This is a genomic window from Mycobacterium sp. B14F4, assembly GCF_039871645.1.
Taxonomy (GTDB): Bacteria; Actinomycetota; Actinomycetes; order Mycobacteriales; family Mycobacteriaceae; genus Mycobacterium.
Genome location: NZ_JBDPMF010000001.1, coordinates 395,590 through 452,592, shown reverse-complemented (window position 1 = coordinate 452,592; position 57,003 = coordinate 395,590). Strand labels below are relative to the sequence as shown.

55 protein-coding genes and 1 pseudogene (2 of these 56 cut by a window edge) are annotated in these 57,003 nt (G+C 67.0%); 29 read left to right on the top strand and 27 right to left on the bottom strand.

Annotation, left to right across the window (positions count from 1 at the left end):
- From ABGB19_RS02210 to ABGB19_RS02200, 3 genes and pseudogenes are all read left to right on the top strand, one after another.
- Positions 1-1,093, top strand: partial view of a carbon starvation CstA family protein gene (locus ABGB19_RS02210; RefSeq protein ID WP_347683523.1) — the 3' portion only. Its footprint begins 1,199 nt before the window's first position; the window shows 1,093 of its 2,292 coding nt (coding positions 1,200-2,292); its start codon lies off the left edge, out of view; the stop codon is at positions 1,091-1,093.
- Positions 1,036-1,239 carry a YbdD/YjiX family protein gene (locus ABGB19_RS02205; protein ID WP_347683521.1) on the top strand — a complete coding sequence of 68 codons (204 nt, stop codon included), beginning with the start codon at positions 1,036-1,038 and terminating at the stop codon, positions 1,237-1,239. Before ABGB19_RS02210 ends, ABGB19_RS02205 begins: the two co-directional genes overlap by 58 nt.
- Positions 1,240-1,351: 112 nt before the next feature.
- Positions 1,352-1,915, top strand: a pseudogene (locus ABGB19_RS02200) (amidohydrolase family protein); the annotation flags it as partial.
- Here the strand turns inward: ABGB19_RS02200 and ABGB19_RS02195 are convergent.
- Both ABGB19_RS02195 and ABGB19_RS02190 read right to left on the bottom strand, forming a co-directional pair.
- A complete protein-coding gene (locus ABGB19_RS02195) occupies positions 1,912-3,150 on the bottom strand; it encodes a cytochrome P450 (RefSeq protein ID WP_347683519.1) in 1,239 nt (412 codons plus the stop codon). The pseudogene ABGB19_RS02200 and the gene ABGB19_RS02195 sit on opposite strands and share 4 nt — an antisense overlap.
- Positions 3,151-3,163: 13 nt before the next feature.
- Positions 3,164-4,195: an LLM class F420-dependent oxidoreductase gene (locus ABGB19_RS02190; protein WP_347683517.1), complete on the bottom strand. Its 1,032-nt coding sequence runs from the start codon at positions 4,193-4,195 to the stop codon at positions 3,164-3,166.
- 85 nt (positions 4,196-4,280) lie between these two features.
- Between ABGB19_RS02190 and ABGB19_RS02185 the strand changes: the two genes are divergently transcribed.
- On the top strand, positions 4,281-5,777 hold the full coding sequence (locus tag ABGB19_RS02185) for a carboxyl transferase domain-containing protein (protein WP_347683515.1): 1,497 nt from the start codon (positions 4,281-4,283) through the stop codon (positions 5,775-5,777).
- A 20-nt stretch (positions 5,778-5,797) separates the two neighbouring features.
- Here the strand turns inward: ABGB19_RS02185 and ABGB19_RS02180 are convergent, their stop codons facing one another.
- From ABGB19_RS02180 to ABGB19_RS02160, 5 genes are all read right to left on the bottom strand, one after another.
- On the bottom strand, positions 5,798-6,862 hold the full coding sequence (locus ABGB19_RS02180; protein WP_347683513.1) for a TIGR03857 family LLM class F420-dependent oxidoreductase: 1,065 nt from the start codon (positions 6,860-6,862) through the stop codon (positions 5,798-5,800).
- Positions 6,859-7,233, bottom strand: a complete 375-nt coding sequence (locus tag ABGB19_RS02175) for a nuclear transport factor 2 family protein (protein ID WP_347683511.1) — start codon at positions 7,231-7,233, stop codon at positions 6,859-6,861. Before ABGB19_RS02175 ends, ABGB19_RS02180 begins: the two co-directional genes overlap by 4 nt.
- Positions 7,230-8,282, bottom strand: coding sequence for a phosphotransferase (locus ABGB19_RS02170; RefSeq protein WP_347683507.1), 1,053 nt, complete (start codon positions 8,280-8,282; stop codon positions 7,230-7,232). Before ABGB19_RS02170 ends, ABGB19_RS02175 begins: the two co-directional genes overlap by 4 nt.
- A 61-nt stretch (positions 8,283-8,343) precedes the next feature.
- Positions 8,344-9,459, bottom strand: coding sequence for an alpha/beta hydrolase (locus ABGB19_RS02165; RefSeq protein WP_347683502.1), 1,116 nt, complete (start codon positions 9,457-9,459; stop codon positions 8,344-8,346).
- On the bottom strand, positions 9,456-11,081 hold the full coding sequence (locus tag ABGB19_RS02160) for an NAD(P)/FAD-dependent oxidoreductase (RefSeq protein ID WP_347684670.1): 1,626 nt from the start codon (positions 11,079-11,081) through the stop codon (positions 9,456-9,458). The genes ABGB19_RS02165 and ABGB19_RS02160 overlap by 4 nt, the downstream gene beginning before the upstream one ends.
- A 144-nt stretch (positions 11,082-11,225) precedes the next feature.
- On the opposite strand from ABGB19_RS02160, the gene ABGB19_RS02155 reads away from it, so the two are divergent.
- From ABGB19_RS02155 to ABGB19_RS02140, 4 genes are read left to right on the top strand one after another with little or no spacing between them, the layout of a single operon-like run.
- A complete protein-coding gene (locus ABGB19_RS02155; RefSeq protein WP_347683500.1) occupies positions 11,226-12,281 on the top strand; it encodes a Rieske 2Fe-2S domain-containing protein in 1,056 nt (351 codons plus the stop codon).
- Positions 12,278-12,895 (top strand): cysteine hydrolase, encoded by a 618-nt coding sequence (locus tag ABGB19_RS02150; protein ID WP_347683498.1) that lies wholly within the window; start codon positions 12,278-12,280, stop codon positions 12,893-12,895. The genes ABGB19_RS02155 and ABGB19_RS02150 overlap by 4 nt, the downstream gene beginning before the upstream one ends.
- Positions 12,892-13,506, top strand: coding sequence for a PaaI family thioesterase (locus ABGB19_RS02145; protein ID WP_347683496.1), 615 nt, complete (start codon positions 12,892-12,894; stop codon positions 13,504-13,506). The genes ABGB19_RS02150 and ABGB19_RS02145 overlap by 4 nt, the downstream gene beginning before the upstream one ends.
- A gap of 8 nt (positions 13,507-13,514) precedes the next feature.
- Positions 13,515-15,167, top strand: a complete 1,653-nt coding sequence (locus ABGB19_RS02140; protein ID WP_347683494.1) for an acyl-CoA synthetase — start codon at positions 13,515-13,517, stop codon at positions 15,165-15,167.
- Here ABGB19_RS02140 and ABGB19_RS02135 read toward each other — a convergent pair.
- Positions 15,154-16,635, bottom strand: a complete 1,482-nt coding sequence (locus ABGB19_RS02135; RefSeq protein WP_347683492.1) for a coniferyl aldehyde dehydrogenase — start codon at positions 16,633-16,635, stop codon at positions 15,154-15,156. The two genes, ABGB19_RS02140 and ABGB19_RS02135, sit on opposite strands and share 14 nt — an antisense overlap.
- A gap of 102 nt (positions 16,636-16,737) precedes the next feature.
- On the opposite strand from ABGB19_RS02135, the gene ABGB19_RS02130 reads away from it, so the two are divergent.
- From ABGB19_RS02130 to ABGB19_RS02095, 8 genes are all read left to right on the top strand, one after another.
- Positions 16,738-17,946 carry a cytochrome P450 gene (locus tag ABGB19_RS02130; RefSeq protein ID WP_347683490.1) on the top strand — a complete coding sequence of 403 codons (1,209 nt, stop codon included), beginning with the start codon at positions 16,738-16,740 and terminating at the stop codon, positions 17,944-17,946.
- A gap of 181 nt (positions 17,947-18,127) precedes the next feature.
- Positions 18,128-19,027 (top strand): tyrosine-type recombinase/integrase, encoded by a 900-nt coding sequence (locus tag ABGB19_RS02125; protein WP_347683488.1) that lies wholly within the window; start codon positions 18,128-18,130, stop codon positions 19,025-19,027.
- A 238-nt stretch (positions 19,028-19,265) separates the two neighbouring features.
- A complete protein-coding gene (locus tag ABGB19_RS02120; protein WP_347683486.1) occupies positions 19,266-19,571 on the top strand; it encodes a hypothetical protein in 306 nt (101 codons plus the stop codon).
- A 423-nt stretch (positions 19,572-19,994) separates the two neighbouring features.
- The gene (locus tag ABGB19_RS02115) at positions 19,995-21,311 is read left to right on the top strand and encodes an AAA family ATPase (protein WP_347683484.1); all 1,317 of its coding nucleotides are present in this window, start codon (positions 19,995-19,997) and stop codon (positions 21,309-21,311) included.
- A 124-nt stretch (positions 21,312-21,435) separates the two neighbouring features.
- Complete coding sequence (locus ABGB19_RS02110; RefSeq protein ID WP_347683482.1) at positions 21,436-21,804, top strand: hypothetical protein; 369 nt, start codon at positions 21,436-21,438, stop codon at positions 21,802-21,804.
- A gap of 31 nt (positions 21,805-21,835) precedes the next feature.
- The gene (locus tag ABGB19_RS02105) at positions 21,836-22,039 is read left to right on the top strand and encodes a hypothetical protein (protein ID WP_347683480.1); all 204 of its coding nucleotides are present in this window, start codon (positions 21,836-21,838) and stop codon (positions 22,037-22,039) included.
- A complete protein-coding gene (locus ABGB19_RS02100; RefSeq protein WP_347683478.1) occupies positions 22,036-22,578 on the top strand; it encodes a hypothetical protein in 543 nt (180 codons plus the stop codon). Before ABGB19_RS02105 ends, ABGB19_RS02100 begins: the two co-directional genes overlap by 4 nt.
- Before the next feature lie 127 nt (positions 22,579-22,705).
- Positions 22,706-23,566 (top strand): phage major capsid protein, encoded by an 861-nt coding sequence (locus tag ABGB19_RS02095; RefSeq protein WP_347683476.1) that lies wholly within the window; start codon positions 22,706-22,708, stop codon positions 23,564-23,566.
- A 163-nt stretch (positions 23,567-23,729) separates the two neighbouring features.
- Here ABGB19_RS02095 and ABGB19_RS02090 read toward each other — a convergent pair whose 3' ends face one another.
- From ABGB19_RS02090 to ABGB19_RS02080, 3 genes are all read right to left on the bottom strand, one after another.
- Positions 23,730-23,951 (bottom strand): WhiB family transcriptional regulator, encoded by a 222-nt coding sequence (locus ABGB19_RS02090; protein WP_347683474.1) that lies wholly within the window; start codon positions 23,949-23,951, stop codon positions 23,730-23,732.
- Positions 23,952-24,190: 239 nt separating this feature from the next.
- Complete coding sequence (locus ABGB19_RS02085) at positions 24,191-24,790, bottom strand: hypothetical protein (protein ID WP_347683472.1); 600 nt, start codon at positions 24,788-24,790, stop codon at positions 24,191-24,193.
- A gap of 56 nt (positions 24,791-24,846) precedes the next feature.
- Positions 24,847-25,833, bottom strand: coding sequence for a hypothetical protein (locus ABGB19_RS02080; RefSeq protein WP_347683470.1), 987 nt, complete (start codon positions 25,831-25,833; stop codon positions 24,847-24,849).
- A 196-nt stretch (positions 25,834-26,029) separates the two neighbouring features.
- On the opposite strand from ABGB19_RS02080, the gene ABGB19_RS02075 reads away from it, so the two are divergent.
- A complete protein-coding gene (locus tag ABGB19_RS02075) occupies positions 26,030-26,539 on the top strand; it encodes a hypothetical protein (protein ID WP_347683468.1) in 510 nt (169 codons plus the stop codon).
- A 203-nt stretch (positions 26,540-26,742) separates the two neighbouring features.
- Positions 26,743-27,105 (top strand): hypothetical protein, encoded by a 363-nt coding sequence (locus ABGB19_RS02070; protein ID WP_347683466.1) that lies wholly within the window; start codon positions 26,743-26,745, stop codon positions 27,103-27,105.
- A 136-nt stretch (positions 27,106-27,241) separates the two neighbouring features.
- Here ABGB19_RS02070 and ABGB19_RS02065 read toward each other — a convergent pair whose 3' ends face one another.
- Complete coding sequence (locus ABGB19_RS02065; protein WP_347683464.1) at positions 27,242-29,083, bottom strand: aldehyde dehydrogenase family protein; 1,842 nt, start codon at positions 29,081-29,083, stop codon at positions 27,242-27,244.
- A 104-nt stretch (positions 29,084-29,187) separates the two neighbouring features.
- Here ABGB19_RS02065 and ABGB19_RS02060 point away from each other — a divergent pair, with 104 nt between their 5' ends.
- Complete coding sequence (locus ABGB19_RS02060; RefSeq protein ID WP_347684668.1) at positions 29,188-30,402, top strand: CoA transferase; 1,215 nt, start codon at positions 29,188-29,190, stop codon at positions 30,400-30,402.
- A 47-nt stretch (positions 30,403-30,449) separates the two neighbouring features.
- On the opposite strand, the gene ABGB19_RS02055 is transcribed toward ABGB19_RS02060, so the two are convergent.
- A complete protein-coding gene (locus tag ABGB19_RS02055; RefSeq protein ID WP_347683462.1) occupies positions 30,450-32,633 on the bottom strand; it encodes a molybdopterin-dependent oxidoreductase in 2,184 nt (727 codons plus the stop codon).
- A 59-nt stretch (positions 32,634-32,692) separates the two neighbouring features.
- On the opposite strand from ABGB19_RS02055, the gene ABGB19_RS02050 reads away from it, so the two are divergent.
- Together ABGB19_RS02050 and ABGB19_RS02045 are read left to right on the top strand one after the other, a co-directional pair.
- Positions 32,693-33,838 carry a thiolase family protein gene (locus ABGB19_RS02050; protein WP_347683460.1) on the top strand — a complete coding sequence of 382 codons (1,146 nt, stop codon included), beginning with the start codon at positions 32,693-32,695 and terminating at the stop codon, positions 33,836-33,838.
- Positions 33,839-33,937: 99 nt separating this feature from the next.
- Entirely contained in the window at positions 33,938-34,762 is an 825-nt protein-coding gene (locus ABGB19_RS02045) for an alpha/beta hydrolase (RefSeq protein ID WP_347683458.1), read from the top strand.
- A 3-nt stretch (positions 34,763-34,765) separates the two neighbouring features.
- Here the strand turns inward: ABGB19_RS02045 and ABGB19_RS02040 are convergent, their stop codons facing one another.
- The 8 genes from ABGB19_RS02040 to ABGB19_RS02005 all read right to left on the bottom strand — a co-directional run bounded on the left by ABGB19_RS02040 (position 34,766) and on the right by ABGB19_RS02005 (position 43,111).
- The gene (locus tag ABGB19_RS02040) at positions 34,766-35,254 is read right to left on the bottom strand and encodes a nuclear transport factor 2 family protein (RefSeq protein ID WP_347683456.1); all 489 of its coding nucleotides are present in this window, start codon (positions 35,252-35,254) and stop codon (positions 34,766-34,768) included.
- The gene (locus ABGB19_RS02035; protein WP_347683454.1) at positions 35,251-36,273 is read right to left on the bottom strand and encodes an NAD-dependent epimerase/dehydratase family protein; all 1,023 of its coding nucleotides are present in this window, start codon (positions 36,271-36,273) and stop codon (positions 35,251-35,253) included. The genes ABGB19_RS02040 and ABGB19_RS02035 overlap by 4 nt, the downstream gene beginning before the upstream one ends.
- Before the next feature lie 79 nt (positions 36,274-36,352).
- The gene (locus ABGB19_RS02030) at positions 36,353-37,537 is read right to left on the bottom strand and encodes an acyl-CoA dehydrogenase family protein (protein ID WP_347683452.1); all 1,185 of its coding nucleotides are present in this window, start codon (positions 37,535-37,537) and stop codon (positions 36,353-36,355) included.
- A complete protein-coding gene (locus ABGB19_RS02025; RefSeq protein WP_347683450.1) occupies positions 37,537-38,583 on the bottom strand; it encodes an acyl-CoA dehydrogenase in 1,047 nt (348 codons plus the stop codon). The genes ABGB19_RS02030 and ABGB19_RS02025 overlap by 1 nt, the downstream gene beginning before the upstream one ends.
- A gap of 2 nt (positions 38,584-38,585) precedes the next feature.
- Complete coding sequence (locus ABGB19_RS02020; protein WP_347683448.1) at positions 38,586-39,410, bottom strand: amidohydrolase family protein; 825 nt, start codon at positions 39,408-39,410, stop codon at positions 38,586-38,588.
- Entirely contained in the window at positions 39,407-41,050 is a 1,644-nt protein-coding gene (locus ABGB19_RS02015; protein WP_347683446.1) for an acyl-CoA synthetase, read from the bottom strand. Before ABGB19_RS02015 ends, ABGB19_RS02020 begins: the two co-directional genes overlap by 4 nt.
- Position 41,051: 1 nt before the next feature.
- Positions 41,052-42,257, bottom strand: coding sequence for an amidohydrolase family protein (locus ABGB19_RS02010; RefSeq protein WP_347683444.1), 1,206 nt, complete (start codon positions 42,255-42,257; stop codon positions 41,052-41,054).
- Entirely contained in the window at positions 42,254-43,111 is an 858-nt protein-coding gene (locus ABGB19_RS02005) for an enoyl-CoA hydratase (RefSeq protein WP_347683442.1), read from the bottom strand. Before ABGB19_RS02005 ends, ABGB19_RS02010 begins: the two co-directional genes overlap by 4 nt.
- Before the next feature lie 443 nt (positions 43,112-43,554).
- Here ABGB19_RS02005 and ABGB19_RS02000 point away from each other — a divergent pair, with 443 nt between their 5' ends.
- The gene (locus tag ABGB19_RS02000; protein WP_347683440.1) at positions 43,555-44,853 is read left to right on the top strand and encodes a hypothetical protein; all 1,299 of its coding nucleotides are present in this window, start codon (positions 43,555-43,557) and stop codon (positions 44,851-44,853) included.
- A gap of 111 nt (positions 44,854-44,964) precedes the next feature.
- On the opposite strand, the gene ABGB19_RS01995 is transcribed toward ABGB19_RS02000, so the two are convergent.
- Positions 44,965-45,972 carry a dihydrodipicolinate synthase family protein gene (locus ABGB19_RS01995; protein WP_347683438.1) on the bottom strand — a complete coding sequence of 336 codons (1,008 nt, stop codon included), beginning with the start codon at positions 45,970-45,972 and terminating at the stop codon, positions 44,965-44,967.
- A 39-nt stretch (positions 45,973-46,011) separates the two neighbouring features.
- Positions 46,012-46,806, bottom strand: a complete 795-nt coding sequence (locus ABGB19_RS01990) for an SDR family oxidoreductase (protein ID WP_347683436.1) — start codon at positions 46,804-46,806, stop codon at positions 46,012-46,014.
- Between the two features lie 254 nt (positions 46,807-47,060).
- On the opposite strand from ABGB19_RS01990, the gene ABGB19_RS01985 reads away from it, so the two are divergent.
- Complete coding sequence (locus ABGB19_RS01985; RefSeq protein ID WP_347683434.1) at positions 47,061-47,801, top strand: TetR family transcriptional regulator; 741 nt, start codon at positions 47,061-47,063, stop codon at positions 47,799-47,801.
- Between the two features lie 14 nt (positions 47,802-47,815).
- Here ABGB19_RS01985 and ABGB19_RS01980 read toward each other — a convergent pair whose 3' ends face one another.
- The 4 genes from ABGB19_RS01980 to ABGB19_RS01965 all read right to left on the bottom strand — a co-directional run bounded on the left by ABGB19_RS01980 (position 47,816) and on the right by ABGB19_RS01965 (position 51,419).
- The gene (locus ABGB19_RS01980) at positions 47,816-48,991 is read right to left on the bottom strand and encodes a thiolase family protein (RefSeq protein WP_347683432.1); all 1,176 of its coding nucleotides are present in this window, start codon (positions 48,989-48,991) and stop codon (positions 47,816-47,818) included.
- Positions 48,992-49,068: 77 nt separating this feature from the next.
- Positions 49,069-49,983 (bottom strand): enoyl-CoA hydratase/isomerase family protein, encoded by a 915-nt coding sequence (locus ABGB19_RS01975; RefSeq protein WP_347683430.1) that lies wholly within the window; start codon positions 49,981-49,983, stop codon positions 49,069-49,071.
- A gap of 9 nt (positions 49,984-49,992) precedes the next feature.
- Positions 49,993-50,769 carry a GntR family transcriptional regulator gene (locus ABGB19_RS01970; RefSeq protein ID WP_347683428.1) on the bottom strand — a complete coding sequence of 259 codons (777 nt, stop codon included), beginning with the start codon at positions 50,767-50,769 and terminating at the stop codon, positions 49,993-49,995.
- Complete coding sequence (locus ABGB19_RS01965) at positions 50,766-51,419, bottom strand: hypothetical protein (protein WP_347683426.1); 654 nt, start codon at positions 51,417-51,419, stop codon at positions 50,766-50,768. Before ABGB19_RS01965 ends, ABGB19_RS01970 begins: the two co-directional genes overlap by 4 nt.
- Before the next feature lie 94 nt (positions 51,420-51,513).
- Here ABGB19_RS01965 and ABGB19_RS01960 point away from each other — a divergent pair, with 94 nt between their 5' ends.
- The 6 genes in view from ABGB19_RS01960 to ABGB19_RS01935 are tightly spaced (at most 15 nt apart) and all read left to right on the top strand, a layout consistent with a single transcriptional unit that may run on beyond the window.
- A complete protein-coding gene (locus ABGB19_RS01960) occupies positions 51,514-52,320 on the top strand; it encodes an enoyl-CoA hydratase-related protein (RefSeq protein ID WP_347683424.1) in 807 nt (268 codons plus the stop codon).
- Between the two features lie 15 nt (positions 52,321-52,335).
- Entirely contained in the window at positions 52,336-53,145 is an 810-nt protein-coding gene (locus tag ABGB19_RS01955) for an enoyl-CoA hydratase/isomerase family protein (RefSeq protein WP_347683422.1), read from the top strand.
- Entirely contained in the window at positions 53,142-53,927 is a 786-nt protein-coding gene (locus ABGB19_RS01950) for an enoyl-CoA hydratase/isomerase family protein (RefSeq protein ID WP_347683420.1), read from the top strand. Before ABGB19_RS01955 ends, ABGB19_RS01950 begins: the two co-directional genes overlap by 4 nt.
- On the top strand, positions 53,927-55,381 hold the full coding sequence (locus ABGB19_RS01945) for an AMP-binding protein (RefSeq protein WP_347683418.1): 1,455 nt from the start codon (positions 53,927-53,929) through the stop codon (positions 55,379-55,381). Before ABGB19_RS01950 ends, ABGB19_RS01945 begins: the two co-directional genes overlap by 1 nt.
- A complete protein-coding gene (locus tag ABGB19_RS01940; protein ID WP_347683417.1) occupies positions 55,374-56,879 on the top strand; it encodes a class I adenylate-forming enzyme family protein in 1,506 nt (501 codons plus the stop codon). The genes ABGB19_RS01945 and ABGB19_RS01940 overlap by 8 nt, the downstream gene beginning before the upstream one ends.
- Positions 56,872-57,003: the start of a class I adenylate-forming enzyme family protein gene (locus ABGB19_RS01935; protein WP_347683416.1), read on the top strand. 1,365 nt of this gene lie beyond the right edge of the window; only the first 132 of its 1,497 coding nucleotides appear in the window; its start codon is at positions 56,872-56,874; the stop codon falls past the right edge of the window. The genes ABGB19_RS01940 and ABGB19_RS01935 overlap by 8 nt, the downstream gene beginning before the upstream one ends.

Genomic DNA, 57,003 nt, shown 5'->3' with positions numbered 1-57,003 from the left:
CGGCTACGGCGGCATGCTCACCGAGTCGTTCGTCGCGATCATGGCGCTGATCACCGCGGCGATCCTCAACCAGCACCTGTACTTCGCGATGAACGCGCCCAGTGCGCAGACCGGGGGCACCGCCCAGACCGCCGCGGACTACGTCAACGGGTTGGGGCTGTCGGGACCACCGGTCACCGCGGCCGAGATCAGCGGCGCGGCCGAAAGCGTCGGTGAGGAGTCCATCGTGTCGCGCACCGGCGGCGCCCCGACATTGGCCTTCGGAATGTCGGAGGTGCTGGCCAAGGTGTTCGGCGGGGACGCCTTGAAGGCCTTCTGGTACCACTTCGCGATCATGTTCGAGGCGCTGTTCATCCTGACGACGGTCGACGCGGGCACACGCGTGGCACGATTCATGCTGTCCGACGGGCTGAGCAACCTCGGGGGCCCGTTGCGCAAGCTGAAGGACCCGAGTTGGCGTGTCGGAGCGTGGATCTGCAGCGTGATCGTCGTCGCTGCGTGGGGCTCCATCCTGATCATGGGCGTCACCGATCCGCTCGGCGGCATCAACACGCTGTTCCCGCTGTTCGGCATCGCCAACCAGCTGCTGGCCGCGATCGCGTTGACCGTCGTCACGGTCGTCGTGGTCAAGAAGGGATACCTGAAATGGGCCCTGGTGCCCGGTATTCCCCTGTTGTGGGATCTGACGGTGACGCTGACGGCGTCGTGGCAGAAGATCTTCTCCGCCGACCCCAAGGTCGGCTACTGGAAGCTGCACAGCATCTGCCAGACCGCGCAGGAGGCCGGAAAGCTGTGTTCGACGGCCAAGACGCCCGGCGACGTCGACAAGATCGTGCGCAACACCTTCATCCAGGGGTCGCTGTCGATCCTGTTCGCCGTTCTCGTGGTGATCGTGTTCACCGCAGGGGCGATCATGGTGCTGCGGGCGCTGCGCGGCTCCGCCCCGCCGACCACCGAAGACGAGCCGGTGCCGTCACGGATCTTCGGTCCGTCCGGCCTCCTCGCCACCAAGGTCGAGAAGGAGGTGCAGAAGCAGTGGGACGCGCTACCGACATCGCCCGCCAGACCGGCTGGTACTGGCGCACATTCGTAGGCGATTTGATGGGTGACACGCACTACCGACGCTATCTCGACCATCGCCGGCGCACCCATCCGGGCGAACCGGTGCTTTCTGAACGGGAGTACTGGCGGATGCGCCACGCCGCGACCGAGGCCGACCCGGGCGCGCGGTGCTGCTGAGCATCCGAGCCGCCGACCACGACCCTGACTGCATACAAGCGAGCCCAACGAACTCTCGGCACGGTGGAGCGCGCCGCGACTAAACTGTCGCCCATGCCGTAAGGAACTCGGAAAGGCCGTGGCCGATCTGTTGTGGTCGCGTCCGATCAAGGCCTACCCGGATCTGAAGATCGCGTTGAGTGAGGGCGGTGCGGGGTGGATTCCGTATTTCCTGGAGCGCGCCGATCGCACCTATGAGATGCATTCGACGTGGACCGGTCAGGACTTCGGCGACAAGCTGCCCTCCGAGGTGTTCCGTGAGCACTTCTTGACCTGTTTCATCGCCGATCCGGTCGGGGTGGCGTTGCGCAACGAGATCGGTGTGGACAACATCTGCTGGGAAGCCGACTACCCGCATTCGGATTCGATGTGGCCCGGGGCCCCCGAACAACTCGACGAGGTCCTCAAGGCCAACAACGTGCCCGATGACGAGATCAACAAGATGACGTTCGAGAACGCCATGCGCTGGTACCACTGGGACCCGTTCACCCACATCAGCAAGGAACAGGCCACCGTCGGCGCTTTAAGGAAGGCCGCTGAGGGTCATGATGTCTCCATCCGCGCGCTCAGCCATCACGAGAAGGGCACGCGTGGTGACGCCTTACACGCTGCGGCGCGGGGGAATTCGGGCAGCTAGCCCCTCAGCGAGTACCGGATCGGCAGGTGCTTGAGCCCGCCGACGAAGATGGTCGCGATGTGCTCCGCCTTGCCCGTCAGTTCGATGTCGTCGAGCCTCGGCAGCAGCGCGGAGAAGAAGCTGCTGACCTCCATGCGGGCCAGCGCCGCACCGAGACAGAAGTGCACACCGTAACCGAACGCATTGTGCCGGTTCGGGTCACGGCCGACGTCGAAGCGGAACGGGTCGTCGAAGACGTCTTCGTCTCGATTCGACGACGCGTAGGACAACAGCACCGACTCTCCCGCTGCGATCCGCACGCCGCGCACGTCGGTGTCCTCGCGCGCGGTGCGCATGAATTCCTTGACCGGGGTGACCCAGCGGATCATCTCCTCGGTCGCCAACGGCATCAGATCCATGTTGGCGCGCAGACGCTCTCGTTGCTCGGGTTCTTCGATCAACGCGTGCAGGCCACCCGAGATGACAGCGCTGGTGGTGTCGTGACCGGCGGTGGCGATGATCAGGTAGTACGACACGGTGTCGATGTCGGACAGCGGTTCGCCGTTGATCGTCGCATTCGCGATCGCCGAGGCGAGGTCCTCGGTGGGGTGTGCTCGTCGTGCCGCGGTCAATTCGTTGAAATAGCCGAACATCTCGAGCAGGACGGCCATCGACTCCTCGATGGAAGCACTGCGCTGCAACTCGGTGTCGTCATTGCCGAACAGTTCCTGCGTGTACTTCAACATCTGCGGAAAATCCGACTCGGGGATGCCCAGCATCGACATGATGACGTACAGCGGGTAGTTCACTGCGACCTCTTGGACGAAGTCGCATTCGGGGCCGGCCGCCACCATGTTGTCGACGTAGCGCCTCGCCAGTTCGTCGATCCGGACTTTGAGCGCCCGCATGGCTTTCGGACGAAACCAGTCCGCCCCTATCGCGCGGACGGCTCGATGTTCCGGATCGTCCATGTGGATCAGGGTCTTGACACCGATCGCGGCCTGCTGTTCGTCGCCCTCCTTCGTCGCCAGCACGGGCCGCGGTGAATTGGTGAACACCGTGTTGGCGCGCTCGATCGCCATCACGTCGGCGTGTTTGGTGATGGCCCAGAACGGGTTGTAGCCGTCGACGTCGACCCAGGCGACCGGGGCGTTCGCCCGCAGATGGGTCAAGGCGGCATGAAGTTTCGGCTCGTCGGCGTACGCCTGCGGATCGGCGAACACTCTGGCCGCTTCGTCCATGACGCGGGTGCTCATGACCACTCCTCACTCATGCGACCGGCTGGCCGCGCAACTCCCCGACCACCTGCACGATGGTCTCCTCGGCGACCGACGCCGGGAATCCGACCAGCACGCGGTCGATGACACCGTCACAACGATCCCGGATCGCCCGCGCCAGTTGGCCTATCGGCGCCACGACCGCGAACTCGCCGAGGACCTCGTCGTCGATCAGCGAGCCCATCGTGTCCCACTCCCCGGCCAGACTCAGCCGATGCAGCTCGGTGTGCAGCTCGCCCCACCCGTGCAGATCCAACACCTTGCGGTACGCCGGTGTCGAACCGTAGAACGCGATCTGCTTGCGCGTGGCCACGGCCGCCGCCGCGAGATCTCCCTCGTCGTGTCCGGTGACGACGAAGATCGGTGCGGACAGCTGGAAGTCGTCGCGAGCGCGTCCGGCACGCCGCATCCCCTTCAGCAGCGACGGCACCGTCACCTCTTGGAGATAGCGCTTCGTCGTGAACGCGTGGGCGAGCATGCCGTCGGCGACCTCGCCGCACATCTCGGTCATCGCGTCTCCGACGGCCGCGACGAACACCCTCGGAGGTCCGTGCGGCTGCGGCTCCGGGGTGAACATCGGCGTCATCAGCTTGTGGGTGTAGAAGTCACCCTCGAACCGCAGCTTCGAGCCGTCCTGCCAACACGACCAGATCTCGCGCAGGGCGATCACGAACTCCCGCATCCGCGCGACCGGACGGCTCCAGGGCATGCTGAAACGTTTCTCGATGTGCGCCTGCACCTGCGACCCGAGACCGAGGATGAGACGCCCGTCGGAGTAATCCTGCAGATCCCAGCCGACATTCGCGACCGTCATCGGGTTGCGGGCAAACGCCACCGCGATGCTGGTGCCGAGTTCAACCGTCGTGGTGTGCTCCGCGGCCAGCGTCAACGGCAGAAACGGGTCGTGATTGATCTCGGCCGTCCAGCAGCCGTCATACCCGCGCCGCTCCAGCCTGGTCGCCGCCTGCACCACATTGGCGAGCTGACTCGAGACGGCCCCGTCGACCTTGAGGCCGCTACGCATGGTCGTAGACGCTACAGTAAGCAATTCAGTATGGTCAACGTGACCATGCCGGTGCGACCATCGCGGTCAGACGACAGGAGTGCGCATGACCAAGGCAGAGGACTGGGCGGGCACGCTCGACGAACTGTCTCGCCGTCGTCAGCACGCACACGCAATGGGCGGCACCGAGCGGCTTGCCAAGCACCACGGCAAGGGCAAGCTGGACGCCAGGGGACGGCTCGAACATCTCCTCGACAAGGGCACCTTCCGCGAGTTCGGGACGCTCGTCGGCGGCGACATCGCCGCGGACGGAATCGTGGCCGGCTCGGGCTTCATCGACGGCAAGCCGGTGATGGTGGGCGCCGAGGACTTCACGACGCTGGCGGGCAGCATCGGCCCCGGCGGCAACGCCAAGCGCTACCGGCTCGCAGAACTGGCGCTGCGGGACAAGGTGCCGCTGGTGATGCTGTTGGAGGGCGCGGGATTTCGGCCCAGCGGCGAACATTACGGCCGCACCCCGACCGACCTGCTGGCCCAGGCGCAGTGTTCCGGAAAGGTCCCGATGGTCGCCGGCTTGCTCGGGCCCTCGGCCGGGCACGGCGCGCTCGTCGCACCGGTATGCGACTGGACGATCATGAGCCGCCAGGGGGCCATCTTCACCGCAGGTCCGCCGGTGGTCAAGGAGTCGACGGGCGAGGACATCTCGAAGGAGGATCTGGGCGGGCCGAGCATCGCATTGACCAGCGGCGTGATCCACAATCTCGCCGAGGACGACGAAGCCGTGCTCGACGACATTCGCCGCTACCTGTCCTACTTCCCGGCGAGCGCGTGGTCATACCCGGAGTCACGTCCGACAGACGAGACCACCGAATTCCGCGCAACGCCCGAACTGCTCGACATCGTGCCGCGCGGCAACCGCCGCGTCTACGACATGCGCCGCGTGCTCGATGTGGTGTTCGACGGTCCGGACTGGTTCGAGGTGCAGCCGAAGTTCGGGCCCGCGATGATCTGCGCGCTGGCCCATCTCGGCGGTCATCCCGTGGCGGTTGTCGCCAACCAGCCGCAGGTGCTGGCCGGGTCCATCGACGCCGATGCGGCTGACAAGGCCGCGCATTTCATCACCGTCGCCGATTCGTTCCACCTGCCGATCGTGTTCCTCGCCGACAACCCCGGCATGCTGCCCGGCAGCCGTTCGGAGAAGACCGGCGTCCTGCGCAGCGGCGCGCGGATGTTCGCCGCGCAGACCGCGGCGTCGACGATCAAGCTGCACGTGACGTTGCGGAAGGCCTACGGTTTCGGCTCGATGGTCATGTCGCTGTTGGGTTTCGACAATCAGAGCGCCACATTCGCCTATCCTGGCGCCACGATGGGCGCGATGAGCGCCGCCGCGCTGAGCAAGGCGTCGCACGCCGCCGAGGACGTCGAGGCCAGGCTCCGCAAGGCGGAGGTCGACGCCTCGTTCCGCTCGGCCGGCCATCTCGGCTTCGACGATCTGATCCATCCCGAGGAAACGCGCAACGCCCTGCTGACCGGCCTGCAGCGCGCGATCTACAGCCGTCAGTCGGCCGCAGAACCGGTGTCCCGCACGGTCATCACGCCCTAGCATCCTGCGAGTTGTGCCCGTCACCGGCGCACCGCCGGTCGCCACTCTGACGCGCGGTATGCGTCGACGATGGGCGCCAGTTCGTCGGGAGTTGCGCCATGCATGATGACCGCGTCGGCGCCGTAGTCGAACTCCTTGCGCACCCGCTCGACGCATTGCTGTGCGGAACCGGTGGCCGCCGGCTCCAGCCATTCGTCCGGAATGAGCGTCGCGATGTGTTCGATCTGTTCGGCAGTGGCCTTGTGGTCGATCCCGCCCGGAACCGACCGCACGACAGCATCCGCCCGGAACCGTTCCAGCACAGCGAGATCCCAGTTGTTGGTCGTCACGAGGAGCTCGCCGTAGCCCTGCAGATAGGTCGCCAGCCGTGCGACTGTCTTCTTCAGCCGCAGTTCTTCGGGTAGATGATCACCGACGGTCGCGAAGCACGACCAGACCCGGACACTGCCCGGGTCGCGTCCGGCCTTCTCTGCGGCGTTCTTGACGGTCTTGACACAGCGCTGCAAGGTCTCCGGGGTGAAGTAGGTGTGCAGGATGACGTCATCGAACGCCCGCCCGCCGAGTGCCAACGTACGCGGGCCGAACGCGACGATCGCCAGCCGGATGTCCTCGCGGAAGTCGGGATCGAGGAACAGCACCGGATACTTACCGATCGGCCCGTCGTGGTTGAAGATCAGCTCCCCCTGCCAGAGCCGGCGCATGACGCCCGCGAAATCCTCCATCTGCGCGGTCGTCACGGCCGGTATGCCGAACGCGCCGTAGATCGCGCCGATTCCGCGACCGATCCCCAGCGTGAATCGCCCCCCGGAGAGCCGGTGCATGGTCGTCGCCCACGATCCGGTGATCAGCGGGTGGCGTGTGTTGTGGTTGGTCGCAGCGGTGGCGATCTGCATTCGGGTGGTGACGGCGCACGCGGCACCGACGAGCGACGACGCCTCCTTGACGTTCCACCGCTCGGAGATGAACGCGGTACCGAAACCCATCTCCTCACCGCGACGCGCTTCGTCCATCAGCGCCGCCGGGCCCTCACCCCCGGCGCCGGCCAGCAGGTAGTAGCCCAGCTCATCGAGCACGCGTTCGTTCACGCCCAAACTCCTTGCTTGTAACCGCAATTCCAGACCTCGGTGATCCGGCCGTCGACGACACGGAAGATCTCCATACTGCCGATGTTGGTCTCCGTACCGTCCTTCAACGTCATCGGCGACTGGTAGACGATCGCGACATGTTCACCGTCGTCGCCGGCGACCACCAGGTTCAGATCGAAGCGGATGGTGTCGAACATGTCCCAGTGGTCGATGATGCGCTGCACCGCCTGCTCGTGCGTCAGCGTCGTCGCCTCCCCCACGTCATGGCGAACGACGCTGTCGCCCATCAGCTCCTCGGCGAGCGCGAAGTCGCGGTTGTTCCACACCGCGAGGTTGTACAGTTCGACGACTTCGCGGGCCGTGCGTGTCACGCGAACACCTCCAGCGCGTCGATCTCGTCGATCGCCGACACCGCCCGCTCCGTCAGTTTCAGGCACAGCGCCCTCGAGCGTTCGGGCATGGCGTCCCATCCGTTCAGCGAGATGACGGGGAGCACCATCAGGTACACCACGGCGAACCGATAGTGCCGCCACGCCTCGACGAACGGGTAGTCGCCGACACCGTAACTCGCCAAGTGCGCCAGGTACTCACGAACCAGCGCCTCGTCGTGGCCACGCCGCGCCTCGGTCGGCAACCCCTGGCTGACCAGGTAGGCGACGTCGGCGGCACCGGCGCCGACGGACGCGAACTGGAAGTCCGCCACCTTCATCCGCCCACCGTCGAAGAACAGGTTGTCGGCCCGGATGTCGCCGTGCAACAGCATCGAGCGTTCGGTCAGCGCCTCCAGCGCACGGCCCGCACTCTCGGCGAATCGTGCGGCGTAGTCGGCGACGGCGGCGGGCACGGGCACCGGGGACTTGTCGAGGTAGACCTGCCAACCCGGCCCGAAGGCGGGCACCAACAGGTCGCGCGCGACCGGCGTGTCCAGGCTCGGGAAGACCTTCAGCGCAGCCGTATTCGCGGTTGACCAGGCATGCAACCCGGCCAGCCCCTCGATGCAGGTGCGGCCCTGGTCCATCGACAGACCGGCCAGGTGATCGGCATTGTCCCAACCGGCGAGATCCTCGAGCAGCAGCACGAAATCCGCTGAGCCATCGACCATTCGGGCGGTGTAAACCCGCGGCGTTCCCAGCGGCGCCCGGCCGGCGATGTCCCGGTAGAACGCCAGCTCGCGGCGGTACCCACCGAGCAGTTCCATCGCACTGCGGGCCTCGGACGTCGCGGGCAGCTTCGCGATCACGGTGGCCGGGACTTCGTCGCCCGTCAGGTGCAGGCGGTACAGCAGCGACGAGAACCCGCTGTCCTGTGCGATCTGCTCGGCGCGGACGTCGGTCACCTCGGAGCCCAGCGCAGCGGTGAGCCACTGCGGCGTCACGGCGTCGATGCCCAGTGGAACGTCGGTCGTGGCTGAACTCACCATAGAGCCCCTACCCAGGTTGTTCGACGAAGAGTAAGACACCGGTCATCCGCGTTCCGCGTCGTCATCGATCGCAGCTCGGCGTAGCGACGACGCCGCGCAGGAAGCGCTCGGATGCGGCCTGCACCCCACCGGCGAACAGGTGACCCACGTGGCTGCCGCGATGCCAGTGCAGTTCCCCGCCCCACCGGTCGTGCAGAACCTGCGCGGGTTCGCGCATCGCCATCCGGTCGTGCCAGGCGCCGACGATGAGCCGTCGACCCGGCGGCGCCGTCGGTTCGACGGACTGGTAGTCGACCGCGGCCATCACCCGTTCGACGGGGTCGGACCGCAACAGCTCGACCGTGTCGCGCACCGAAGGGCCCCAGCGGCCCAGGTGCGTGGCGATCATCGCGTTGAGGCCGAAGATCGGCGTGTAGACCGCGACGGCGTCGACCGCCTCGAGGTGCGAAACCATGCCTGCCACCGGGCTTCCCATCGACACGCCGGACACCGCGATCGCCGTCGTCTGCGGCCGCAGCCACCGCACCACCGCCCTGACTTCGGAGACGACGCGAAGCATGCCCGCCACGTTGTTCAGCGGGTCCATATTCGGATACGCCGGCCAGGCGCCGCCGCGCACGCCACAGCCCGGCTGCACGGGCAGCGCGATGTTGAGTCCCAGTTCCTCCTGCAGGCGCCGGGCCCGCGAGAACAACAGATCGATGGGCTGCCCCTGACCCGCGCCGTGTACCCACACCAGCCACGGACGCCGGTCGTCACCCTGGCGGCACAGGTGCACCACCGCCGTGGCCGGCCCACCGAACGCCCGCAGTGACTCCGGTAGATGGGGGTTGTGCTCGAAGGTCATCTGCTCGTAGCGCTGCCTGCCGAACCGCCGGCGTCGAAGCGTCTTCACCTGCAGCGGGTCGGGCTCGCGGTGCACGCCCGCCACACCAAGGCCGGACAGCTCGTCGGCCGCATCGGCGCATGAGGCGGCCGAGCGCTCGACTTTCGGCGGCGGAGCCGTCAGCGTGAATCCGGTCAGGGCAAGCTCGTCGAGAACGACCTCACCGAACTGGCGAGCGTCTCTCGCGGACAACGGGTTCCAGCCCTGAGACGACGTCACTGCCGCATGAGCCCGGGGTATCACTCCCGCGAAATCGCGGCCGATGCGCCATGCGCGCTCCGCCGGCCTCATGCGAGCTTGAAGCCCGGATAGCCGGCGTCGGCGATCTCTTCGCAGCGGCGCCGGTACTCCGGGATGCCCGCCGTGTAGCCCATGTACATCCGCTTCTTGCCCGGCACGTTGCCGCCGTTGTACCAGGAGTTGCACGACGGGTGCACCAGCACCGTCGGCTCCACCAGCGAGGTCGTGTGCTCAATCCACTCGCGCTGGGCCTCGGGCAGCGCCTCGATGGTGCGGTACTCGTTGGTACGCATGAACGCTATGCAGTCGCCGATCCACTCGACGTGCTGTTCGAGCGCGGCGACGAAGTTCGTTGCGGCCGATGGGCTTCCGGGTGCTTGGATGATGAACAGGTTCGGAAAGCCCGCGACCGCCAGCCCGAGGTAAGTGTACGGGCCCTCCGAGGTCCAGAAGTCGCCCAGTGACGCGCCGTCGCGCCCGCGGATGTCGATGCGGGTGAGCGCACCGGTCATCGCGTCGAACCCGGTCGCGTAGATGATGACGTCCAGCTCGTGGTGATGCCGCTCGGTGCGGATTCCCGTCGGCGTCACCTCGGCGATCGGATCCCTGCGCAGATCGACCAGCGTCACGTTCTCGCGGTTGAAGGTCTGGTAGTAACCCTGGTCGATGATCGGTCGCTTACACCCGAACGGATGTGTCGGCGTGAGCGACGCGGCGGTCTCGGGGTCGCGCACGATGCGTGCCACCGCCCGGCCATAGAGCTCGGCGGCCATCCGATTGGCCTCGATGTCGAAGAAGACGTCGCCCCAACTGAGTGCGCCCATGACGCCGCCCTCGTCGATGGCGCGCAACTGATCCTCGCGCGACGCCGACTTCAGCGGCGGCTGGGCCATCATCTCGAACAGCACCGAGAACGCGCTGAGCCGAGCCGCTCCGACCGCGTGCTGACGCTGTGCCGCGCGGATCTCGGAGTAGTTGGCCTTGAGCTCGTCGAGTTCACCGTCGTCGAACGGCCGGACCTGCCAGGGCAACGTGTAGGCCGGCGAGCGCTGGAACACCGTGAGGTGGCCCGCTTCCTGCGCCACAACGGGAATCAGCTGCACGCCCGTGGAGCCGGTTCCGATCACGCCGACCCGCCTGCCGGTCAGGTCGGCGTCCTGTCTCGGCCAGCGGCTGGTGAACAGCGACGTGCCGGTGAAGGTGTCCATCCCCGGGATGTCGGGTTCGAGCGGTACCGACAGGATTCCCGATGCGGCGACGACGAACGGCGCGACGAACGCCTCGCCCGCCTCGGTGCACACCAGCCACTCGGCGGCCACCTCGTCGAACGTCATCGCGACGACGTTGGTGTGGAACCGGATGTCGCGCCGCAGGTCGAGCCGGTCGGCGACGAAGTTGAGGTACGCCTCGATCTCCGGCTGGGCGGGCATGGTCTCCGTCCACACCCACTCCTGCTGGATCTCCTCGGAGAAGCTATAGGAGTACTCGATGCTCTCGATGTCGCAGCGCGCACCGGGATACCGGTTGAACAACCATGTCCCGCCGACGTTCTCCGCCTTCTCCAGCACGGTCGTGCGAAGCCCGAGTTCGCGCAGTCGGTGCAGTGCGTACAGCCCGGAGAACCCCGCGCCGATGACGACGGCGTCGTAGCGGGCCCTGCCTTCGTTCGTCAACACTCTGCCTCCGGCTGCTCCACTGGATGATACTGAAGCCATTACAGTATCGTCCGTTGTAACGCCACGACAGGCATATCGGCCCAAATCGCACCCTGGCGTTACGTCCGCGGAAGCGACCTACGTCGCGAGGAGGCAGTTGGCATGAAGGTTCCGTTCACCTGGAAGGTCACCGGCTGGTTCATGATCGGGTGGTCGGCGGAGTTCCCGCAGGGCGAGGTCCGGCCGCTGCGGTACTTCGGCGACGACCTCGTGGCCTACCGCGACGACGCCGGCGAGTTGCATCTGCTCTCCGCACACTGCCGTCACCTCGGCGCGCACATCGGCCACGGCGGAAAGGTCGTCGGTGACTGCGTGGAGTGTCCCTTCCACGGCTGGCGCTGGGGACCCGACGGCACCAACCGCCACATTCCGTACCAGCCGGACCGGCCGAACAAGGCGCTGCGGCTGCGCGTCTACCCGGTGGTCGAGCAGTACGGCTGCGTGTTCGCCTGGCATCAGCCCGACGGCAGGCAACCGCAGTGGGAGATGCCCGACCTGTTCGGCAAGTTCCCGCAGTTCCCCACCGACCCCGACGCGTACTACCGGCCGTATCCGGAGTTCTCCAGCCGCGCCGAGCGCGAACCGGTGCACCCGCAGATCGTCGCCGAGAATGGGCCCGACAGCGCACACTTCCACTACGTTCACGGCGCGACCGTCACCCCGGTGTGTCTGCACTGGGAGGCCGTCGACGAGGAATGGCGGTTTCTCACCGGCTGGCCCGCCAAGGCGAGCGAAGCGACGGGAGGAACAAGCGCGCGCAGCGAGGATCCGGACAGGATGGCGCTGCGGATCCACAGCCACTTCTCCGGTCTCGGCTTCGCTGTCAGCGCGTTCGAGGGCTCGTCGAACCACCGGCTGATCTTCGCCTGCACACCCGTCGAGGACGGCTACTCGGACATGTTCTACTCGATCTGGTGGCCGCGGCTGCCCGGCGACACCTCCGACGTGCCACCGCCCGAGGTGTGCGAGAAGGTCGAGCGGCAATTTCTCGGCACGGTGTGGGAGGACCTCGACATCTGGCGCTATCAGGAGTACATCGAGAACCCCGCGCTGTCTCGCGTCGACGCGAAGCCGTACATGGCGATGCGCAAGTGGGCGACCCAGTTCTATGAAGTCCCTCCCGCCACCCCACCCGGCGAGATTCCCGCCTCGGTATGACCCCCGATCTCGACGAGATCGCGGCGCCCGGCCACACCGCGATCGTCACGCAGGAGTGCCAGGGCGCGGTCGTCGGCCCCGACGCCGGGCTGGCCGCGCTCGCGAACGAGGCCCGGCGCGAGGCGGTGCCCAACATCGCCCGGCTCCTGCCCGCGGCGCGCGACGCGGGCGTGCGGGTGGTGCACTGCCTGGTGCAGCGGCGGCCGGACGGGCTGGGCGCCAACCACAACGCGAAGATCTTCACGCTCGGTTCGGGCGTCGAGATCGCCCCAGGCACGCCCGGCGCCGAACTGCTGCCCGAGCTCGGACCCGAACCGTCGGACGTGGTGCTGCGGCGCTGGCACGGCATCGGACCGATGGGGGGCACCGACCTCGATGCCGTGCTGCGCAATCTCGCGGTGACGACGATCGTGGCCGTCGGCGTCTCGGTGAACCTGGCCATCACCAACCTCTGCATGGATGCGGTGAACAAGGCGTACCGGGTGGTCGTGCCGCGCGATGCCGTCGCCGGAATTCCGACCGCCTACGCGAACACGATCATCGACAACATGCTGTCGCTGCTGGCGACCATCACCACCACCGACGACCTCATCAGGACCTGGACGACACAGTGACCGACACCGAAGACGACATTCGCGAGTTCGCGAGGGTGAAACCGACCGTGGCAGAGCCCGAGATGGGCCGGTTCATGGCGGCGATGAGACGCCTGCAGGACATCGCGGTCTCGAGCAATCCCGACGCCACGCTGTGGAACGACACTGCCGAACTGCTCGAGGACGCCGCCGCGCGATTGGAGCAGCACAGGGCGCCCGCGGGCGTCGCGCCGGCCGGGCGCGTGCTCGACCTTCCCGGCCACGGTCACCCGATCATGCCGCCGTGGCGGGTGGTCGCGTCGGGACCCGACGAGGTCGTGATGCGTGGGCACTTCAGCCGCTTTCACGTCGGGGGCAACGACGCCGTCCACGGCGGGGTGATACCGCTGTTCTACGACTGGCATTTCGGCATGGTGGTGTCGGCTGCCAGCCGACCGGACAGCCGCACCGCCTACCTGCACGTCGACTACCGCCGGGTGACGCTGACCGGGGTGCCGTTGACCGCCAGGGCCTGGATCGACTCGGTCGACGGGCGCAAGCTGTTCATCAGGGCCGAGATGACCGACGCCGACGGCAACGTACTATCCGAGGCCAACGGTCTGATGATCAAGCTGCTGCCCCACCAGCCCTGAGAGGCCCGATGTCTGTCACCACCCAGTTCACTGTTCCCGCCGCCGCCGACACCGTCGCCGCCGTCATCGGCGAGCGTGAGTTCATCATCCAGGGCGACCGCCGGTTCACCTACGCGCAGATCGTCGAACGGTCGAAACGCCTCGCCGCCTATCTGCACAGCCGCGGGCTCGGATGCCACACCGAACGCTCGGATCTTGCCGGCCACGAGGTCGGCCAGGACCTGCTCGGCATCTACGCCTACAACGGCCCCGAGTACGTCGAGGCGATGCTCGGCTCGTGGCGGGCCAGGGTCGCGCCGTTCAACGTCAACTACCGCTACGTCAAGGCCGAACTGCAGTACCTGCTGGCCGACGCCGGCGCCACGGCGCTGATCTACCACGCGACGTTCGCACCCCGTGTCGCCGAGGTGCTGGCCGATCTGCCCAACCTGCGGGTGCTGATCCAGATCGCCGACGACTCGGGCAATGAACTGCTCGACGGCGCAACCGATTACGAGTCGATCGTGGGGTCCGGCACCGCGGTGTTGCCGCCGAACGAGCCGTCTCCCGACGACCTGTATGTGCTCTACACCGGCGGCACGACCGGCATGCCGAAGGGTGTGCTGTGGCGCCAGCACGACATCTTCATGACGTCGTTCGGCGGCCGCAGCCTCTACACCGGGGAACTCGCGACGTCCTACGACGACATCGCCAAGCGGGTCGCCGAGGCGCCGGAGTCCCGGCTGATGATCCTGCCGCCGCTGATGCACGGCGCCGCCCAGTGGGCCGTGATGACCGCGATGACCACCGGTCAGTCGGTGGTGTTCTCCACGGTCACCAGCCATTTCGACGCCGACGAGGTGGTGGCCGCCATCGAGCGCGAGAAGGTGATGGCGGTGACCGTCGTCGGCGACGCGATGGCCCGGCCGCTGGCCGACGCGATCGAACGCACCAGCGCGGACCTCTCGTCGCTGGCGGTGGTCGCCAACGGCGGTGCGCTGCTGACGCCGACGGCCAAACAGCGCCTGATCGACGTGAAGCCCGGTCTCATCGTCGTCGACGGCGTCGGCTCGTCGGAGACCGGTGCGCAGATGACGCACATGTCCGCCTCGGGCGCGGTCGCGACCGGCAAGTTCAACGCCGGCCCGGACACGTTCGTCGCTGCCGAGGACCTCGGCACACTGCTGGAACCCGGCCACAACGGCATGGGCTGGCTGGCCCAACGCGGTTACGTGCCATTGGGTTACAAGGGCGACGCGTCCAAGACCGCGGCGACGTTCCCGGTGATCGACGGGGTGCGGTACTCCGTGCCCGGGGACCGCGCGCGCCATCTCGCCGACGGCTCGATCGAACTGCTCGGCCGCGACTCGGTGACCATCAACTCCGGTGGCGAGAAGATCTTCGTCGAGGAGGTCGAGACGGCGATCGCGTCGCATCCGGCGGTGGCCGACGTGGTGGTGTCCGGACGGCCCAGTGAGCGGTGGGGTCAGGAGGTGGTCGCCATCGTCGCCCTCGCCGAAGGAGCCAGCGCCGAAGCGCAGGAGCTGATCGACCACGCCGCCAATTCGATTGCGCGGTACAAGCTTCCGAAGGCAGTCGTGTTCCGCCCGGTCATCGAGCGCAGCCCGGCAGGCAAGGCCGACTACCGGTGGGCGCGCGAGCAGGCGATCAGCGGCGCCTGAGCCGACGGCGGGTGCGGTTGCGCGCCATCCGCAGGCCAAGCGCGGTGCCCGCGCGCATCGTCGCGCCGAACGGCGGTGCCGCGCGCCCGGTGATGGTGAACGGCAGGTCCGTGCCGACCACCGTGCGGTAATGGCTGAACGCGTCGAACCCCGCCTTTCCGTGGTAGGCGCCCATGCCGCTGCGTCCCACCCCGCCGAACGGTGCCGCTGACGGGATCATCTGGGCGGCGAAGTCGTTGCGGGCGACGCCGCCACTGCGGGTGTCGCGAACGAACCGGCGGAAGTCGGCGTCGTCGGGTCCGTACCAGTACGCGACCAGCGGCGCCGGCCGGTCGTTGAGGTAGGTGATGGCCTCGGTCAGATGCGTATACGGCCGAACGACCAGGACCGGCCCGAAGACCTCCTCGTCGGCGATCTTCATCCGCTCGTCGATGTCACGCACGATGGTGGGAGCGATCTTGCGCGACATCCGATCCGGCAGCGACTCGCCCTGCGGGCACTCCGTGTCGACGCATGCGCCGTTGGCTCGCGCGTCCTCGATCAGCCCGACCACCCTGTCGAAGTTGGCGTGGTTCACCGACGAGCAGTACTCGTCGTTCCCGACGATGGTCGGGAACATTGCGCGCAGGGTGCCCTTCGCGATCTCGACGAAGGCGTCCACGCGGTCCTCCGGCACGAAGACGTAGTCGGGGCAGACACACACCTGGCCTCCGTTGATCATGCGGGCCTGTGCGATTCGCGTGGCAGCGCGCCCCAGATCGGCGTTCCTCGACACGACGACGGGGTTCTTGCCGCCGAGTTCCAGTGTGACCGGGACGAGGTGTTGCGCGGCGGCCTGCTGTACCTTGGCTCCGACCGCAGGCGATCCGGTGAAGAAGAGATGGTCGAACGGCAGCGCAGCGAACGCGGCCGCGACATCGGGTCCGCCGGTGATCACCCCGAGTTCAGTCGCGTCGAAGTACCTGGGCGCCGTCGCCTCCATCAGATCCGCCGTGTGCGGGGTGATCTCGGACATCTTGATCATCGCGCGGTTCCCGGCCGCAAAGGCCGCCGAGGCGGGCAGGACGACCAGGTTGAGGGGGAAGTTCCACGGGCCGATGATGCCCACCACTCCGAGCGGAGAGGGTTGCACCTCGGCGCGCAGCCCGAACATCCGCGCTGGCCTCATGAGCTTCGTCGTCCGCATCCACTGCGCCACATGCGACCTGGTGTGCTCGATCACCGAGATCATGCCGAGGATCTCGGTGAACATCGATCCGTCCCGCGGCCGGGTGCCGAAGTCGGCAGCCATGGCGTCGACGAAGTCGTCCGCGTTGTCGAGCACGAGTGCGAGCAGGCGGTCGATGCGGTTCCGCCGGACTCCGGCGCCCGGTGGACCGTCGGCGAGGAAGGCGCGTCGTTGGCGCTGCAGAACGGTCTGCATCGCCTCCTGCCGAGCGGCACACGCCAGACCTGCGGTTTCCGTCATCGCATCACTGCTTTCGAAGAGCCCGGGCTAGCCAGCTGATAGCCTCTACTGTAATCTTTACAGTACCTATCGCAGGATAGACTCGGAGACATCGGAGCACACGTGGAAACTCGCGTCCAGGATGTCACCGCCGACGAGGCGGTCGACCTCCTTCGTGACCCGTATCCGCTATTCGCGAAGAGGCGGCGCGAAACCACCGGCGCCTTCCGCGGCAGCGTCATGGACTGGACGAAGACACCCGATTCCTTTCGGCCCGAGCACCTGTACGCCGCGGTGTCGTTCGACGCGGTCAACCGGGTGTTCCGTGACGGCAAGGTCTTCAACTCGCATATCTACGACAGCACGATCGGATTGTTCATCGGTCCGACGATTCTCGCCATGGAGGGCAAAACACACTGGGAGCACCGCAATCTCGTGTCGGCGGCGTTCAAGTCCAGGTCGCTCGCGCGGTGGGAACCGGAGGTCGTGCGGCCGGTCGTCAACGCGCTGATCGACGAGTTCATCGACGCCGGCGAAGCCGATCTGGTGCGCGACTTCACGTTCGAGTTCCCCACGCGGGTGATCTCGAAGCTGTTGGGCCTGCCTGAAGAAGACCTGCCGTGGTTCCGCAAGCGTGCCGTCGAACTGATCAGCTACCACGTCAAGTACAAGCGTGCATTCGAGGCTTCGGCCGCACTCAAGGATTACTTCCTCGATCAGATCGACAAGCGCAGATCCCGCCCGACCGAGGACATCATCGGCGATCTGGTTTCGGCGGAGATCGAGGGGACGAAGCTGAGCGACGAAGCGATCTTCTCGTTCCTGCGGCTGCTGCTGCCCGCCGGGCTGGAAACCACCTACCGCTCGTCGGGAAACCTGCTCTACCTTCTGCTCACGCACCCCGAGCAGTTCCATGCCCTGCAGGCCGATCGCGCCCTTCTCCCCGACGCCATCGAGGAAGGCCTGCGCTACGAGACTCCCTTGACCACCGTGCAGCGGTATGCGACCGAGGACGCCGAACTCGAGGGCGTTCCGGTCCCTGCCGGGTCGGTCATCGACGTGTGCATCGGGTCGGCAAACCGCGACGAGAAGCGCTGGGAACGCTCCGAGGACTTCGACATCTTCCGGAAGCGAGTGCCGCACATCTCTTTTGCGGCCGGCGAGCACACCTGCATGGGCCTGCACCTGGCACGGATGGAGACCCGCGTCGCGGTGGAGTGCCTGCTCGACCGGCTGACAGACATCTCCCTCGTCACCGACGACAACCCGCACATCTGGGGCCAACCGTTCCGGTCGCCCACGGCACTACCGGTGACGTTCGGCGCCGGCTGACGTGTCGATCGTGGCGACCTAGCGGGTCTCGCGCGGCATGCGGTGGGCGATCGTCTTGGTTTCGAGGTATTGCTCGATAACTTCGACACGACGGTACGGAACAAAACACCGCTGACCTGGATCTATAGCCGATTATTCGAAAACATGTGCGTAGCACAGCGGTTCGTGTCAAGATATTGACATGACCAACGATTTGCCCGATCTGACCGAACTACTCCCCTCGTGGCAACTGGTGTTGCGCTCCGAGCGCAAATCACCGGCCACGCTGAAGGGCTATACCAAGGGTGTCACCGCGTACATACGCTGGTGCGCCGCGACGGGTACGCCGCTGGTGTTGTCCCGCGCCAACGTCCAGCAGTTCATCGCCGACCTTCTCGACAACGGCATGGAGGCCAGCACCGCCGTCGCCCGTCAATCGGCCCTCAAACGGTTCTCCGCGTGGCTGACCGCCGAAGGCGAATACGAGACTGACCCGCTACTCGGTGTGAAACCGCCGAAGGTGGACCGCAAGGTGGTCAACGCGCTGACCGACGACGACCTCAAACGGTTGATCAAGGCGTGCCAGGGGAAGGCGTTGACCGACCGGCGTGATGAGGCAATCGTGCGGTTGTTGGCCGAAACCGGGATGCGGGCCGGGGAAGTCCTCGCGCTCACGGTGGAGGACGTGGACGTGCACCGGGGATTGGTCACGATTCATCGCGGCAAGGGCGGCAAGGGCCGCGTTGCCCCGTTCGGACCTCAGACCGCGACGGCGCTGGACCGCTACATACGGGTGCGGCGCGGGCACCGGCTCGCGGATGCGGCACCGCTGTGGGTCGGCGGGCAAGACAAGACGTTCGGGTATCACGCGCTGGACAAGACCCTGAAGCACCGCGCTGAGTTGGCCGGGATCAAGGGCTTTCACCTTCACCGGATGAGGCACACCGCCGCAACCCGGTGGCTGAGGCACGGCGGGTCTGAGAGCGGTTTGATGAGCGTCGCCGGTTGGGCGAACCGTGACATGATCGACCGTTACACCTCCGCGAGTGCGTCGGAGCGTGCCGCCGACGAGGCACGCGGATTGAACCTCGGCGACTTGTAATCGCTTGTGCGCGACTCGCACACACGTCTAGCTGGGCCTTGACCGATACGCACAACGGCAACTACCGTTGTGCGTTGACGCCGTCCACGGCGTCCCGGTAGGAAAGACACACACCCTCCCGCCGACCGCACAACGGGCGAAGGGGAGTCGGGCGAGAACCCGACCGTAGCGACAAGTCATCCTGATTCACCAGGTGTCTATTTGTCGCGTTGTGCCCTTCTCAGAAGGGATACCGGGTGTGGACAGCACCTCCCCTGACCCTAAAACCATCGCCAACTTCGCACGTCTGACCTCCGCTGAGCGAAAGCTCAACTCGCAGGCCGCCGCCCACAAGTCGTGGGCACTAACCGAGGACCGCACACGTCGAACCGCTAAGGCGCGGGCGGCATTCAATCAGCGGTTCTACGACGAGGTAGACCCCGACCGCACACTCCCCGCCGCTGAGCGGGAGAAGCGAGCCACCAATGCTCGCAAGTCCTTCTACGCCGCGCTGTCACGAAAAGCTGTGGCGGCACGCCGCAACCGAGCGGGCGGTGCCGCGTGACCGGCCACTACATGCCGTCGATGACAACGGTCACCGACTTCTGGCGGGGGCAGCACGCTGGGAGGTCGCCTGGATGACCACAAGAGAAACGGGGCCGATTCCAGCGGCCCCGCTCCGAATACGTCACGCAAACGATGATCGGAGTCTAACGCACCGGCCCGACTACGGGTCGGCCCGCCGAGACGCTGCTCTGAGAATGCCGCCGCTCCCGCCGTGCGGCTGTATCAGAGACCCGGACCACGACCGGCACCGCTGTCGCGACGAGATGACGCTGGCCCAGGCCGATGCCCTCGTCGCCACGGCGAACTACCTCGAAAGCATTGGCGTGACACCGCTGTTCGATCCGCGCACGCTTCGCACCGCGTGGCGGTTGTGCCCGGAGCACCGTTCCCGGCTTGAGCACTTGGCACGTCGGAGCGCAGCATGAAGGATCACAACGACGCGGTCCTCGGCAAAGAACGCGCCGAGTTCCACGCGGCCCAGCACCGCCGCAACGCGGACCGTTTCGGTGTCCCCGGTGCCGAAGGCATCATCGACGCTCCGCGCAACGGCTGGCATCCTGACGATACGGTTCGTGGATCACTCGACAAACACGATCCCGGCCCCGAACCGCCCGATGACACCGAATCGCTCTGGCCCTCAACGGAACCAGGCAATATCGACCTTCTTGCGGATATGCGGGACGGCGAGTGGCTCGACGAGCAGGAGTTCCCGCCGCTGGAATGGGCGGTTCAAGGCATGTTGCCCGAAGGCTACGGGTTGATTGTCGCCCCGCCGAAGAAGGGTAAGAGCTGGCTAGTCGCGGACTTCGGATTGGCCTGTGCCGCAGGTGGTGTCGCCCTCGGGAAGCTGAAGGTCGAGAAGCGGGCGGTGCTGTACCTCGCGCTCGAAGACGGCGACCGCCGACTACAGTCCCGGTTCCGGCAAATCATGGGACCGGGCAAGCGCATTCCTCGCGGGATGCATCGCATCACGAAAGCGGACCGCCGCGTCATTCTCGGCATGATCGAGCAATTCCTCGCCGAGCACCTGGACGACGTTCACCCGCCGCTGGTCGTTCTGGACACGTTGGGTCGGGCGAAGCCGCCCCGGCCAGCAGGTGCCGATGTCTATCAAAACGAATACGACTTCGGGGTGAGCCTCAAATCGTTGGCCGACGCCGTACCGGGTTCGACGGTTCTGGCTGTGCATCATACGAACAAGTCGCGCACCGAGGATTTCGTGGACGCCGTCTCGGGCAGCAACGCGGTAGCTGGCGCGGCTGATTTCGTGCTGGTGCTCGAACGCCCCCGTCAGGAACCGACCGGCATCCTCCACGTCACCGGACGCGATGTGCCCGAAGCCGAGTACGCGATGACTTCCGTTGACGGTGCGTGGCAACTCGACGGCACTGACCTCTCCGCGGCTGCTGACACCGCCGTCAAGCGGCACGTTCAAGAGCGCGAGAATCGTCACGGTGACAGAACGCTGTGGGTGCTCCGCTATGTCCAGAAGGAGGGCACCGTCACCAACGCCCAAGTCCAACAGGCGTTGAACCTCAGCCGCCACGACACCGGCCAGTACCTCGCCCGGTTGGCCGACAACGACCTCATCGAGAAGGTCAGCCGGGGTGTGTGGCGTTCCCTACGGGGGCCTGAGGACAGTGAGGACACTGAGGACAACCCAGGTCAGGGCATGTTTTCAATGTCCTCATTGAGGACAACTGAGGACAACGAAGTGAGGACAACTGAGGATGACTGAAAACTTAGGTTGCCCTTTGTCCTCAGTTGAGGACAACGTGAGGACAACGAAAACCCTTGTCTACCAGGCAAGTCCTCAAAGTCCTCAGAGTCCTCACCCACCTACAGGAAGGAAACGTAACCGAATGACCACCAAACCTGCACAGGACGAATGGATTCCGCACCCTCGTGACCTACAGAATGCGCTCGCCGCATTCGCGGTCCGTGTACGCGACGGCAAGCGGCCCGCCGCCACGCTCATGGCCTCAGCCCACGAGGACGGACGATTGTTCTTGCTGATCGACTCGCTGATGTGGACGTTGTTCCGGCGCTACGAACATGAATCAGGCGGCGCACGTGACGACCAGGGCCGCCCGACGTGGCTGCCGAAGCTCGAACAGGACGTGCTCGAACTGGCCGGAATGACCGCCGACCTCGACGCCGAGGAAGCCGCCCAGCAAGCCGAGCGCATCGCCCGCGCTACCGCCGAAAGGGACGACGACGACGAACCGTAACGGACCGCACCGTAACGGTTCGGACGTTGGCGTGGCGACGGGTGTCCTGACCGACGAAGAGATGTTGCTCGCGGAGTTCATCGTTGCCGCCGCCCGCGCTGGCGACCCGGCCCTGTACGTGGCTGTCGCCCGACTCAACCACCTGCAAGGCACCGTCGAACTCCGATTCGTCTACCGCGTCGTGCGAATCGCGCTCGAACTCAACCACACCGACCCACCGGAAGGAACCCCATGACCACACCTGACAACCCCGACGCTGGCGCTGAGAACGCCCAGGACGAACTAACAGCACCGCCCGAGGACGCTGTGCCCGCCGACGCCAGCACCGGCCAACCGGAGCCGCCCGCCGAGTCGGACACCCAGGCCACCGACACGCCGCCCGAGCCACCCGCTGCTGAGTCCGGTGAGCGCAAGCTCCGCAAGCGTGCCCAAACCGCCGAGGCCGAACGTGACCGGCTCCGCGAACAGGTCGCGGGCTACCAGCGCCGGGAGGTCGAAGCCCTCGCCGGTTCGACGTTGGCTGACCCCCGCGACATCTGGGCGGGTGGGGTCACGTTGCCCGAGTGTCTGACCGACGACGGAGACCTCGACCCCGAGCGGGTGACCGCCGCTGTCGCGAAGGTGGTTGACGCGCATCCGCACTGGAAGGTCCAGCTTCCCGACGCCGCTGCACCGGCATCCGCCGTCACCTCAGACGGCAACCCCCACGACGAAACCGACCAGGAACAAGCGGCGTCGTGGCAAGAAGCGTTCAGGCAAGCGGCTCAGCGGTAGCATGGCTGTCACGTTCGGCGGTGCCGTCACTGGCGATCACCGGGCGAACCGCCGCCCTGTAGGGCAACCGCGACCACCGTAACGGCTGACGCGGCCTCGATCCCGCTGTCCTACAGGAGTTCTCACTATGGTTATGGTCCGTCCGGCCACCGCTGGCCTTGGCATTCTCACACCCGAAGAGGTCGGCGAACTCGTCGTCCGACCGATCATCGCCGCGTCCACCGCGCTGCAAGTGTGCAACGTCGTTCCGACCGACAGCGGCGACTTCCGAATCCCGATTATCGCCGACGACGCCGGTGCCCAGTGGGTCGCTGAAGCCGCCGACATTCCGCTGGACGACGCCGACGTGACCGAGGAAATCGTGCGCCCGACCAAGGTCGCCGGGTTGACGAAGGTATCCAGCGAGCTTGCACAGGACAGCTCGCCTGCGGCGACTCAGGTGGTCGGCGAGTCCATCGCCCGATCCATCGCCCGCCAAATCGACCTGGCATTTTTCTCCAACACCACCGCCAACGGGCCAGATGGGTTGCTGAGTCTCGGCGCAACGCAATTCGTCACCGCTGGATCGGGTTTCACCAACGTCGATCCGTTCACGGAGGCCGCTTCGCTGGTCGAGGGTGTCGGCGGCAACGTCACCGCGTGGTGCACGAACGCCTCCACCGCCCTGGTACTCGCGACGTTGAAGGAAGAGACCGGCTCGAATAAACCGCTGCTCCAACCCGATCCGACCCAAGCCAGCCGACGCCTCATCGGCGGTGCACCCCTGTTCGTGGTACCCGGCGCGGCGGGAGCCGCTATCGGCGACGGAAGAGTCTGGGGCCTGGACGGTAGCCGCGTGTTCGCGATCATGCGTCGTGATGTCGAGGTCGCTATCGACGCCTCGTACTTCTTCAACTCCGACAGCTTTGCGGTGCGATCAACTGCAAGGCTTGGATTTGGTTATCCCGACGAGCGGTGCGTTGTGCGGATCGGCGTCGGCGGCTCCTAAAACGTGGTGGCCGGTGTGTTCCAGCCTTCGCACCGGCCATCGCTCACCGGGCCGGTCCTCCCCTGCGCCTGTGCCGGGTGCGGGTCTCCTACGGCCTGGATGAGACCGGGCCGTCCCGGCGCACTCGTTAGGCACAGCGAATTGCGTCGGGGCGGAACGGGTTCTACCGTCCCGCTCGGGCTTGCCGCGCCAACGCCAGCCGCTCTCGCCGCGTCATACCGCCCCAGACGCCGTGCATCTCGCGTCGGCCTACCGCCCAGGCGAGGCACTCACGCCGCACCGGGCACGACCCGCATATCGCCTTGGCGCGCTGAACCCCTGCCTTGTCGCCGCTGTTCGGATAGAACACAGCGACGTTAACCCCGGCACATCGTGCGTCGTCCATCCACGAGGGGTTGCGCGTACGCGGTGGCCGGGGAATGCCCACCGCCGCCTCTAGTTGGGTAATCGTGAGGTCGAGCCGAAGACTGCCCCGAGGACGCACCAACCCATACACCCCCGGCGCACTACGCCGCACCAACACCACATACCCGTGATGTCGTGCCGCCCGCCGACACCGTGCCTCCCGCACCATCATTCGCTAAGCATCGAACACATCCGGTCGCACCGCGACACGACACGCGCCTAGAACTCGGCTTGCGCCTGTTCGGCCCGCACTTCTTCGACTAGCTCGCGGACGACCTCGTGGGTGACCTCTTCGCCCCTTATCAACATCGCCGCGACCGCCTCGATTGCGGGCAAGAGGTCGTCCAGCTCATAGGCCCACCCGACCTCCCATGCGCGGCCAACGTGTCCGAGGCCGAGCTGCGCCGCCACCGCTTCCAACGCCGCAACGCGGCCTTCGTACTTCGCGGTGTCACCGTCGAAGTTCTCATCCCACACGTAATCCAGTGCCTCGTGAAAGTCGTCTAGGTCCGGCTCGTTCGCGACCATCCACTTCGCTTCGGCCCACGGCCCCGCGAACGTCACGAACGGTCGATCAACGTCGTCCGTTCGATGCTCAGTGCCGCCAGTCGTGTCGGCGCTCATGTCGTCGGTCGTCCAATCGACGGTCCCGAGGAACACCCGAATCAGCTGCCCGCCACGCGCAACAGCCGCGACCGCGTGACCGGCCTCGTGGTGTGCGTGCCGAGCGGTCGCCTCAGCGTCAACCTTCGCAATCAACGCCGGGTCAGGTGCCCTACCGCCACCACCTTCTGAATCACAATCGGACACGCTCTCCACGCTACGACTACACACACGCCTCCTGTCAACACGATTCACGACACGCCCGCAACCTCTCAGGCGAGCAACCCGCGTAGTTCGTCGGCGGTGTACCGCTCCGCGATCTGGGTCAGCAAGTCGATGTGCTCGCGGTCGTCGTCCTCGTCCTCGATCACCGCGTCGTATGCCTCGTCATCCCAGAACTGTTCGACGGCGTCGGTGAACAACTGCCGCAAGTCGTTGGGTTCGAGTGCGTCCATCTCGATTTGCACGCCGCACCCGTTTTCGGCCTCGACGTCATCGAGGGTGTGCGCGTAATTCGCAAGGAACGCGGGCAAGTTCGAGTCCTTCTCCTTCGCCGAGTTGCGCGGCAACCCGTACTCGACGCATTGCTCCGGTTGCAACGCCACCCGATACTTGCGGTAGCGGTCGTAATTCGGGACGGGTGCCTTCGGCTTCCCGTGATGGTCGAGCACCCATCCTCGGTTCTCGGGCATGTCAGCCGGATTCCAGTCCGGTAGTTCGGGGTTCGCCCACCAGCCGGTACGGTCCACGAACGACTGCAAGATGCGCCACCCGGACGGGTCGTGATCACCCGCGTACAGCAAGATCGCGGGCCGACCATCAGCTTCGACGTCGCGTCTCAACTCGTCGATGAGTCCTTGCGTGGCTTGCCCGCCGAGAGCGAGGATCGGAAGCCCACGATCAGACCGGAACCATGAGCGGAGCTGGTTGACCATGCCCACCTTCTCGACGCCCAACCACACCTGATACTCCTGCCCCTCGGTGCGGTCACGGCGGTACCACCGCCGCAATGACTCGATAGCCTGACCCGGCGACACACTCCCACTCGCCGGGAAGACTTGCGCCCCTTGGTCGGCCAGATCAGGGAACGTGCCGACACGCCGCCACTCCGCACTCGTGCGCGACAACAGGCTGTAAGCGTTATCGGTGTTCGGAATCTTCGCGGGATGCCCGTGCGGTAGCGACACCAGCCGGTAGAACAACTGCCGCAACGTCACGTCCGTGGTGTACGACTCGACGATGGTGCGGGCGTACGGCAAGATGACCCGTTGCCAATCGAGATTCTTACGCTGGTCAGGCGGGACGCGGTGCCTAGGCATGACACCGACACATCCGGTTTGTCGAGCGATCCACGAACCGATCGTGCACCCACCCGACCAGTTCGTCAAGTGATCGACGAACCGACCGCCGCCCTAAAAACATGCTGCCCGCCAACATGATCCAGCATCCTCGAAGATGTCCTCGAAGACGTCCGCATCCTCGAAGTTCGAGACGGTCGTACCCGACGACGTCAACACCGCACGTGCTGTAACTGGACGTCACGTGACATTTAGCCGTGACAGTCGTAGCGTGACGGATATGTCGAGGACCTGTGCCGCGTGCGCGACCGAGTTTGATGGCCGCGCTGATGCCCGCTTCTGTTCGGCGGGTTGCCGCCAACGCGCCTACCGCCAACGTCACCGGCCACACCGACCCGAGCCGTACACAAACACCGAGCCGTACGACAACCCGCACGTCAAAGATGACGGCTGTTGCCCCTGGCACAAGCTCATCGCCGCGATGAATCTCCGCTTCTACGATCCCCACAGCACCGCCGACGTTTGGGCGTTCAACCTGTGTGCCCAGCGTCTCAGAGCTGCCGACGAGATAGACCAGTTCATCGAATGGCTCTCCGTCGTCCGAGACGGCTTCGTGGGAATGGAAACACCGGAGCGGATCGCGGCATCAATCAAGCGGTGCACCTGAGCCGCCCGACAGCCCGCTCAGCACCAAGGGATACCAGACCGGGCACTCTCGACGCTCACAGCGACGCTCAGCCCCCAAAACGACCCCCACCAGGGACACCCTCCCCACCAGCACAAACACCCACGGCCAGAACTGAAGAATCCGCTGGACGCACGTAGGTCGTGCTGAGTCGTGGTGTGCCGCTGCGGGTTTAGGATGGGCGTATGGGTAAGCACACACCCGAGGCGCAACAGTTGCTTGACGAGTTGGACGCGGAGCTGGCGCGGTCGTCGGAGCGGGCCGGGACGACGTTGTCGTGGTCGGCTGCTGAGCGTGAGCACTTGAGCATGGTCGCGGAGTGCATCGACCGCCGCGTTCACCTTCGAGGCCGGTACGAGCATTGCGACCCGACCGACCACAAGAATCTGTGCCGACTGAGCACCGAGATTCGGCTGCTCGACAGCACCGTGTCCCGGCTGTTGAAGAACGTCGAGACTGAGCTACCGCAACCGATGAGTCAGCGGTCGGCGAAGGCGCAACGGGCCGCACTCGCACGCTGGGCGAGGGACAAAGGTGCCGTTAGCTGAACACACCGGGCCGGTCGGCTTGCGGGTGCCGGGACTCTACGCACGGATCAAGACCTATGAGTTGTCGGTGTCGCTACGCCCGGACCCGCGGCTGCTGTTGGGTGACGTGTCCCCCGAGGAACGGGCCGCGCTCGAATCAGCGACGTACGCACCGACCGCGTTGAATCAGGTCGAGTCGCTGAGGACCGGGTTGCCGGTGACGGTGCCGCGCTGGTATCTGGGCGGGAGAAGCTATCCGGAGGTCAACGGCTGGGCACCGTTCGACAACCGCCGCGTTGGCTGGTTCATCGTCTACCCCGACGACACCATCGTGCCGGGTGGTGAGGGTGACGGCGGCTTCCCGTCTGAGCGTGCGCTCACACAGTCCGCGAGACGCGCCGGGTACCGCACCCGTTAGCCGTGTCGAGGATATTGGGCCGAACAGCGGTGCGGAGTGACCAGGAAAACCCACGTCAAGCACAGCGGATACACGAGGGTATTGCTCGAAACCCTCTACCCCACACTGCCTTCCGACACCGCTGCTCTTGTAGCCACCGAACGGCGCGTCGGCGCCGTAGAACATCCCACCGTTCACTCCGAACGAACCGGTGCGGATCCGGCGCGCGATGCTCATCCCCCGCTCGAGCGACCGTGAACTGACCGCACCCGCAAGTCCGTAGGCGCTGTCGTTGGCGATGCGCACCGCTTCGTCGTCGTCGTCGAACGCAATGATGACGAGCACCGGACCGAAGACCTCCTGTTGCGCGATCGCGGCGTTGTTGTCGACCCCCACGACGACGGTGGGTGCGATGTAGTGACCGCCCGCCAGATGGTCGGGCAGGTCCGGGACCGCGCCGCCGCCCGTGGTGATCTCGGCCCCGTCCCGGCGAGCCTGTTCGATCGCGTCGAGCACCCTCGTCTTCTGTGCCGCGCTGATCACCGGTCCGACAAGGGTTTCCGGGTGCACGGGGTCACCGACGGGCACTACCTGGTAGGCGGCGGTGACACTTGCGACGGCCTCGTCGTAGCGCGACCGGTGCACGAGCATCCGGGTGGTGGCCGCACAGGCCTGTCCGGCGTGCACGCAGACGCCCACCGCCGAGCCGATGACCGCGGCCGGGGGCGCGTCGTCGAGCACGATGGACACCGACTTGCCGCCGAGTTCGAGGAACATCCGCTTCATGGTGTCGGCGCCCTGGCGCATCAGCAGCTTCCCGACCGCGGTCGAACCGGTGAACGAGATCATGTCGACCCGTGGATCGGTGCCGAGGATCGCCGCGACGTCGTTCGACGGGGTGGGAACGACATTGACGACGCCGGGCGGGATGTCGGTGCGCTCGGCGATCAACCGGCCCAGCCGCGTCGCGTTCCACGGCGTGTTCGGGTCGGGTTTGAGCACGACGGTGTTGCCGGTGGCCAGGGCAGGGCCGAGCTTGTTGAGGATCACCTCGATCGGGAAGTTCGACGGCGTGATCGCCGCGACGACACCGACGGCCTCCTTGACGACGGTGCGGACGTTGCGCTCGCCGAACAGCCCACCGCCCTCGAGGGGTCGATCCCAGTCGAAGTCGAGAAGCAGCCGTGCGGGATAGCTCAGGCCGTCCGCCAGGGGCCAGTCGAGTTGCGCGGAATGCGTCGTCATCACGGGGCAGCCGACCTCGGCGATCAACTCCTCCCGGAGGTCTTCCCGTTCGGCCTCGATCGCCGTCTGCAACTGGTCGAGGCAGCGCGCGCGCAGTCGCCGATTGGACGACCAGTCGGTCTCGTCGAACGCGCGCCTCGCGGCGGCGACGGCGCGGTTCATGTCCTCGGGACCGGCCGCTGCGGTGCGGCCCAACCGGGCTCCGGTCGCCGGGCTGAGGTTGTCGAACTCCCCACCCGAGGTCGACGGCACGAGCTGCCCGTCGATGAGCATCCGGGTTTCGGCCCGGTCAGCGGCCCTCCTGGCGACCTCGATGCTGGTCTCGGCCCGTTCTTCTGAATACCGGGTGGAGCTCACGCACCTACCTCGTAGAATCGGAGTCTGCTGGACGATCAACTGTAAACCTTACAGTAGGTTCATTCAACGGCTGGCACGCAGAGAGGGTTGTCTTGATCAAGGTCATGGAGGGCGTCCGCGTCCTCGAGGTCGCGCAGTTCACGTTCGTCCCGGCGGCGGGCGCCATCCTCGCCGACTGGGGTGCCGACGTCATCAAGGTCGAGCACCCGGTGCGCGGAGACACCCAGCGCGGCTTCATCAACATGGGTGGCTTCCAGCTCGACCCCGACCGGCACCCGCTGATCGAACATCCCAACCGCGGTAAGCGCAGCGTCGGCATCGACGTGTCGAAGCCCGAAGGGCAGGAAGTCCTCTACGAGATCGCCAAGACCGCCGACGTCTTCCTGACCAACTACCTGCCGGCGCAACGGCAGAAGAACAAGTTCGACATCGAGCACATCCGCGCGGCGAACCCGACGATCATCTATGCACGCGGCAGCGCCTACGGCGACAAGGGACCGGAACGCGACATCGGCGGCTTCGACGGGACGGCGTTCTGGACGCGTAGCGGGGTGGGCCATGCGTTGACCCCGGAGGAGATCAAAGGCGCATTGTCGCAGGGCATCCCGGCGTTCGGCGACTCGATCGGCGGCATGAACATCGCGGGCGGTATCTCGGCGGCGCTCTTTCATCGCGAGCGCACGGGCGAGGCCGTCGAACTCGACGTCTCACTGCTCAGCACCGCGTGGTGGGCGGCGGGCGCGAGCGTCACGCAAGGCATGGAGACAGGCGAGACCATGCGGTCGCTGATGCCCGACTCGGTTGGACCGACGGTCAACCCGTTCCTCGGCAACTACCTCACCTCCGACGGCGGCACGATCAACCTGTGCATCGTCAGCCCGACCGGCTACATTCGCGACGCGTTCGAGCATCTGGGCCTGCCGGAGTTGGCCGACGATCCGCGCTTTTCCGACGTCATGCCGTTGATCGAGAATGCCGCCGCGGCCGTCGAGTTGATCGCGGAGTCGATTCGCAGCAAGCCGTTCGACTACTGGCGTCAGCACCTGAAGACGATGAAGGGCCAGTGGGCGCCGTTTCAGAGCCTGGTCGACCTCGGTAGCGACGAGCAGGCCATCGCCAACGACATGATCGTCGAGGTCGAGGCGGCCGCCGGCGAAAAACCGTTCAAGGTGGTGCGCGGACCGGTGCAGTTCAATCACGAACCGCTGCAGACCACCCGCGCACCGCAGGCGTCCGAGCACACCGAGCTGGTGCTGATGGACATCGGCATGGACTGGGACCGCATCGAGGCGCTGAAGGAAAAGGGCGCCATCGCCTAGCCCCCCATTCCCGCGAGCGCTACATGCGCGCACGCGCTCTCGCGTCGCTAGATGCGCTCCACACGCACCGGAACCCCTGTCAGCCAGGCCATCCCCGACAGCGTCTCCACATCCGCGGGGTCGCTGGACGTCAATTGGTTGACGTTCGCACCACCGGCGCGGTTGGCCAGTCGCCACGTTCCCGTCCCCTTGTGGCCCCAGCCGTGCGGAACCGCCACCACCCCGGCGACAAGATCCTTCGTCGTCGACACCGGCACCGCGATGGCGCCGTACGGCGAGCTGATCCGCACCTCGTCGCCGTCGGCGATCTGCTGCTCCGCCGCGTCGTCGACATGCATCAGCGCATGCTGTCGACGCTCACCTCGCATCAACAACGGCGAGTTGTGCATCCACGAGTTCTCCGAGCGTGGCTCGCGCAGGCCGATCATCCGCAGCGGGTACCCCTCGGGATGCGACCGCTGCGACAGCTTCGCCGCCTCGGCGGCGATGCCGGGATGAGCCAACCGCACACGCCGCGACAGGTAGGCGACCGCGTCGCGCAACACACCGGTGCGGATATGGGGCGACAACACGATGCCGTGCGGGTGCTCCTCGGTCAGCCGTCGCAGCGTCAACCCGCCGCGACGCAGACCGAACCGGTTGCCGCCCTCCGACATTCGTACCAGCGCGTCGACCATCATCCGCGGGGAGACATCGACCCCCATCACCCCGAACGCCTTCCGCACACCGGTGAACGCCGCGAAGGCCGGCACCCGGTGGCCCAGCCGCCGAGCAAGCTCGCAGACGATGTCCCACTCACCGCGCGCCTCCCCCACCGGCGCGACGACCGCCTCGGTCGCCTGCCGGAACGGCGTGGCCTGGAACGCCTGGAAGGTGTACGGGAAGTCGTCGCGCTCGTACATGGTGGTGACCGGCAGGATGTAGTCGCAGCGGGCGGTCGTCTCGGTGACATAGAGATCGAGCCCCACCGACAGCTCCAGTTCGCCGAACGCTGTCTCGAGCTCGTCACCGTTGGGCACCGACAGCACGGGATTGCCGGCCGAGACGAACAGCGCCCTGATCCGACGGTCGCCCGGGGTAGTGACCTCCTTGGCCATCAGCGCCGCCGGCTCCGATCCGATCGCGCTCGGAATTCCGCTGACACGGGACCGCTTTCGCCGATACGACCGTCGCATCACGGCGCCCATCGCAACGTTCTGCCACCGCTGCCCGACAGTGTGCATCGAGCTGAACACCGAACCGCCCGGCACGTCGAGGTTGCCCGAAACCAGGTTCACCGCGTCGATCAGGTAGGTGGTGAGCGTGCCGTGAGTGCCCACGCAGGTACCGAGCCTGCCGTACACCGCCGCGCGCTCGGCGCGCACCAGGTCACGTGCCAGCGTGCGCACGCTGTCCGCGTCGATGCCGGTCTGCGTGGCCGTCGCTTCCGGAGTGAACGGCAGGCACATCGCCCGCAACCAGTCCACGCCGTCGGCCTGCCGACTCCCCCGCGCCACATCGACCAGGCCTTCGGCGAACATCACCTGCAACAGCGACAGCAGCAACAAGGAGTCGGTGTCCGGGACGATGCCCAGCCATTCGAAGGCCGCGGCGGTCTCGGAACGCCGCGGGTCGACGATCACCACCCGGCCCCCGCGCTTGACGATGTCGTGCATGCGGTCCTTGATCCGGGGCGCGGTCAAGAAGCTACCGTGCGACACAACGGGATTGGCGCCCATCATGACCAACAGGTCGGTGCGCGTCAGGTCGGGGATGGGAACCGACGTCGGCACACCGTAGAGCAGTTGGCTCGCGATCAGCCGGCTGTTGGTGTCCTGGGACGACGCGGTGAAGTAGTGGCCGTACCGGCCGAGGCCCTTGACGAACAGCAGCGCCGCGAACGTGTGCGCATAGCTGAAGGCACCTGGGTTGCCCATGTACCATCCGACCGCCCCGGAGCCGTGCCGCCGCAGGATCCCCGACAGCCGGGACGCGATGTCGGCCATCGCCTCGTCCCAGCCGACCGGCTCGAAACCGTCCGGCCCGCGCCGCAGCGGTTGGGTGACGCGATCGGGGTCGTTGACCACCTCCGTGAAGGCGATTCCCTTCTGACAGGCGAAACCCGTCGACAACGGGTGCTCCTTGTCGGGCCGCAGCGCGACCAGGCGGCCGTCCTCGACAGTCGCGATCATTCCGCACAGCGGCTCACAGATCCGGCAGAACGTCGCCTTGTGCTCGATGACCGGTGACACGCCGACTACGATACTGTAAGCATTACAGTTAGCATAGGCCCGCTGGGGAGGAGTCGCAGGTGAACGACGTCGCGATCATCGGTGTCGGTTTGCATCCGTTCGGCCGCTTCGAGGGCAAGTCGGCCATGGAGATGGGCGTCGACGCGATCTTCGCCGCGGTGGCCGACGCCGGCGTCGAGTGGAAGGACATCCAGTTCGCCACCGGAGGCAGCTGGACCGTCGCCAACCCCGACGCGATCGTCGGCATGGTCGGCCTGTCCGGTATTCCCTTCACCAACGTGTTCAACGCCTGCGCGACGGCGGCGAGCGCCGCGAAGGCCTGCGCCGACGGTATCCGGCTGGGCGACTACGACATCGGCATCGCGATCGGCCTCGACAAGCATCCGCGCGGGGCGTTCACCGAGGATCCGGCGCTGGTCGGCATGCCGCGGTGGTACGCCGAGAACGGTCAGTACCTCACCACTCAGTTCTTCGGGATGAAGGCCAACCGGTACCTGCACGACCACGGCATCTCACAGCAGACCCTGGCGAAGGTCGCGGCGAAGAACTTCCGCAACGGCGCGTTGAACCCGAATGCGTTCCGGCGCAAACCGATCCCCGAGGACCAGATCCTCAACTCCGCCATGCTGAACTACCCGCTCACCCAGTACATGTTCTGCGCTCCGGACGAAGGCGCGGCGGCCGTGGTGATGTGCCGCGCCGACATCGCCGAGCGGTACACCTCCAAGCCGGTGTATCTGCGCGCAGTCGAAGTCCGCACCCGCAAGTACGGCGCCTACGAGGTCAACACCACGTTCGCGCCGGTCGAGCAAGACGTCGCGCCCACTGTTTACGCGGCGCGCGCCGCATTCGAAAAGTCCGGTGTGGCACCCGAAGACGTCGACGTCGTGCAGTTACAGGACACCGACGCGGGGGCGGAGATCATCCACATGGCCGAGTGCGGCTTCTGCGCCGACGGGGAGCAGGAGAAGCTCCTCGCCGAGGGTGCGACGGAGATCACCGGTCCCCTGCCGGTCAACACCGACGGCGGCCTGATCGCCAACGGTGAACCGATCGGCGCCTCCGGCCTGCGGCAGATCCACGAACTGGTCAGGCAACTGCGCGGCGAGGCCGGTGACCGGCAGGTGCCCGGCGAGCCGAAAGTCGGTTTCGCCCAGCTGTACGGCGCACCGGGCACCGCCGCCGCGACGATCCTCACCAGGTGACCGTCTGACTCGGCGGACGATCAGGGATTCATCGGCGCACATCCGCACGGTGAACGTGGCAGAGTGCCCGTAACGCCACTGCCACATCGGAGGACCGCCATGCCCATAATCACGACAAGCGACGGCGTCGACATCCACTTCAAGGACTGGGGTTCCGGTCAGCCGATCGTGTTCAGCCACGGCTGGCCGCTGTCGTCCGACGACTGGGACACCCAGATGCTGTTCTTCCTGCAGCACGGATACCGTGTCGTCGCCCATGACCGCCGCGGGCACGGCCGGTCGGCACAGGTCGCCGACGGTCACGACATGGACCACTACGCCGACGACCTGGCCGCGGTCGTCGAGCATCTCGACCTGCACGACGCGATCCACGTCGGCCACTCGACGGGCGGCGGCGAAGTGGCTCACTATCTGGCCCGGCACGGCGAGAGCCGCGCCGCCAAGGCGGCGCTCATCAGCGCGGTCCCGCCGCTGATGGTCAAGACCAAGGCCAATCCCGACGGGCTGCCCAAGGAGGTGTTCGACGACCTGCAGGCACAACTGGCCGCCAACCGTTCGACGTTCTACCGTGCGCTGCCGTCCGGCCCGTTCTACGGGTTCAACCGGCCGGGAACGGAATCGTCGGAAGCCATCATCGCGAACTGGTGGCGCCAGGGCATGATGGGCGACGCGAAGGCGCACTACGACGGCATCGTCGCGTTCTCGCAGACCGATTTCACCGAGGACCTCAAGAAGATCACGATTCCCGTCCTGGTGATGCACAGCGAGGACGACCAGATCGTGCCGTATGTCGCCGCGGGTCCCCGGTCGGCCGAGCTGCTGGCGAACGGCACGCTGAAGACCTACCAGGGATATCCGCACGGCATGCCGACCACCCAGGCCGACGTCATCAACGCCGACCTCCTGGAGTTTTTCAACTCCTGAGGCCTACTTCATCAGCCGGCGGGACAGCCGGCCGATGGCCCGACGCACCGGATCGGAGATGTACACGGCGACAACGCCGTTGCCGACGTCCTCGCGCAGGCGCGTGAGCTTCGAGCTCTTGATGCGCCACTGTCCGTCGGCCTTATCGTAGGTCTCGTGGTAGTGCCCGTACCCGCGCAGGTTCACCCCCGGGCCGAACCGCACGACGTCCTCGAGCGCCCACACGCCTCGCGCGGTGGTTGCCGAAGTCATCTCGATCTCGGGCGCGTGAACCTGGTGCACGGTGGCCTGGCTGCGCAGGCTCTTGCGGGTGAACGCGACGAACTCGTCGGCGCCGTCGATCACCTTGCCGCCCGCTTCGGAGGTGTCGCTGTGGAAGTCGTCGGTGAAGATGGCCCGCCATGCCGCCCAGTCCTTGGTGTCGAGGAGTCGGCAGTAGCGCGCCTTCAGCTGCTTGATCGACTCGATCTCGACGAGTTCGGCCGCGGTCATATGGCCATCGCTTCCGCCTGCTCGACGTAGAACCGTGCCGCTCGCCTGATCGACTCGGCGGTCGGCCGCGGCTGCCAGCCCAGTTCCCTGGTCGCCTTGGCGTGGTCGGCGGGCGCCATGATGTGCAACAGCCGGATGCCGTTCGTGTTGATCGGAACGTCGCGTCGCACCAGCCGTCCCACCACCTCGGCGACCCCTACCGCTGCATATACCAACCCCAGCGGCACGCCGAACCGCGGAGGCTTCGCGCCCACCGCAGTCGCGGCTGTCTGCAACATCTCCCGCATCGACATGTATGTCTCCGAGATGATGTAGCGCTCCCCGATGCGGCCGTGGTCGCCGGCGAGCAGGAACGCCTCCGCGACGTCCTCGATACCGACGACTTCGGTGTGCACGCTGTTGATGTAAGCGGGAAGCTTGCCGAGGGCCGCGTACTGGACCATCAGGCCTTGATGCGGTTGCCAGTCGCCCGGGCCGTACGGGTTCGACACGCACATCGCCACCGCGGGCAGGCCGCGCTCGCGCGCGTAGCGCAGCACCAGATCCTCTGCCTGGCGGCGCGATTCGATGTAAGGACCCCCCTTGTCGCCCCAGTCGAACGGCATGTCCTCGGTCACCGGTGTGCGCCCGTCGCCGAGCGCGATCGTGCCGATGGTGCTGCAGAACACGAACCGGTGCAGGTCCGCGTCGGCGGCGATGTCGAGCACCCGCCGCAGGCAGTTCACGTTGGTCTCGAACAGCGGCGCCGGGTCGCGCAGGTGGAATCGGGTGTCGACGATGCAGTAGTAGACGACGTCCCGGTCGGCCATCGCCGCGCGCAGTGCGTCCTCGTCGTAGAGGTCGCCGTAACACCGCTCGACGTCCAGGTCGTCGATGGCCACCGTCGAACTGGTCTTGCGCAGGTAGACCCGCACGTCGTGGCCACGCTCGACGAGCATGCGCGTCACATGCGATCCGACGAACCCGCTCGGCCCCATCACCAGTGCCCTGCGGCGGCCCCGCGGAGGTCTGTCGTTCATGCTTCCTTCATCTCACGAGCGTGCGCAAAATGTTGTGATATGCCGGCGTGTCGGGCGCAGACACGCGCTCGGCCCGAGGTCAGGATACGACCGCGGCGTACGCCGGCTTGCCGAGCCCGAGGACGTACTGCGCGATCATGTTGCGGAACACCTCGAGCGTGCCGCCGTAGATCCCGACCAGCGGCGCGAACCGGAACACGTACTCGGCGGCGCCGTCGTCGGCGGCGCCGTCGGTGCCGAGTGGGAGGGACGCGGCGGTGCCGAGGATGTCCATCAGGTCCGGTGAGATGTCGCGCATCGTCTGCGCCAGCGCCACCCGGCCGAAGATGTTGGGCGTCGCGAAGGACGCCTCCATCCGGGCGACGCTGCGGCCCAACCGGTATGCCACCGAGCCGTCGTCGAGGAGCCGGCGACCGTTCGGGTCCTTCTCGGTGACCTTGGCGGCGGCCTTGTCGGCGGCGATGGCCATGAACTCGGCCTGGTGCATCATGATCGCGACGTCGGCCAGGCCGTCGGTGGCCGCCTCGACCGCGCCGTGCTCGGCGTTGAGCGGCTCGCGCACCACGGTCCAGCCGTTGTTCACCTCGCCGAGCCGGTACTTGTCGTCGACGCGCACGTCGGTGTAGTAGACGATGTTCGTCCGGTCGCCGTCGACGGTGCGGATGCCCTGGATCTCGATGCCCGGCGTGTCGAGCGGGACCAGGAACATCGTGAGGCTCTTGTGTTTCGGCGCCGACGGGTCGGTGTTGGTGATCAGGAAGACGTACTGGCAGTTGTGCGCGCCGGTGGTGAACATCTTGGACCCGTTGATCACCCAGCTGTCCCCGTCGCGGACGGCCCGGGTCTTGCAGGTGGCCACGTCGGAGCCGCCCTCGGGCTCGGTGTAGCCGAGGCACATCCGCACATGTCCGCTGTAGACACCTGGCATCACTTCGGCTTTGAGTTCCTCGGACCCGAATTTCTGCACCGACCGCGCGATCATGGCGGTGGTACCGAACGTCACCCACGGCACGTGCGCGCGACGCTTCTCCAGCTCCCAGATGCGACGCCTGACCCGGTTGAACCCGCCCTCGGATTCGGGCTTCCATTCGCGGGCAAGGTAACCGGCTTCGCCGAGCGCCAGATGCACGCCCTCGTCGAAGTTGTCGCCGGTCTCGCGGTCGCGGCGCAGCACGTCCTCGGTGACGATCGACTGCAGGAACGCGCGCGACTCGTCCTGGAACGCCTGATCGTCGTCCGACAACTCGACTCGTGAGAAGTCCACTACTTGCCCTCTTTGCTCTCGCGCGCCGCGACGATCTCGGCGATGTACTTCGCGCTGGCGCCCGGATCGCCGCCGGCGAGCGCCCATCCGCGGGCCCGCACCAGGTACGCGGTGGCCGCGGCCTCGGCCGACACCCCCAGACCGCCTTGCACCTGCACGGCCATCGTGGCCGCCTTGGAAGCCTCCTCGGCCATGAACACGAACGCCGACGGCGCGAGTTCGGGCCGCTCGTCGGGCTCGTTGTCGAGGAACCACGCCGCGCGCCGCGCCAGGTTGCGTCCGCCCTGCACCGTGATCGCGATGTTGGCCAACGGGTGCGAGATGGCCTGCAACGTCGAGATCGGTACGCCGAGGGTGTAGCGCGTCTTGGCGAACTCAGCCGCGATGGTCATGGTCTCCTCGACGAGGCCGGCCAGCGCCGCGCCCATGAGTACCCGCCACTCATTCAGCGCCCGTTGGTATTTCGCAAGCACGTCGGGTCCGGACCCCAGCACCGTCCGGTTGTCGGCGGCAGCCGGGTCGATCCACGCCATGGGCAGCCTGCCGATGTTGTCGACCTTCGCAGGCCGGGTCGCGAACGTGAGCTTCACGATGTCGTCTCCGTCGCGCATGACGATGTGGTCGGCCACCGACCCGCTCGGCACCAAGCGCACGCCCGACACGCTGTCGTGCCGGGCGTCGAACCCCATCACCTGCTTGCCGCTCACGACGTCGGGGTCGAGCACGCCGAGCCTGCCGAGCAGACGCGCGGCGCAGACGTGATCGATCCACGGCACCGGCGCCAGTGAGCGGCCGATCTCCTCGGCCACCAACGTCAGGTCGACGAGCGTGGCGCCGTCGCCGCCGGCGTCCTCCGGCAGCGCCATCGTCGAAGCACCCATCGCGCACAGCCGCTCCCACAGGCTCTTGTCGAAACCGGACGGCTCTGCGGCGCGGACGGTTTCGATGGAGCAGTGCGTCTTGAAGAAGTCCTTGTACGCGGACTGCAGCGCCTGGTGGTCCTCGGACAGGCTGTAATCCAGCCTGCGTAGCTCGTAGCGGTCCATCGTCAGGTCTCCTGTCCGAAGAAGAATTCGGCGGCGTTGTTGTACAGATAGTTGTCCAGCACCTCGGCCGACAGGTCAAGGGCCTGTGCCTCCGGCACCACGCGGCGCATCTTGAGCACCGGCCAGTCCGACGCGTAGATGACCTTGTTCTGGCCGCGGGTGCGCATGTAGTGCAGCAGGCTGTCGGGCAACCGCTTCGGCGACCACGCCGACGTCATCAGCCGCAGGTTCTGGTACTTGATCAACAGCCGGATCGCCACGTCCCACCACGGGTCGGCGCCGTGGATCATGCACAGCTTGAGCTCGGGGAAGCGCACGCACACCCGGTCGAGGTGGATCGGGTTCTGCACCTCGCCGGGGATCGGCGGGCCGGGGATGCCAGTGTTGATACACAGCGGCAAGCCGAGCTCCGCGCATTTGGTGTAGAGCGGGTAGTAGACGGCGTCGCTGGGCGGATACTGCCCGTCCCCCCAGAAGCTCGGCCCGACAACGGCATACGCCACCGGCAGATCCCGGACGACGGCGGACAACTGCGCCAGCGACGGCATGGGGCGCAGCAGGTTGACACCTCCCATGGCCAGAGCGAACCGCTCCGGCCTGGCCTCGACGAACCTGCGCGCCGTCGTCGAGGGCTTGGCCAGGTTGTCCATCAGAACGGCCTTGGCCACACCCTGTTCGTCCATCTCGTCGAGCAGTTCGGACAGGTCGACGGGCGCGAACATCGACTGCGGACCCTTGAAGTAGTCGTCGCGGACCTTGAGCATCCACGTCGGCTGTCGTTCGGTTTCCCCGAAGTGCACGTTGACCAGGCAGTCAATGGCCTTCATGTCAGCGACGCCTGTTGAGTCGCAGCGTCTTTGGCCCACCGGTAGTCGGGCTTGCCGTTGCCGAGCCGCCGGACCGCGTCCACGACGAGGAACTCCTTGGGCACCTTGAACCGCGCCAGTCGGGATGCGCAGTGCGCTTGCAGTTGGTCGGGCGCGGCGGCGTCGTCCCGGTACAGGGCGACCAACGCGACGACCTCCTGGCCCCATCGCTCACTGGGCCGCCCCACCACCAGCGCGTCGGCAACGGCCGGATGTGCGCGCAACACCTCTTCGACCTCCTCGACGAAGACCTTCTCACCGCCGGTGTTGACCACCAGAGAGTCGCGGCCGAACAGGCGCAGCGTGCCGTCGGCTGCCAGTGATCCGCGATCGCCGGAGATGACCACCCGTTGCCCGTCGACGACGGGAAAGGTCTTGCGGGTGGCCGCCTCGTCATCGAAGTAGCCGAGCGGGATGCGGCCACCGCGTGCGACGAACCCGACCTCCTCCTCGCCCGGACTCACGAACCGGCGGTAGTCCTCGGACAACACCAGCGCACCCTCACGCAGCTCGAAGGTGTCCTTCTCGGCGCCCCGCTGGCTGCGGCCGAAGCCGACGTTACCGGTCTCCGACGAGCCGTAACCGTTGATCAAGGTGATGTGCGGCAGCAGATCCAGCAGCGCGCGTTGGTGTTTGACATTGGTCGCGGCTCCGCCGGTGCCGATGGCGAACAGCGACGACAGATCGTAAGAACCGCTGCGCAATTCGTCGACCAGCGGTCCGGCGTACGCGTCGCCGACCATCGTCATCAGGCCGACCTTCTCCCGCTCGGCGGTCTGCAGCACCGCGCGGGGGTCGAAGCTGGTCTTGTCATACAGAATCACCGGTAGGCCGTTGAGCAACGCCGCGAAGGCGGTCCACATTCCGGCGGCGTGCATCAGCGGGGACACCGCGAACCACGGCGCGCCGCCGTGACCGACCCTGGCGTGGATGTCGTCGACGGAGTCGTGGTCGGCGCCGTTCATCGACACCACATAGGTGTCGCTCTGCCGCCACATCACGCCCTTGGGCCGACCAGTCGTGCCACCGGTGCAGACCATCAGCACGTCGTCGGGTGACGGCGCGATGGGCTGATCGGTATCACCCTGCGCCAGCGCGTCGTCCAGGCTCGTCACTCCGGGCAGCTGGGGCACCGAGGGCTTGTCGCCGGCGGTGCCGGCGATCCAGCCATCGTCCACCGCGATCATCAGGTCCGCGGTCGCCGGCGGCAGCACGTCGGCGAACTTCGGGCCGAACGATCGGTGGTAGATCACCGCACGCGGCCGCAGATAGTCGAGGAGTTCGGCGACCTCGCGGGGGGTGTAGTTGTAGTTGACGTTGACCGGCACCGTACGGGCTTTGAGGCAGCCGATCACCATGTCGGGATAGAGATCGTTGTGCATGATGAGTGCGACACGATCCTGTCCGCACTCCCAGTTGTCGAGCTCGGCGCGCTCGCGGTGGGCGCCCAGCCCCTGCCCGGCGAGGTAGTTGGCCAGACGGCGGGTGCGGTCCGCCGATTCACCGAACGTGCTGCGCCGCTCGCCGCACACCGTCATCAGGCGGTCCGGAACCGCCTGCGCCACCGCGTCGAGCACCGCCCCGATGGTCCACTCGGTCATGTCAGCCGGCCGGAACGTTCACGCCGAGCAGCTCGAGAGCATTGTCGCGCATGACCTTTCGCGTGTCCTCGGCACTGAACTCCGGGAACTGCGGGATGTCGGCGGTGAAGGCCATCGGGTCGGCCAGGCCCTCACCGTGCGGCCAGTCCGAACCGAACAGGATCTTGTCCACGCCGATGGTCTCGGCGAGCAGCTTCACGTCGTCCTCGTAGTACGGGGCGATCCAGACGTTGTTGCGGAGCTGCTCGACCGGATCATCCTTGAAGTGGTACGGCGCGGTGTTGGCGGCCTTCTTCAGTCGCTTGATCAAGCGGTAGACGAAGTACGAACCGTTCTCGATGCTGGCGACCTTCAGCTTCGGGTGGCGGGTGAACACCTGATGCACGATCATCGACGCCATCGAGTCGTGGATGGCTCGGTCGTCGAGCAGCACCTGGTCGAGCGGGTCCTTCTTGCCGAAGCCCTCGAACGTCGACTTTCCGCCCCACAGCGCCGCGATCGCGAGGTAACCGCTGTCGGACAGATGGAAGACCACCGGTACGCCGGCCTCGGCGAGCCGTGCCCACACCGGGTCGTGCACGGGGTCGCCGAGCGAGCGCGGCTTGACCAATCCCGGTACGGGCGCGGGCCGCACGCAGACGATCTTGGCCCCCCGGCTCAGCACGAACTCGACCTCGTCGACGGCCTTGTCGGGATCGGCCAACGAGATGATCGGCGCCGACAGGAACCGGTGGTCGGGGCGGTCGAAGCCCCAGTCCTCGTCCAGCCACAGGTTGAACGCGTGCACCGAGGCCATCGTCGCCTCGATGTCGTGCTTGAGCGCCTCCTCGACGCCGCACGCGAATGTCGGCAGCATGAACGCGGTTTCGAGGTTCTGCTTGTCCAGGACCTTGACCCGGGCGTCGCGGTTCTGATACTCGGGATGGTCGGCCAACCGGTCGACCTTCATCAGCGACGCCGGGTCGACGCCGTCGGGGATCTCGCCGCGGAACAACAGATCCAGACATCCCGGCTCGATGATCGGGTCGAACGTCGGGTTCGGGATGAAGTGATTGACGACGCCGCCCATGACGGCGAACGTGCGCTTGCCCTCGGTGAGCATCTGCACGCCACGGCGTTTGAACTCCTTGGGCAGGTGGCGGGTGAAGGAGTCGATCGGCTCGTAGTAGTGGTTGTCGACGTCGATAGCCATGTAGTCGAGTGTCATCGGATGTCCTCCTGCTCAGGCTTCAAAGGCGGGAAGTCGGGCGGGCGCTTCTCGAAGAAACTGGTGATGCCCTCGATGAAGTCGGGCCGGGCCATCGACTCGTGCATCAGCTTCTCGGCGTGGTCGCTGGCCTCGAAGACATCCCGCATGGTGTCTGCGTACACCTGTTGCTTGATCACCGCCAGGGAACTCGGAGCGCAGTTGGCGGCGATGTCCTCGGCGTAGGCGATCGCCCGCGGCAGGAGGTCGGCCGGAGCCAGGACGTCGTTGACCAGACCCAGCCGGGCGGCCTCGTCGGCGAGCAGCACCCGGCCCGAGAGCAGCAGGTCCATCGCGACGCCGGCGCCGACGACCCGCGGCAAGATCCACGAGATCCCGTACTCGGCGATCAGACCACGCCGAGCGAATGAGGTGGTGAACTTCGCGCCCTCGGCGGCGAAGCGGACGTCGCACGCCAACGCCAGCGTCAACCCCATTCCCGCGCACGCGCCGTTGACCGCGGCGATGACAGGTTTACGCATGCTCATCAGGAAGTGCGGATGCCGCGCGCCCACGAGCTTGCCGACGTCGGTGCCCGCCGCATCGTCGACGGTCGCGGCGCTGATCGTGGTCAGGTCGCCCATGTCGGCGCCGGCGCAGAACGCCCGGCCGCTGCCCGTGACGACGATCGCCCGCACGTCGGGGTCGGCCTCGGCGTCGTCGAGGCGCGCATAGAACGTCGTCGCAAGGCCTCCGCCCCATCCGTTCATGCGCTCGGGCCGGTTGAGCGTCAACACCGCGACGCCGGTGTCGCGCACCTCGTAGCGCACGGGTTCGGAGGCGACGGGGTCCGCGGCGTGCTCAGGAGCGCTCACCCGTCATCCTCCTATTGATCCGGGTTTGTGTAGGGCCCTACTGTACACCTATCGGTAGCGCCTTCTGCAACCACCGGATCACTCGCTGTTGATACACCCTAATGGCTGGTGAGGCGGCCGCATCCGTGGAGAAATCGGTCTTCACCGCCGCCCCCGAAGGGTTGTCCGAGACAAGGGCGCGAACGCCACTCGGGCCCGGACATCGGCGCGGGAGACAACCGAACAGCGAACGAACCTCGCCTTCCCCGGGACGCCCTGTGTTAAGGCAAGGCATACCTATTGTTTACTAGGTAAGCCTCAGCTAATCTTCGATCGCTACACAGCAATTTCACAGCCAACCAGGAGAAAACGTGCAAAGAGCCCTCCGACCCGACTCGATCGACTATGTCGACGAGTCAGGCTCGCAGTCCCGCCAGACCAGGTATCTGGTAGCTGGCCTCGCGATGGCAAGCGCCAGTGTCCTCGCCGTGAGTCCGGTGATGCCCACTCCGGCAGTGCCCGACGTCCGCGAGGCAGCCATCGAGCTGTCGGCGCTCGCCAATCCCCTGACCGAGTGGCAGCAGACCATCGCGAACACGTTCACCAGCCTGAACAGGCTGAGCACCGAGATCCCGGCCGCGTCGTCCGCGCTGCTGCAGGCGCTGGGCAACCCGGGGCTGCACGCCGAACTCGTCAACTCGATCGTTGCCAACGTGACGAATCCGCTGCCGCTGCTGAGCGCACTGGCGAATTTCCAGGCGACCTACGGTGACCGGATCGCCGCCGGGAACGCCGACACGGCGGCGGCACTGCAGGAGGCTTTCGCCACGCTGCCCGCGGTGCTGGTGGAATCGGCGCGCTTCCTCGCTCAGGGCGAGTTTCTCGAGGCGTTCAGCGCGCTGAACACCTGGTTCCTGGTGAATCTGCTGTCGGATTCGCGGCAATCACTGCTCGGTGTATTGGCGATTCCCGGCGATTTCGCCGACTCCGTCGGCTTACCAACGCTGGCGCGTGTGTTCGATTCCCTGCTCAACCGCGCCGTGGCGGGCAATCTCGGTAGGGCGCTGCTGACGGCGCACGTCACCTCGACCATCCAAACGATGGAGATCCTCGATCGCACGCGGGCCGCACTGCAGTCGGGCGACCCGGTGACCGCCGCCGGCGAGCTGATCAACCTGCCGGCCAGCTACCTCTACGCCTTCCTCAACGGATACGTACCGGACTTCGTCCCAGACCTGCCCAACCAGACGTTCCCCGGCCTGCTTCACTCCTTGGGCTTCGTCAACTTCTTCTTCGTCCAGATCCCCAACGCGATCGCCGGGGCTCTCGCAGCGCCGGCGGCACCGGCAGCCGCCGCGTTCGCGGCGGGACCCGACTCGCCGTCGCCGACCGACGTCCCCGGTAGCGGCGAGACCTTCGCGCTCACGGTCGAAACCGGTCAGGGCGCGTCCACGCTCGGCGAGACCGGGGAATCGCCCCTAGGCACGACAACAACCGTCGCCGAAGGCAATAGCGGAGAGTCGCACGGCGGCGTGTCCGGCGACGACGACACCGGCGAGGACGACGAGACCGCCGGTGACGACGGGACCACCGGCGGGGACGAGGAGACCACCGGCGACGACGACGACACCAGCAGCGGCGACGACGACAGCACCGGCGACGACGACGCGTCCGGCAGCACCGGCAGTACAACCGCTGGCGGAACCTCAACCGGCGACGGCGTGAACGGCGGCGGCACGTCCGGCGGCGACGCGTCGAAGTGAACGAGGTCCCTTTGGGGACAGCCGGTTTCGGCTGTTCCCGACGGGCATTCCGACGCCACGAACCGCGGTCCTCACCGACGCGGCCCGACCACCGTCCGCCGGCGCGGCGGCCTATGCGTCGACGATCCCGAACCGGCGATACGCTGCGTCGATCTGCGCTCTGGCGGTGTCGGGCAACTCGGCCTGCGGCGGCCGCGAATGCGGGTACGACCCGATGGGCAGGCCGAGAACGGACGCCGCGTACTTGAACGCCCCACCCCAGTGGGTGAAGTAGTCCGGCCGGCCCGGATAGCAGGTGAACCACGAGCCCATGTCGAGGTCGAACCGGTCCAAGCCGGAATCCCTTGCGAAGTCCATCGCCTCGACGAGTTTGTCGCTGCAGATCAGGTCCCAGTACTCCGAGAACGGCCGGTGCGCCGGGGTCTCGAAGAGGTAGCCGGCGGTGCCGAGCTGTGCCGGGCAGACGATGCCGTCGCGCAACCAGCCGGCCCGGTAGACCGTCTTGTCGCACTCCCACACCGCCAGGCCGGGCGCCAACTCGTGCAGCAGGCGGCTCGCGGCGGGCCGGAACGCGCCCTCCTTGGTGGCGCAGACCGCCGGGATCTCGTCGTAGATGCGCGCACTCTCGGCCGGCGTCAGCACGTAACCGGACGACGGCGAGTTGAACATGCCGAGCGCGATGTCGGTGCGATCGGCGATGTAGCGAAAGAACTTCAGGACGCCCTCCCCGCCGTGGGCCTCCATCATCGGCGTCTGGATGTAGACGATGTCGGCCCCGGACTGCTGGGCGTGCAGCGTCAACTCCAGGCAGTCCTTGGCCGTCATCGAACCGGTGCAGGCCTGCACGACGACGTCGGGATTGGCGGCGCGCCCCTCCTCGATCGCCACCTCCAACAGGCGTTTTCGCTCGTCGAGGGTCAGCGACCAGAACTCGGCGATACCGCTGGTGCACCACAGCAGCGGGTGGTGCAGCTCACCGACGCAGTGGCGCACCAGGATTCGGTAGGCCGCCCAGTCGATGTCGTCGCCGTCATCGCCGCAGAAGGGGGTGTAGAGGGAATCGCCGATGCCCCGCAGGTGCACGCGGGCCCACTCCCGCGCGTCTTTCGCCGTCGCCACGATGTCCTCCTGACGCTCAGGTGAAGTCTCAGGTGAAGCTCATGTGAAGTCGCTGCCCCCGTCGACGTTGACGTTGGCACCGGTCATGTAGGAGTTCCGTCGCGACGCGAGAAACGCGACGACGGGACCGATTTCGTCCGGCAGACCGGCCCGGGGCAGATGGGCCGGATGGCCGAAGTGCTCGCCGATGGCGGCCATCAACGCGTACGGATCACTGCCGTCGACCCCGACGGACTCGGCCCAGCCGATCAGCGCCTCGGATGCGATGCTGCCGGGCGAGACCACGTTGACCATGATCTCGTCCTTGGCCAGCAAGAGGGACAGGTTCTTGGACACGCTCGTGAGCGCGGCCTTGGCCGCGGTGTAGGCGGGCAGGATCACGCTCTGCCGCTGGGTCGAGTGGGCCGAGAAGTTCACGATGCGCGCCCACGACGCCGCGCGCAGCAGCGGTAGCGCCGAGCGCACACAGTGCACCATGCCCATCACGCCGCCGTCGAAGGCCGCGCGCCACTGCTCGTCGGTCAGATCCTCGAAGGTTCCGACGGACTCGGGTCCGACGGCGTTGATGAGGATGTTGAGTTCGCCCCAGCGCTCGCCGACCTCGTCGAACACCTTCTGCACCTGCGCGGCGTCGGTGATGTCGGCGGCCAGGCCCAGCGTGTCGGGGCTTCCGCACTCGCCCAGCGCGGTGGCGGCGTCGGAGACCACGGCCGCGGTGCGCCCGACGACGGCGATCCTCGCGCCGTCCCCGGCCAGGCACCGCGCGGCGGCCAGGCCCATCCCGCGTCCGCCACCGACCACGACGGCGGCGGCGTCTTTCAGCCCGAGATCCATGCTGTCGTCACGTCACTTCCGGGTGTTCGCCGACCTGATAGCGTGGAAAACCTTACTATAGGACTTACAGTAGAACAGCGGAAGGACCGTGGAGACCGTCGACGGGATGGCTCCCGGTATGGTTGACGGTAACGGCCAGGCGGCGACACACCTGCATAGTCGCAGATCAGAGGGCAGCCACCGGTACATTCAGGTCCACCAACCCCGGTCACGGGGGGCTGCGCGCGCGGCTGAATTCGATGGAGGTGCCCTTCGTGGCGAGGCAGGCGACCGCCGAGAAGCGTCAGCGACGCGAGCGCGGGTCCATCAATCCCGACGACATCATCAACGGCGCCTTCGAGCTCGCCGAGCAGGTGGGCATCGACAACCTGTCCATGCCGTTACTCGGCAAGCACCTCGGTGTCGGCGTCACGAGCATCTACTGGTACTTCCGCAAGAAGGACGATCTGCTCAACGCGATGACCGACCGCGCACTGCGCCAGTACGTGTTCGCGACGCCGTACGTCGAGGCCCGGGATTGGCGCGAGACGCTGCGCAACCATGCGCGCACGATGCGAAAGACCTTCATGGGCAACCCCATTCTGTGCGATCTGATCCTCATCCGGTCCGCGCTCAGCCCTCGCACCGCGAAGCTGGGCGTGCAGGAAGTGGAGAAGGCGATCGCCAGCCTGGTCGAGGCGGGGCTGTCGGCCGACGACGCGTTCGACACCTACTCCGCGGTGTCGGTGCACGTTCGCGGCTCGGTGGTGCTGCACCGGTTGCGTGAGAAGAACCGCGCCGTCAACGAGGGGCCCAGCGACCTCGAGGAGACGATGTCGATCGACGCCGACAGCACTCCCCTGGTGGCTCTGGTCACCGAGAAGGGGCATCACATCGGTGCTGCCGACGACAAGAACTTCGAGTTCGGCCTCGAGTGCATCCTCGACCATGCCGGGCGGCTGATCGAGACGAACAAGGCCAAGCCCGCGAAGAAGCCGTCCGCCCGCAAGCGCTGACTTTTCCGGAGTAGCTAGACCTCGATGACGACGGCGCCGCCCTGGCCGCCGCCTGCGCACATCGCGGCGACACCGATGCCGCCGCCGCGGCGCTGCAGCTCGTACACCAGCGTGGTGACCATGCGGGCGCCGGACGCGGCGATGGGATGGCCGAGGCTGCAACCACTTCCGGAGAAGTTCACCAGTTCCTCGTCGATGCCGAATTCCTTGCAGGCCGCGATCGGCACGGACGCGAACGCCTCGTTGATCTCCCACAGCGCGACATCGGACGCCCGCAGCCCGGCGCGGTCGAGCACCTTGCCGATCGCCCTCACCGCACCCAACCCGCAGTCGCGGGGCGCGATACCGGCTGCGGCCCAAGCCCTCACGCTGGCCATCTTCGTCAGGTTCTCGGCGTCGGCGTACTCGCTGTCGACGAGTGCGACCGCGGCCGCGGCGTCGTTGGTTCCGCTGCTGTTGCCCGCCGTGATCGAGAAGCCCTCGATCTCGGGATGCAGCGGCTTGAGGCCGGCGAGCTTCTCGACGGTGGTGTCGCGGCGCGGGTGCTCGTCGACGCTGAAGTCGATGACCGAACCGTCGAACTGCTCGACCTTCAGCGGCACGATCTCGTCGAGGAACTTGCCCGCGTCGATCGCCGCGATCGCGCGCTGGTGCGAACGCGCCGCCCACGCGTCCATTTCCTCGCGGCTGATGCCCGCCGCCTGCGCGGTGTTCCAGCCGACCGTGATCGACATGTCCTTGCACGGGGCGTCGGGCGTCTCGACGTGCGTCGGCGGCATCCAGCGCTCCTCGAACTTCAGCTCCGGCCCCGGGATGCGCCAGTTGACCAGCGGCGTCATCGACAGCGACTGCACACCGCCCGCGAGCAGCGAACGCTCCATGCCCGAGCCGATCTGGGCCGCGGCGTTGCCGATCGCGGTGAGGCTGCCCGCGCAGTGCCGGTTGACCGACTGACCGGGAACATCCTGCAGGCCGATGGCGTCGGCCGCGTAGCGCGCGAGATCACCGCCGCCGTAATGGGATTCGGCGACGATGATGTCGTCGATGGCGCTCGGGTCGACTCCGGAGCGACGAATCACCTCGGGTAGGACGGTGGTGATCAGCGTCTCGGGCGGGGTGTTGACCAGCGTGCCCTTGAAGGATCGACCGATCGCCGTCCGGGCTGCACCGACGATGACGGGTGTGCGCATGTTCTCCACCTCGGGGTTCGACGTTAGCGACGTTACAAAAATAGCAGGTTATGTATAGCGGGCGGTAGCGAGGGCGGTCACTCCGGCTCGGGGACGTGGAAATGCTCGTCACGCAGCCGGAACGCCTCCTTCGTGCCGTGTTGCGCCCGGGTCTTGACGAAGTTGAACTCGCCCTCGGCGAACTGCAGGTTCGTCCCGTAGGCGTGGAACAGATAGCTGGCCACCTCTTCGCCCTGATAGGCCTGGCTCTGCTCGACGAGCCGGAACGCCTCCTTGGCGATGACCACGCCGTCGGCGGGCATCTTGGCCGCCTTCTCCGCCCAGTACCGCGCCCTGGCGGTCACCGACCCGGCGTCACACGTGTCGGTGAAGACCCCCAGGTGTTCGACCGCGGCGGCCTCGATGATGTCGCCGGTCAGCAGCAGGCGCCGCGCCAGCACCGGACCGAGGCGATGGAAGAACATGTGCAGGCTGCCCAGTGCGGGACCGAGAAACCGGGTGGCGGGCATGCCGATCCGCGTATCGCGGGCGATCACCGAGATGTCGGTCATCAAGGCCATCTCGAACCCGCCGCCGAGTGCGTACCCGCTGATCTCCCCCACCGTCACCTTCGGGAAGCCCATGAGGTTGTGGTAGAAGCCGAACGACTTGCGATCCACGGTCAGCCGCCTGCGCTGACTGGGCCGCTTCTTGGCCTGCGCGGAGTCCTTCGACTTCCGCTCTTCGCGCGAGCGCTCATCGCCGTCGCCGTCGCCGTACCAGCCGTAGGCGTTGTTCATGTCGGCTCCGGTGCTGAACACCCCGCCGGCTCCGCGCAGCAGCACCACCGTGAGGTCGTCGTCGTCGGCGACGACGTCCAGACAGCGGCCGATCGCGTCCCGCATCGCCGCGTCATAGGAGTTGCGCTGGGCCGGATTGTTGAGCGTGACGGTCGCGATCCTCTTGTCACGGTCGACCTCGAAGAGCACGCGGTCATCGGCGGTGGTGGTCATCGACAGTCCTTAATGCGCATCGGAGATGAGTCTGGCCTCGATGGTCCGGTCCGCACCGACGGCCAGCGTGTTGCGCCGGGCGGCGGCGAGGTGGTCGGTGGCCAACCGCACCGCCCGGGCCTCGTTCCCGTCGCGGATCGCGTCGAGCAGCCGCTGGTGGTCGCGTAGGGCGGCGCGCATGGTCTTGTGGTTCAGCGGATCGACGGGGTTGTTCTCATCCCCCCACACCGACGACTCGTGTGCGGACCAGATCAGCTCCAGCGAGCCGATCAGCAGGATCAGCGACTCGTTGCCACAGCGGGAGACGACGGCCTCGTGAAACCGCCTGGCATTGGGCACATACCGGGACATGTCGTCGAACTGCTCGAGCTGCCTGTCGATCTCGTCCTGCAGATACGGCACGACTTCGGTCATCCGGTCCTGCCGCGCGGCGCACATGCCGGCGCAGATCGGCTCGAGATGCATGAGCGCGCCGCTGACGTCGGCCGGTGTCGCCGAACGGGATTGCAGCACCATGCTGATCATGTGCGCGGTGCGGTCGGCCGACGGCAGGTGCACCACCGCGCCGCCCATGTTGCCGCGCCGAACCGAGATGAGCCCGTCCATCTCCAGCATGTGGATCGCCTCCCGCAACGCCGGCGGGCTGACACCGAACTCGGCGAGCAGACCGTCTTGGGACGGCAGTACGTCGCCTTCCTTGAGGCGTCCGGACAGGATGTCGTCGCGCAGTCGCGCGGCGATGATCTCGGCGACCCGCGGTTGCCGGATGCGGTGAATCGTCGTCATGTGCCCGCGCGCCGCTTGCCGTAGTCGAAGACCGACAGCTTGTCGGGTGACGACGCCGCGGTGGCGAACTCTGCGGTGCAGAGGATCTCGTCGTCGTGCAGCAGCCGCGCGGTCGACGTCACCCGGCCATCGGCTTCCGCCCTGGCCACGTCGAAGCGCAGTTCGGTGAGGATCGGGGTGGGCCTGCGAAAGCTGATGGTCAGCGAGCGGGTCTTGCCGGTGCGCCCCGACGCGCAGCTGTGGTGTTGGGTGACGCAGTCGAAGAAGACCGCCAGGAAGCCCCCGTTCACCAGGCCCGGCGGTCCCTCGAACACGACCGGGAAGGTGACCCGTCCCGACGCCGTCCCGACATCGAGATGGTCGAACGTGTACTCGGGGAACGCCGGGTTGTAGGCACCGACGTCGAAGGCGTGGTCGAGATAGACGCGCTGGGTGGCGGCGGCACCGGGACCGATCCGCGGAGTGGGGTCGGGCGGCGCCGACGCGGCGAGTTCACGCTCCCACGCGGCCATCTGCGCCAGCATGGCGTCGACGCTCGGGTGCTCCTGCTCCAGCGACAGGAGAAGCCCGCTCAGCCGGCGGAACGCGCCGGCCGCCGCGACCGTCTGCGGGAGGGGCTGCTCGCCGAACCGTGGCCCGCTGTCGGCCATGGCACCCTCCTCGTGTCGCGCTTTCCTTGCTAACTTGTACAAGATAGCAATACTGTATGTCTAACCGTAAAGCTAGAGATCGGTGGAATCAACGGTGACCGAAGCGGCCAACGACGGCGTGGCGACCTCGTCGCGCGATGGCGCGGTTCTGCGCATCACCATCGACCGTCCCGGCCGGCGCAACTCGTTGAGTCACAGCATGGTCGACGCCATGGCGGCGATGTTGACGGCCGCGGCCACCGACGATTCGCTTCGCGCCGTCGATATCCGGGCCGCCGGTTCGGACTTCTGCGCGGGAGCGGACCTGGTGACCGCCAACGCCGCGGGGCACCGGCCCCGCACTGGTGACCTCATCCGTCGCATCCCCCACACCGCCAACCGGGTGATCGAACTGGTGCACACCATCCAGCTGCCCGTGGTGTGCAGCGTGCGCGGCTGGGCCGTCGGGCTGGGCTGCAACCTGGCGCTGGCCGCCGATTTCACCCTCGCCGCCGACGACGCCGTCTTCTGGGAACCGTTCGTCGGCAGGGGCTTCAGCCCGGACTCCGGCTCGACGTGGCTGCTGCCCCGGTTGGTCGGCCTGGCGCGAGCCCGACGGATGCTGTTGCTGGGCGAGAAGATCGGCGCCGCCGATGCCGTGGAGTGGGGGCTGATCCACCAGGCGGTACCCGACTCCCAGCTCGACGCGGCGAGCGATACACTCGTCGAGCGGCTGGCATCCGGGCCGACGGTCGCGATCGGCCTGGCCAAACAGGCCATCCAGTACGCGCAGCAGGCCACGTTGACACAGGCGATGACGCAGGAGCTCTTCAATGTCGAGCTGTCCTGCCGGACAACTGATTTCAAAGAGGGACTGGCGGCCTTCCGTGACAAGCGGCCGCCGGAGTTCACCGGACGCTGACCGATGGGACCATCAATGTCTGACACCTTCGCCGACATCACCTACGAGGTCGACGGACACAAGGCGACGATCACGCTGAACCGGCCGCAGGCGCTCAACGCGCTGAGCCCGCAGATGATCGCCGAACTGCGCGCGGCCTACGACCAGGCCGAGAACGACGACGACATCTGGATCGTCATCGTCACCGGCACGGGGCGGGCGTTCTGCACCGGAGCCGACGTCGGCGAGATCCCCGAGGACGGCAGGGTGATCTACGAGCGCCCGTACCTGTCGACCTACGACCAGTGGGAGGCCCCCCAGGAGGGCACCCCGCCGTTCCGCCGGATGGCCAAGCCGGTGCTCACGGCGGTCAACGGATTGTGCTGCGGCGCAGGGCTGGACTGGATCACCACCGGCGACATCGCGATCGCGTCGGACAAGGCCACCTTCTTCGACCCGCATGTCAGCATCGGCCTGGTCGCCGGCCGCGAGATGGTCCGACTGGCGCGCGTGCTGCCCCGCAACATCGCCTTGCGGATGGCGCTGATGGGCAAGCACGAGCGGATGAGCGCTCAGCGCGCCTACGAACTCGGCATGATCAGCGAGGTCGTCGAGCACGACCGCCTGCTCGAGCGAGCCCACGAGATCGCCGACGTCGTCAACTCCAATGCCCCGCTGGCCGTGCGGGGCACCCGCCTGGCCATCCACAAGACGCTGGACCTGCCGCTGCACGAGGCGGAGATCCTCGCCGAGACGTTCCGCGAGCGCGTCCTGCGCACCGACGACGCGGCCGAGGGCCCCCAGGCGTTCATGGAGAAGCGCGCGCCCAATTGGCAGTGCCGATGACCGGATTCGAGACCATCCGGCTCGACGTGGACCCCGTCGACCGCGTCGCGGCGATCACGCTGAACCGCCCGGACCGGCTCAACGCGTTCAACCGCACCATGTGCGAGGAGATGGCCGAGGCGTGGCGCCTCGTCAAGCTCGACGACTCGGTCAATGCGGTCGTGCTGCGCGCGGCGGGCGACCGCGCGTTCAGCGCCGGACTGGACGTCAAGAGCGCCTTCGGCCAGCCCGAGAACGTCTGGAACCACGAGGATCCCGGCGAGTACCTCAGCCCCAAGTGGCGGAAGATGTGGAAGCCGGTCGTGTGTGCGGTGCAGGGCATGTGCACGGCCGGCGCCTTCTATTTCGTCAACGAGGCCGACGTGGTGATCTGCTCGCAGGACGCCACGTTCTTCGACTCTCACGTCAGCGCCGGCCTGGTGTGCGCCCTGGAGCCGATCGGGCTGATGCGCCGCGTCGGCCTCGGTGAGACGCTGCGAATCGCGTTGCTGGGCAACGACGAACGGGTCAGCGCGCAGACGGCGCTGCGGATCGGCCTGGTGTCGGAGGTGGTCAGCGCTGACCGGCTCTGGGAGCGTGCGCACCAGATCGCGACCGCGATCGCTGCGAAGCCGCCGTCGGCCACGCAAGGCACCGTGAAGGCGATCTGGGAGTCGCTCGAAAAGCCCTACCGCGCCGCGATGGAGCAGAACCTGATCTACACCCGGCTCGGCAACCCGCTGGGACAGGCCGAACTCGCGGCTCGGCCCCCCACCCCCGCGACCGCCCCGAGGATCCGGTGATGAGCGGTCATCCGCTCATCAGGCGGATCGCCGACGTGCTGACCCTGGCCCCGGACGCGCCGGCGATCGAGTACGAGGGCGAGTGGTCCACCTGGGGTCAGGTCGGCGCCCTCGCCGGGCAGATCGAGTCGGTCGGGGTGACGGGGCGCCAGGTCGGGATGCTGCTGCGCAACCGGCCCGCTCACGTGGCCGGCCTCCTGGGGGTGCTGAGGGGCGCAGGGACCGTCGTCGTCATCAATCCGTCGCGCGGCGACGACCGCATCCGCGCCGACATCGACGCGCTGCGCCTGCCGTTGATCGTCGGCGAGCGCGACGATCTCGCGCGGTTGGTGTCCACCCGCCACACCACCACGGTGTCGCTGGACGGGTTCACCCCCCACGTGACGCCCGCCGATCCACCCGACGCGGCGGCGGGACGCGCGGGCGTCGCGGTGCGGATGCTGACCAGCGGCACCACCGGACCACCCAAACGCATCGACCTGACGTACGACATGCTGGCGCACAGCGTGATCGGACCGGATTTCGACGAAGCACCGGCCCCGAGCGCGCTGCGGCGCGGGGTGGCGATCGTCAACGCCCCACTGGTGCACATCGGCGGTGTGTTCCGCGTCCTGCAATCGGTCTGCGAGGGTAGGGCTTTCGCGTTGCTCGATCGCTTCGAGTTGAGTCGGTGGGCCGACGCCGTGCGCAGGCACAAGCCCGCGACGGTGTCGCTGGTACCCGCCGCGCTGCGTACCGTGCTGCACTCCGACCTGACCCGTGAGGACCTCGCGAGTGTCCGCGCGGTCACCTCGGGCACCGCGCCGCTGTCGGCCGAGGACGCCGACGCGTTCACCGAGAAGTTCGGGATCCCCGTGCTGACCTCCTATGCGGCAACGGAATTCGGCGGCGGCGTGGCCGGGTGGACCCTGGCCGACCACCAGCGGTACTGGCGGGACAAGCGCGGCAGCGTCGGACGAGCCAGCCTGGGGGCGCAGCTGCGCGTCGTCGACGACGGCGGCAATCCGCTGGGACCCGACGAGCCCGGCCTGCTGGAGGTCCGGCCCGGCCAGCTCGGCCCCGACGCGGACTGGCTGCGCACCACCGACCTCGCGCGCATCGACGCGGACGGCTTCCTGTGGATCCTGGGCCGAGCCGACCAGGCGATCATCCGCGGCGGGTTCAAGGTGATGCCCGACGACGTGCGCGCGGCTCTGGAGAGTCATCCGGCCGTTCTGGGCGCCGCCGTCGTGGGGCGCCGCGACGACCGCCTCGGCGAGACCCCGGTCGCCATGGTGGAGCTGCGCGAACCCGTGGGGTCAGAAGAGCTGCTGGAGTACCTGCGAAGCCGACTGGCGCGCTATGAGATTCCCACCGATATCGCGATCGTCGACCGCCTTCCCCGCACCCCGTCGGGCAAGGCGGACCTCAGCGCGGTGCGACGGCTCCTCAGCCACACCGTCGAGCATGCCTGAGAAGACGGTCGGCGCCGTGCTGCGCGAACAGGCCCGCACCCGCGCCGCGAATCCCCTGCTGGTGTGCGACGACGACCGGCTGACCTATGCCGAGGCCGACGAGCGCTCGTCCCGACTCGCACGGGGTCTGATCGCGCTGGGCGCCGGCAAGGGCACGCATGTCGGCGTGCTCTACCCGAACGGTTCTGCGTTCATCGTCGCGATGTTGGCCGCCGCACGGATCGGGGCCGTCGTCATCCCGGTGTCGACCTTCGCCACCGCGGCGGAGTTGCATGATCAACTCGGCCACGCCGACGTCCAGATCCTGCTCGCCACCGCATCTTTCCGGTCCCACGACTACCGTCCGCGGCTGGCCGGGCTTACCGGGCTCCCGCTGATGCGTCACATCCTGGTCGACACCGAACCGGTGGAATCGGCCGGCGAAGCGCTCCTCGCCGCGCTGGAGAACGACGTCGAACCCTCCGACGTGCTGGCGATCATCTACACGTCCGGCTCCACCAGCGTCCCGAAGGGCGTCGTGCACACCCACGCATCGCTGCTGGACCACCAGGTGGTGCTCAACGAGATCCGCGGCCTGAGCGGGCGGGACAAGCTGTTCTGCAACTCGCCGTTCTTTTGGGTCGGCGGGTTCGCGTTCTCGATTCTGGCCGTCCTGCTCGCCGGCGCGACGCTGGTGTGCTCCAACGCCACCGATGCCGGCAAAACCCTCGACCTGATCGAGGCCGAGAAGCCCACGATGACCAACGGGTTCGTCGCGGGCATCGCGCATCTCGCCAACCACCCCAGCCTGCCGCGACGCGACCTGTCGTCGCTGCGGCGCGGCAACCTGTACCCGATCATGGCGCCCGACGTGCGGCCCACCGACCCCGAGTTGCGCCACACCATGCTGGGCATGACCGAATCCGGCAGCGTCATCACGATCAGCGAGGACGAATCGGACCAACCCGAGCACCGGCGCGGCTCGTTCGGCCGGCCTGCGCCCGGATTCGACACCAAGGTCGTCGATCCGGACTCCGGCATGGCGGTCGCCGCCGGCGCGGTCGGTGAACTGTGTGTCCGCGGGCCGTTCATGATGCAGCGCTACTACAAGCGCAGCCGTGAAGAGTGCTTCGACGCCGACGGGTGGTTCCACACTGGCGATCTCGTCCGCACCGATGCCGAGGGTTACGTCTACTTCGTCGGTCGCCGCGGCGCGATGATCAAGACCGCGGGCGCCAACGTCGCACCCGGCGAGGTCGAGCGCGCCATCGCCAAGGTCACCGGCGGGACCGTCGCCCACGTCGTCGGGCTACCCGATGCGCAGCGCGGTCAACTGGTGGCAGCGGTCATCGTGCAGGACGCGGACGCCCCGTTCGACGAGTCCGCCTTGCGCGAGAAGCTGGCCACGGAGTTGTCGTCGTACAAGATTCCCCGCCGCTTCGCCGTCCTCCCCGAGGTTCCGGTGATGTCGAGCGGCAAGGTGGACACGGCCCGGCTGAGGGCGGTGTTCGATGCCTGACACCATCGACGCGCTGGTGCGGCTGCGCGCCGCCTGCGACGGCGCCAAGCACGCCGTGATCGATCCGTCGGTGCACCTCACCTATGGCGAACTCGACACCACCACAATCGAACTGGCCGCGGAT

Excerpts from the sequence above, each read along its gene's own strand:
- ABGB19_RS02195 (WP_347683519.1), bottom strand. The coding sequence starts at position 3,150 with ATGAGCACCCGCGTCATGGACGAAGCGGCCAGAGTGTTCGCCGATCCG.
- ABGB19_RS02190 (WP_347683517.1), bottom strand. The coding sequence starts at position 4,195 with ATGCGTAGCGGCCTCAAGGTCGACGGGGCCGTCTCGAGTCAGCTCGCC.
- ABGB19_RS02185 (WP_347683515.1), top strand. The coding sequence starts at position 4,281 with ATGACCAAGGCAGAGGACTGGGCGGGCACGCTCGACGAACTGTCTCGC.
- ABGB19_RS02170 (WP_347683507.1), bottom strand. The coding sequence starts at position 8,282 with ATGGTGAGTTCAGCCACGACCGACGTTCCACTGGGCATCGACGCCGTG.
- ABGB19_RS02165 (WP_347683502.1), bottom strand. The coding sequence starts at position 9,459 with ATGAGGCCGGCGGAGCGCGCATGGCGCATCGGCCGCGATTTCGCGGGA.
- ABGB19_RS02155 (WP_347683500.1), top strand. The coding sequence starts at position 11,226 with ATGAAGGTTCCGTTCACCTGGAAGGTCACCGGCTGGTTCATGATCGGG.
- ABGB19_RS02150 (WP_347683498.1), top strand. The coding sequence starts at position 12,278 with ATGACCCCCGATCTCGACGAGATCGCGGCGCCCGGCCACACCGCGATC.
- ABGB19_RS02140 (WP_347683494.1), top strand. The coding sequence starts at position 13,515 with ATGTCTGTCACCACCCAGTTCACTGTTCCCGCCGCCGCCGACACCGTC.
- ABGB19_RS02135 (WP_347683492.1), bottom strand. The coding sequence starts at position 16,635 with ATGACGGAAACCGCAGGTCTGGCGTGTGCCGCTCGGCAGGAGGCGATG.
- ABGB19_RS02125 (WP_347683488.1), top strand. The coding sequence starts at position 18,128 with ATGACCAACGATTTGCCCGATCTGACCGAACTACTCCCCTCGTGGCAA.
- ABGB19_RS02115 (WP_347683484.1), top strand. The coding sequence starts at position 19,995 with ATGAAGGATCACAACGACGCGGTCCTCGGCAAAGAACGCGCCGAGTTC.
- ABGB19_RS02110 (WP_347683482.1), top strand. The coding sequence starts at position 21,436 with ATGACCACCAAACCTGCACAGGACGAATGGATTCCGCACCCTCGTGAC.
- ABGB19_RS02100 (WP_347683478.1), top strand. The coding sequence starts at position 22,036 with ATGACCACACCTGACAACCCCGACGCTGGCGCTGAGAACGCCCAGGAC.
- ABGB19_RS02095 (WP_347683476.1), top strand. The coding sequence starts at position 22,706 with ATGGTTATGGTCCGTCCGGCCACCGCTGGCCTTGGCATTCTCACACCC.
- ABGB19_RS02090 (WP_347683474.1), bottom strand. The coding sequence starts at position 23,951 with ATGGACGACGCACGATGTGCCGGGGTTAACGTCGCTGTGTTCTATCCG.
- ABGB19_RS02075 (WP_347683468.1), top strand. The coding sequence starts at position 26,030 with ATGTCCTCGAAGACGTCCGCATCCTCGAAGTTCGAGACGGTCGTACCC.
- ABGB19_RS02070 (WP_347683466.1), top strand. The coding sequence starts at position 26,743 with ATGGGTAAGCACACACCCGAGGCGCAACAGTTGCTTGACGAGTTGGAC.
- ABGB19_RS02060 (WP_347684668.1), top strand. The coding sequence starts at position 29,188 with ATGGAGGGCGTCCGCGTCCTCGAGGTCGCGCAGTTCACGTTCGTCCCG.
- ABGB19_RS02045 (WP_347683458.1), top strand. The coding sequence starts at position 33,938 with ATGCCCATAATCACGACAAGCGACGGCGTCGACATCCACTTCAAGGAC.
- ABGB19_RS02040 (WP_347683456.1), bottom strand. The coding sequence starts at position 35,254 with ATGACCGCGGCCGAACTCGTCGAGATCGAGTCGATCAAGCAGCTGAAG.
- ABGB19_RS02035 (WP_347683454.1), bottom strand. The coding sequence starts at position 36,273 with ATGAACGACAGACCTCCGCGGGGCCGCCGCAGGGCACTGGTGATGGGG.
- ABGB19_RS02025 (WP_347683450.1), bottom strand. The coding sequence starts at position 38,583 with ATGGACCGCTACGAGCTACGCAGGCTGGATTACAGCCTGTCCGAGGAC.
- ABGB19_RS02020 (WP_347683448.1), bottom strand. The coding sequence starts at position 39,410 with ATGAAGGCCATTGACTGCCTGGTCAACGTGCACTTCGGGGAAACCGAA.
- ABGB19_RS02015 (WP_347683446.1), bottom strand. The coding sequence starts at position 41,050 with ATGACCGAGTGGACCATCGGGGCGGTGCTCGACGCGGTGGCGCAGGCG.
- ABGB19_RS02010 (WP_347683444.1), bottom strand. The coding sequence starts at position 42,257 with ATGACACTCGACTACATGGCTATCGACGTCGACAACCACTACTACGAG.
- ABGB19_RS02000 (WP_347683440.1), top strand. The coding sequence starts at position 43,555 with ATGGCAAGCGCCAGTGTCCTCGCCGTGAGTCCGGTGATGCCCACTCCG.
- ABGB19_RS01990 (WP_347683436.1), bottom strand. The coding sequence starts at position 46,806 with ATGGATCTCGGGCTGAAAGACGCCGCCGCCGTCGTGGTCGGTGGCGGA.
- ABGB19_RS01980 (WP_347683432.1), bottom strand. The coding sequence starts at position 48,991 with ATGCGCACACCCGTCATCGTCGGTGCAGCCCGGACGGCGATCGGTCGA.
- ABGB19_RS01975 (WP_347683430.1), bottom strand. The coding sequence starts at position 49,983 with ATGACCACCACCGCCGATGACCGCGTGCTCTTCGAGGTCGACCGTGAC.
- ABGB19_RS01970 (WP_347683428.1), bottom strand. The coding sequence starts at position 50,769 with ATGACGACGATTCACCGCATCCGGCAACCGCGGGTCGCCGAGATCATC.
- ABGB19_RS01965 (WP_347683426.1), bottom strand. The coding sequence starts at position 51,419 with ATGGCCGACAGCGGGCCACGGTTCGGCGAGCAGCCCCTCCCGCAGACG.
- ABGB19_RS01955 (WP_347683422.1), top strand. The coding sequence starts at position 52,336 with ATGTCTGACACCTTCGCCGACATCACCTACGAGGTCGACGGACACAAG.
- ABGB19_RS01950 (WP_347683420.1), top strand. The coding sequence starts at position 53,142 with ATGACCGGATTCGAGACCATCCGGCTCGACGTGGACCCCGTCGACCGC.
- ABGB19_RS01945 (WP_347683418.1), top strand. The coding sequence starts at position 53,927 with ATGAGCGGTCATCCGCTCATCAGGCGGATCGCCGACGTGCTGACCCTG.
- ABGB19_RS01940 (WP_347683417.1), top strand. The coding sequence starts at position 55,374 with ATGCCTGAGAAGACGGTCGGCGCCGTGCTGCGCGAACAGGCCCGCACC.